General features: G+C 44.4%; 54 protein-coding genes and 1 tRNA gene (1 of these 55 running past the window's edge). 13 read left to right on the forward strand and 42 right to left on the reverse strand.

Going from position 1 to position 57,671, the window contains the following annotated elements; translation table 11 throughout:
- Positions 1-105: 105 nt before the first annotated feature.
- Together Q3W13_RS20210 and Q3W13_RS20215 are read right to left on the reverse strand one after the other, a co-directional pair.
- Positions 106-179 (reverse strand) — tRNA-Asn (locus Q3W13_RS20210).
- A gap of 155 nt (positions 180-334) precedes the next feature.
- The gene (locus tag Q3W13_RS20215) at positions 335-934 is read right to left on the reverse strand and encodes a nitroreductase family protein (protein WP_302866943.1); all 600 of its coding nucleotides are present in this window, start codon (positions 932-934) and stop codon (positions 335-337) included.
- Positions 935-1,568: 634 nt separating this feature from the next.
- Here Q3W13_RS20215 and Q3W13_RS20220 point away from each other — a divergent pair.
- Complete coding sequence (locus Q3W13_RS20220; RefSeq protein WP_302866944.1) at positions 1,569-2,654, forward strand: hypothetical protein; 1,086 nt, start codon at positions 1,569-1,571, stop codon at positions 2,652-2,654.
- A gap of 133 nt (positions 2,655-2,787) precedes the next feature.
- Here Q3W13_RS20220 and Q3W13_RS20225 read toward each other — a convergent pair whose 3' ends face one another.
- The gene (locus Q3W13_RS20225; RefSeq protein ID WP_302866946.1) at positions 2,788-3,618 is read right to left on the reverse strand and encodes a universal stress protein; all 831 of its coding nucleotides are present in this window, start codon (positions 3,616-3,618) and stop codon (positions 2,788-2,790) included.
- A 278-nt stretch (positions 3,619-3,896) separates the two neighbouring features.
- Here Q3W13_RS20225 and Q3W13_RS20230 point away from each other — a divergent pair, with 278 nt between their 5' ends.
- On the forward strand, positions 3,897-5,561 hold the full coding sequence (locus tag Q3W13_RS20230) for an ATP-binding protein (protein WP_302866948.1): 1,665 nt from the start codon (positions 3,897-3,899) through the stop codon (positions 5,559-5,561).
- Between the two features lie 37 nt (positions 5,562-5,598).
- On the opposite strand, the gene Q3W13_RS20235 is transcribed toward Q3W13_RS20230, so the two are convergent.
- The 13 genes from Q3W13_RS20235 to Q3W13_RS20295 form a co-directional block, all read right to left on the reverse strand.
- Entirely contained in the window at positions 5,599-6,882 is a 1,284-nt protein-coding gene (locus tag Q3W13_RS20235) for an erythromycin esterase family protein (protein ID WP_302866949.1), read from the reverse strand.
- Between the two features lie 54 nt (positions 6,883-6,936).
- Positions 6,937-7,569 (reverse strand): phosphoribosyltransferase, encoded by a 633-nt coding sequence (locus tag Q3W13_RS20240; protein WP_302866952.1) that lies wholly within the window; start codon positions 7,567-7,569, stop codon positions 6,937-6,939.
- 11 nt (positions 7,570-7,580) lie between these two features.
- Positions 7,581-8,240: a dienelactone hydrolase family protein gene (locus Q3W13_RS20245; protein WP_302866953.1), complete on the reverse strand. Its 660-nt coding sequence runs from the start codon at positions 8,238-8,240 to the stop codon at positions 7,581-7,583.
- A gap of 9 nt (positions 8,241-8,249) precedes the next feature.
- On the reverse strand, positions 8,250-8,708 hold the full coding sequence (locus tag Q3W13_RS20250; RefSeq protein WP_302866955.1) for a DUF892 family protein: 459 nt from the start codon (positions 8,706-8,708) through the stop codon (positions 8,250-8,252).
- 579 nt (positions 8,709-9,287) lie between these two features.
- Positions 9,288-10,568 (reverse strand): Xaa-Pro peptidase family protein, encoded by a 1,281-nt coding sequence (locus tag Q3W13_RS20255; RefSeq protein ID WP_302866956.1) that lies wholly within the window; start codon positions 10,566-10,568, stop codon positions 9,288-9,290.
- A gap of 123 nt (positions 10,569-10,691) precedes the next feature.
- A complete protein-coding gene (locus tag Q3W13_RS20260; RefSeq protein ID WP_302866957.1) occupies positions 10,692-10,979 on the reverse strand; it encodes a hypothetical protein in 288 nt (95 codons plus the stop codon).
- A 110-nt stretch (positions 10,980-11,089) separates the two neighbouring features.
- Complete coding sequence (locus tag Q3W13_RS20265; protein ID WP_302866959.1) at positions 11,090-12,022, reverse strand: alpha/beta fold hydrolase; 933 nt, start codon at positions 12,020-12,022, stop codon at positions 11,090-11,092.
- A 60-nt stretch (positions 12,023-12,082) separates the two neighbouring features.
- Positions 12,083-12,862 carry an alpha/beta hydrolase gene (locus Q3W13_RS20270; RefSeq protein ID WP_302866961.1) on the reverse strand — a complete coding sequence of 260 codons (780 nt, stop codon included), beginning with the start codon at positions 12,860-12,862 and terminating at the stop codon, positions 12,083-12,085.
- Between the two features lie 265 nt (positions 12,863-13,127).
- Positions 13,128-15,077, reverse strand: a complete 1,950-nt coding sequence (locus tag Q3W13_RS20275; protein ID WP_302866963.1) for a sigma 54-interacting transcriptional regulator — start codon at positions 15,075-15,077, stop codon at positions 13,128-13,130.
- A 10-nt stretch (positions 15,078-15,087) separates the two neighbouring features.
- The gene (locus tag Q3W13_RS20280; RefSeq protein WP_302866965.1) at positions 15,088-17,358 is read right to left on the reverse strand and encodes a histidine kinase dimerization/phosphoacceptor domain -containing protein; all 2,271 of its coding nucleotides are present in this window, start codon (positions 17,356-17,358) and stop codon (positions 15,088-15,090) included.
- 548 nt (positions 17,359-17,906) lie between these two features.
- The gene (rnc, locus tag Q3W13_RS20285; protein ID WP_302866967.1) at positions 17,907-18,632 is read right to left on the reverse strand and encodes a ribonuclease III; all 726 of its coding nucleotides are present in this window, start codon (positions 18,630-18,632) and stop codon (positions 17,907-17,909) included.
- A 7-nt stretch (positions 18,633-18,639) separates the two neighbouring features.
- Positions 18,640-19,893 carry a beta-ketoacyl-ACP synthase II gene (gene fabF, locus Q3W13_RS20290; RefSeq protein WP_302866971.1) on the reverse strand — a complete coding sequence of 418 codons (1,254 nt, stop codon included), beginning with the start codon at positions 19,891-19,893 and terminating at the stop codon, positions 18,640-18,642.
- A gap of 21 nt (positions 19,894-19,914) precedes the next feature.
- Positions 19,915-20,151, reverse strand: a complete 237-nt coding sequence (locus Q3W13_RS20295) for an acyl carrier protein (protein ID WP_031266521.1) — start codon at positions 20,149-20,151, stop codon at positions 19,915-19,917.
- Positions 20,152-20,299: 148 nt separating this feature from the next.
- On the opposite strand from Q3W13_RS20295, the gene Q3W13_RS20300 reads away from it, so the two are divergent.
- The 3 genes from Q3W13_RS20300 to Q3W13_RS20310 all read left to right on the forward strand — a co-directional run bounded on the left by Q3W13_RS20300 (position 20,300) and on the right by Q3W13_RS20310 (position 24,086).
- Positions 20,300-20,725 (forward strand): IPExxxVDY family protein, encoded by a 426-nt coding sequence (locus Q3W13_RS20300; RefSeq protein ID WP_302867016.1) that lies wholly within the window; start codon positions 20,300-20,302, stop codon positions 20,723-20,725.
- Positions 20,726-20,796: 71 nt separating this feature from the next.
- Positions 20,797-22,230 (forward strand): pyruvate kinase, encoded by a 1,434-nt coding sequence (gene pyk, locus Q3W13_RS20305; RefSeq protein ID WP_302867018.1) that lies wholly within the window; start codon positions 20,797-20,799, stop codon positions 22,228-22,230.
- 335 nt (positions 22,231-22,565) lie between these two features.
- On the forward strand, positions 22,566-24,086 hold the full coding sequence (locus tag Q3W13_RS20310) for a TlpA disulfide reductase family protein (RefSeq protein WP_302867020.1): 1,521 nt from the start codon (positions 22,566-22,568) through the stop codon (positions 24,084-24,086).
- A gap of 32 nt (positions 24,087-24,118) precedes the next feature.
- On the opposite strand, the gene Q3W13_RS20315 is transcribed toward Q3W13_RS20310, so the two are convergent.
- Complete coding sequence (locus tag Q3W13_RS20315) at positions 24,119-24,649, reverse strand: thioredoxin family protein (protein ID WP_302867021.1); 531 nt, start codon at positions 24,647-24,649, stop codon at positions 24,119-24,121.
- A gap of 421 nt (positions 24,650-25,070) precedes the next feature.
- Here Q3W13_RS20315 and Q3W13_RS20320 point away from each other — a divergent pair, with 421 nt between their 5' ends.
- Positions 25,071-28,403, forward strand: coding sequence for a vitamin B12-dependent ribonucleotide reductase (locus Q3W13_RS20320; RefSeq protein ID WP_302867023.1), 3,333 nt, complete (start codon positions 25,071-25,073; stop codon positions 28,401-28,403).
- 313 nt (positions 28,404-28,716) lie between these two features.
- Here Q3W13_RS20320 and hpt read toward each other — a convergent pair whose 3' ends face one another.
- Positions 28,717-29,256, reverse strand: coding sequence for a hypoxanthine phosphoribosyltransferase (gene hpt / locus Q3W13_RS20325; RefSeq protein ID WP_302867026.1), 540 nt, complete (start codon positions 29,254-29,256; stop codon positions 28,717-28,719).
- A gap of 54 nt (positions 29,257-29,310) precedes the next feature.
- Between hpt and Q3W13_RS20330 the strand changes: the two genes are divergently transcribed.
- Positions 29,311-30,546 (forward strand): pitrilysin family protein, encoded by a 1,236-nt coding sequence (locus tag Q3W13_RS20330; RefSeq protein ID WP_302867028.1) that lies wholly within the window; start codon positions 29,311-29,313, stop codon positions 30,544-30,546.
- A gap of 17 nt (positions 30,547-30,563) precedes the next feature.
- Positions 30,564-31,136 (forward strand): peptide deformylase, encoded by a 573-nt coding sequence (gene def / locus Q3W13_RS20335; protein ID WP_302867029.1) that lies wholly within the window; start codon positions 30,564-30,566, stop codon positions 31,134-31,136.
- Positions 31,137-31,361: 225 nt separating this feature from the next.
- Here def and Q3W13_RS20340 read toward each other — a convergent pair whose 3' ends face one another.
- The 3 genes from Q3W13_RS20340 to Q3W13_RS20350 form a co-directional block, all read right to left on the reverse strand.
- A complete protein-coding gene (locus Q3W13_RS20340) occupies positions 31,362-32,000 on the reverse strand; it encodes a hypothetical protein (RefSeq protein WP_302867031.1) in 639 nt (212 codons plus the stop codon).
- 110 nt (positions 32,001-32,110) lie between these two features.
- On the reverse strand, positions 32,111-32,389 hold the full coding sequence (locus Q3W13_RS20345) for a NifU family protein (protein ID WP_302867032.1): 279 nt from the start codon (positions 32,387-32,389) through the stop codon (positions 32,111-32,113).
- 88 nt (positions 32,390-32,477) lie between these two features.
- On the reverse strand, positions 32,478-33,563 hold the full coding sequence (locus Q3W13_RS20350) for an Mrp/NBP35 family ATP-binding protein (RefSeq protein ID WP_302867035.1): 1,086 nt from the start codon (positions 33,561-33,563) through the stop codon (positions 32,478-32,480).
- A gap of 183 nt (positions 33,564-33,746) precedes the next feature.
- On the opposite strand from Q3W13_RS20350, the gene Q3W13_RS20355 reads away from it, so the two are divergent.
- Positions 33,747-34,712, forward strand: a complete 966-nt coding sequence (locus tag Q3W13_RS20355; protein WP_302867037.1) for an NAD-dependent epimerase/dehydratase family protein — start codon at positions 33,747-33,749, stop codon at positions 34,710-34,712.
- 99 nt (positions 34,713-34,811) lie between these two features.
- On the opposite strand, the gene Q3W13_RS20360 is transcribed toward Q3W13_RS20355, so the two are convergent.
- The 5 genes from Q3W13_RS20360 to Q3W13_RS20380 form a co-directional block, all read right to left on the reverse strand.
- A complete protein-coding gene (locus Q3W13_RS20360) occupies positions 34,812-36,125 on the reverse strand; it encodes a carbohydrate porin (RefSeq protein WP_302867038.1) in 1,314 nt (437 codons plus the stop codon).
- Between the two features lie 100 nt (positions 36,126-36,225).
- Positions 36,226-36,867: an HD domain-containing protein gene (locus Q3W13_RS20365; protein WP_302867040.1), complete on the reverse strand. Its 642-nt coding sequence runs from the start codon at positions 36,865-36,867 to the stop codon at positions 36,226-36,228.
- A 5-nt stretch (positions 36,868-36,872) separates the two neighbouring features.
- Positions 36,873-37,484: a SprT-like domain-containing protein gene (locus Q3W13_RS20370; RefSeq protein WP_302867041.1), complete on the reverse strand. Its 612-nt coding sequence runs from the start codon at positions 37,482-37,484 to the stop codon at positions 36,873-36,875.
- 79 nt (positions 37,485-37,563) lie between these two features.
- Positions 37,564-37,830: a lipocalin family protein gene (locus tag Q3W13_RS20375; protein ID WP_302867045.1), complete on the reverse strand. Its 267-nt coding sequence runs from the start codon at positions 37,828-37,830 to the stop codon at positions 37,564-37,566.
- On the reverse strand, positions 37,770-38,096 hold the full coding sequence (locus Q3W13_RS20380) for a lipocalin family protein (RefSeq protein WP_302867047.1): 327 nt from the start codon (positions 38,094-38,096) through the stop codon (positions 37,770-37,772). Before Q3W13_RS20380 ends, Q3W13_RS20375 begins: the two co-directional genes overlap by 61 nt.
- A 134-nt stretch (positions 38,097-38,230) precedes the next feature.
- Between Q3W13_RS20380 and Q3W13_RS20385 the strand changes: the two genes are divergently transcribed.
- The 3 genes from Q3W13_RS20385 to Q3W13_RS20395 are packed head-to-tail and all read left to right on the forward strand — an operon-like array spanning position 38,231 to position 39,850.
- Positions 38,231-38,569: a helix-turn-helix transcriptional regulator gene (locus Q3W13_RS20385; protein ID WP_302867048.1), complete on the forward strand. Its 339-nt coding sequence runs from the start codon at positions 38,231-38,233 to the stop codon at positions 38,567-38,569.
- On the forward strand, positions 38,553-39,011 hold the full coding sequence (locus tag Q3W13_RS20390; RefSeq protein WP_302867049.1) for an SRPBCC family protein: 459 nt from the start codon (positions 38,553-38,555) through the stop codon (positions 39,009-39,011). Before Q3W13_RS20385 ends, Q3W13_RS20390 begins: the two co-directional genes overlap by 17 nt.
- A 50-nt stretch (positions 39,012-39,061) precedes the next feature.
- On the forward strand, positions 39,062-39,850 hold the full coding sequence (locus tag Q3W13_RS20395) for an alpha/beta fold hydrolase (RefSeq protein WP_302867051.1): 789 nt from the start codon (positions 39,062-39,064) through the stop codon (positions 39,848-39,850).
- A gap of 43 nt (positions 39,851-39,893) precedes the next feature.
- On the opposite strand, the gene Q3W13_RS20400 is transcribed toward Q3W13_RS20395, so the two are convergent.
- The 3 genes from Q3W13_RS20400 to Q3W13_RS20410 form a co-directional block, all read right to left on the reverse strand.
- Positions 39,894-40,403, reverse strand: coding sequence for a DinB family protein (locus Q3W13_RS20400; RefSeq protein WP_302867052.1), 510 nt, complete (start codon positions 40,401-40,403; stop codon positions 39,894-39,896).
- 159 nt (positions 40,404-40,562) lie between these two features.
- Positions 40,563-40,955 carry a DoxX family protein gene (locus Q3W13_RS20405; protein WP_302867054.1) on the reverse strand — a complete coding sequence of 131 codons (393 nt, stop codon included), beginning with the start codon at positions 40,953-40,955 and terminating at the stop codon, positions 40,563-40,565.
- 213 nt (positions 40,956-41,168) lie between these two features.
- The gene (locus Q3W13_RS20410; protein WP_302867055.1) at positions 41,169-41,888 is read right to left on the reverse strand and encodes a zinc metallopeptidase; all 720 of its coding nucleotides are present in this window, start codon (positions 41,886-41,888) and stop codon (positions 41,169-41,171) included.
- Between the two features lie 117 nt (positions 41,889-42,005).
- Between Q3W13_RS20410 and Q3W13_RS20415 the strand changes: the two genes are divergently transcribed.
- On the forward strand, positions 42,006-43,160 hold the full coding sequence (locus tag Q3W13_RS20415; RefSeq protein ID WP_302867057.1) for an FAD-binding oxidoreductase: 1,155 nt from the start codon (positions 42,006-42,008) through the stop codon (positions 43,158-43,160).
- A gap of 204 nt (positions 43,161-43,364) precedes the next feature.
- On the opposite strand, the gene Q3W13_RS20420 is transcribed toward Q3W13_RS20415, so the two are convergent.
- The 13 genes from Q3W13_RS20420 to Q3W13_RS20480 form a co-directional block, all read right to left on the reverse strand.
- Positions 43,365-44,168, reverse strand: coding sequence for a phytanoyl-CoA dioxygenase family protein (locus Q3W13_RS20420; protein ID WP_302867059.1), 804 nt, complete (start codon positions 44,166-44,168; stop codon positions 43,365-43,367).
- A 45-nt stretch (positions 44,169-44,213) separates the two neighbouring features.
- Positions 44,214-45,287, reverse strand: coding sequence for a GNAT family N-acetyltransferase (locus tag Q3W13_RS20425; protein ID WP_302867061.1), 1,074 nt, complete (start codon positions 45,285-45,287; stop codon positions 44,214-44,216).
- 191 nt (positions 45,288-45,478) lie between these two features.
- Positions 45,479-46,378, reverse strand: a complete 900-nt coding sequence (locus Q3W13_RS20430; RefSeq protein WP_302867062.1) for a glycosyltransferase — start codon at positions 46,376-46,378, stop codon at positions 45,479-45,481.
- A 68-nt stretch (positions 46,379-46,446) separates the two neighbouring features.
- Entirely contained in the window at positions 46,447-48,399 is a 1,953-nt protein-coding gene (locus Q3W13_RS20435; protein ID WP_302867063.1) for a nucleoside-diphosphate sugar epimerase/dehydratase, read from the reverse strand.
- Entirely contained in the window at positions 48,396-49,454 is a 1,059-nt protein-coding gene (locus Q3W13_RS20440; RefSeq protein WP_302867065.1) for a GNAT family N-acetyltransferase, read from the reverse strand. Before Q3W13_RS20440 ends, Q3W13_RS20435 begins: the two co-directional genes overlap by 4 nt.
- 19 nt (positions 49,455-49,473) lie before the next feature.
- Positions 49,474-49,986, reverse strand: a complete 513-nt coding sequence (locus Q3W13_RS20445; RefSeq protein ID WP_302867067.1) for a GNAT family N-acetyltransferase — start codon at positions 49,984-49,986, stop codon at positions 49,474-49,476.
- A complete protein-coding gene (locus tag Q3W13_RS20450; RefSeq protein WP_302867068.1) occupies positions 49,983-50,954 on the reverse strand; it encodes a hypothetical protein in 972 nt (323 codons plus the stop codon). Before Q3W13_RS20450 ends, Q3W13_RS20445 begins: the two co-directional genes overlap by 4 nt.
- A 38-nt stretch (positions 50,955-50,992) precedes the next feature.
- Positions 50,993-51,796: a phytanoyl-CoA dioxygenase family protein gene (locus Q3W13_RS20455; RefSeq protein ID WP_302867070.1), complete on the reverse strand. Its 804-nt coding sequence runs from the start codon at positions 51,794-51,796 to the stop codon at positions 50,993-50,995.
- Positions 51,797-51,832: 36 nt separating this feature from the next.
- Positions 51,833-52,975 (reverse strand): glycosyltransferase family 4 protein, encoded by a 1,143-nt coding sequence (locus tag Q3W13_RS20460; protein ID WP_302867072.1) that lies wholly within the window; start codon positions 52,973-52,975, stop codon positions 51,833-51,835.
- A 251-nt stretch (positions 52,976-53,226) separates the two neighbouring features.
- On the reverse strand, positions 53,227-54,681 hold the full coding sequence (locus Q3W13_RS20465) for a polysaccharide lyase family 1 protein (RefSeq protein WP_302867073.1): 1,455 nt from the start codon (positions 54,679-54,681) through the stop codon (positions 53,227-53,229).
- Between the two features lie 231 nt (positions 54,682-54,912).
- The gene (locus tag Q3W13_RS20470) at positions 54,913-55,995 is read right to left on the reverse strand and encodes an NAD-dependent epimerase (RefSeq protein WP_302867075.1); all 1,083 of its coding nucleotides are present in this window, start codon (positions 55,993-55,995) and stop codon (positions 54,913-54,915) included.
- Between the two features lie 181 nt (positions 55,996-56,176).
- Positions 56,177-56,590, reverse strand: a complete 414-nt coding sequence (locus tag Q3W13_RS20475) for a hypothetical protein (RefSeq protein WP_302867077.1) — start codon at positions 56,588-56,590, stop codon at positions 56,177-56,179.
- Between the two features lie 57 nt (positions 56,591-56,647).
- Positions 56,648-57,671 carry the 3' portion of a glycosyltransferase gene (locus Q3W13_RS20480; RefSeq protein ID WP_302867079.1) on the reverse strand. 65 nt of this gene lie beyond the right edge of the window, so 1,024 of the gene's 1,089 nt are visible here — the last part of the coding sequence; its start codon lies beyond the right edge, outside the window — the gene reads right to left on this strand; its stop codon occupies positions 56,648-56,650.

Genomic DNA, 57,671 nt, shown 5'->3' on the forward strand with positions numbered 1-57,671 from the left:
TAATGGTTCCCCTTAACGGGCCCATAGCGGACTTGCACCGCCAAGTAAATGCGCCCTGCCGGGCGCACCAATAAAAAAAAGCCCCGCAAACTTTGCGGGGCTTTGCTCCTGAAGCTGGACTCGAACCAGCGACCCTCTGATTAACAGTCAGATGCTCTAACCGGCTGAGCTATTCAGGAGTACTTTCCGGTTTGGAGTGTGCAAAAGTATAACTTCTCGTGTAATTACGCAACAACTACCCAAAAAAAATGTAAAATTTTTAATTTTTAATTGATGATCAGCGGGTTACGTTTTAACTAAACGCATTGTGGGAAATTCACAGAGGAGAGGCTTGTCAGCAACATTCCATTCTATCTATAAAAACCGCACGGCCGCCGGTTCGTTTGGGCATCTTCGGTGTTTCGGCGCTATAGCCAAGGCTGATAGCCAGCTCTACCTTTTCAGTCTCTGGTACCTCTAGTCTGTGATAGATATCCGTAAGCCCAACATATTTAGCCATGCCAATGGGGCAGGTTGCCAGCCCCAGCGAATGGGCGGCAAGCATCATATTTTGTGCGCACATGCCCGTATCCAGGCCCGCCCACTCGTTATCTGCCGGCGAAGTAATAAAAATGACCACCGGTGCACCATGAAAAACCGGATCACCTGTGTCAAAACCTACTTTGCCTGCATGCATCAGCTCGCGCATGGTTTTGATGGGATGGTGCAGAACTTTCTTTGTGTACTCATGCAGTACCGCAGAGCTTATCGCTTTTGAAAAAGCAGATATGGTATCGCTATGCGTGGCAATATAAAACCGCCACGGTTGCCGGTTCATAGCCGACGGGGCCAGGCGGCCTGCAGCCAGTATTTTCTCAATCAATTCATCATCCGGCATTTGCGGCAGGTAATGGCGCACCGCGCGCCTGCTTTGTATACATTCCAGCGAATCCATTGGCTTAGTTTAGTATTGAGCAAAAACAACACAGTATTTTGTTATTCCAAAAGTAGGTTTAGGCATCGCCGGATACTATGACCCCCATCATCAAAAAAAGTGACGACCACGGTCGTTTGAGGCATCCTTATCCTGATTACGATCATTCCTTTGAATGACCGCAGTAGTAGCCAGGTTTGGTTATTACATGGAACTTTGGTGAAAACGAATTTGTAAAGAAACCCGCGCTCAGCCGCCTGGTATTGCCATTCTGCGTGTGCTTAAACTTTATATCAATGAAAGAACAGATGCAAAAAATGGGAAATCAATCTTGCGCAATCTATGGAATGGGTTTCCTGGGTGCGTGTGTTTATTTTATACAGCATGCTGTAACCTTTTGGGGTGGCGTGCTGGGTTTCTTCAAGGCGGTATTCTGGCCCGCTATGGTCCTTTACAAGGTGCTCGGGTTACTCAAGTTATGACTATAGCGGAGACGTCGTGCGGAAAAAGCCTGCATAAAGGGAGAGCAAATTATTTTTGCCGATTGAATTTATCTTTCCGGACATAGCATCCTTGAGCAGTATCATTCGCTGGAATGACCATCGTCAGCCTGTCATCCGATCATGCAATGTAATTTTGGGGAATAATATTACAGATGATGAAGCATTTGGCATTTGAAGAAGAGAAGAGTATTATAGCGGCTGCGGAGGATTTCCCCTGTTTAACGGTTACATTGCCGTTGGCGGCTGATTTTTCGCGCCAGCAGGGCCTGGAACACCAGCTGAATTCGGTAAAGGCGCGGGTCAAGAAAGCGCTGGCCGCAACCTATCCCAGCCCACAGTCTGAGCAGATATTACACAGGTTCGGGGATTTGGCGCATAATCTGCATCCGCCGGGCGACCGTAAAGGCATGCTGATATTTGTATCGCCGCATTTTGCAAAGCTGCTTTTCTTACATAGCGAGGTAAACCCGCGTATTGTTATCAATCATAATTTTGAGATCAGGGACCTGACCGGCGAACAGTTATCAGCCGGAGAATCGTTACTTTTACTGCTGAGCGCCGAAAATGCCATCTTATATCACCGTAAGTATGACGAGTTCACCGTGCTTGATTTGGGTGTACCGTCCCACATCGCCGCCTACAAGAATGATGCCCCCGAAAAAGTCGCCAACTTTTCGGACCCCGGCAAGCGCCGAGAAGTAGTGCTGGAAAAGTTTCTGCGTCATATAGACCAAGGCCTCGGCGAAGTATTGAAAGCTTACAAATTGCCTGTGCACATTATAGCAACGCCTAAGGTAGCAGGGCTTTTTAAAAAAATTTCGAGGCGCCCGGAGTCGATCAGCAGCTACCGGCACGGTAATTATATGGATGCGGCGCCGGCAGAGTTGTCCCGAATTTTACCGGAGGAAGGCTTATTACCCGCTAATCCCGCAAAGGAGCTGCAGGAAGAACTGGAGACAGCAGCTAATGAAAAGAAACTCGCCTGCGGTTTTGCTGAGGTTTCGGCGGCGGCACTTCATAAAAACGCCAGGCTGCTGTTGTTGGAAGATGATTTTTCGTTACCTGTGCAACCTGGCAAAGCTGAAAATGTTGCCACCACGGATGATGAAGGAGCAGAATTGACCATAGATGAGGTAATTGAAAAAGTGATCAGTTGCGGGGGGGATATCCGTTTTGTAGCACACGATGCCTTAAAAGAGTTTGGCCACATAGCCCTGGTACAATATTATCATGAGTAGTAAACGATTGGAGAAAACGGAGTTTTGATCCGGTAGTTGACACAGGCAAATTAGCCAAGAGACTTTTTTAATGACTTATTCGCTGATTTCCAGCTTGTCATACTTTTACCAAGCGATTTAATTTTTGTGGCCGTTAAAATACAGTAAAAGCGGATTGCAGTCCATTTTTGGGGTAAACCAGCAATGGTATGTCAATAGTCCTCGCAAGAGTAAGGGTGTTACTCGGGCTTATCCGGCGCTCCAGGAGCGGGCGGTGCTCGTGGTTCATTACCAGCATTTGCATTCCGGCATTTTTTGATATCCATTCCAGGCCGTGTGCGGCATCCCGCGCCGTTAGCAGCCTGACCGTTACCTTTGTATTGATAGAATACCCGGCAACCTGTCTCAACAGATCATCAAGCTTATGTTTGGCCGAACGGTGGTTTGCGGTACCAGTAGTAATGTACCAGAAATAAACGGCTGACTGGAAATCGCGTGCGAGTGTAATCACAGACTGGATAACCGGCAATTCCCTGTCGGTCAGGTCTGTTGCATATCCAATCCGTTTTACCCGCCGGTAAGTAGCTTTTTCGGGAACCAGGAGAAGGGGGACATTCATCGTGTCGAGCAGCGCGCTGACATGACTTCCCCACGAACTGCTTTTACGGCCCATACCGGTCATACCCATAACCACCAGCGCAGACTCGTCTTCGGCTGCCAGCCGGCAGGCTGCCGTTTCAACGCTGCCCGTTTCGCAGGTAAATGATACGGAAGGATGCATCTGCTCTCCGCTACGCGGCCTGAAACCTTTCTTTAATTTCAATATATAATTGAACCATTGTTCAGACGTTATGTCCGGACTTGATTCGGGCCTTATATGGCACAGTCGTACCTTTAGCTTCAATGTACGCGCCAGTTGGAGCGCATAGCTTGCGGCATGGCCGGCCGCCGGCGAAAAATCAGTAAGTACCAGGATGGTTTTCATGGAATATCACTTTGATATTCAAAAATGCTTAAAGCGTTAACCATGCGAAATGACCTTAACCATCCGGAAAAATGATGCCCGTCAGGAAACTACACCTCGCTTACCACTCACCAATACAGGTACCGGCTGACGCCCGGCAATGAACAGCGGTACCGGATAGCTTTGGCTAAATAAATTAATTTGCTTTTTTTAAATTAAATTACCTAACTTTCATATACAATACTTGGCTATCCATATCAAACTTACACGGCTCTAAAATCACCTAAACACAAGTGTAAATGATGACCAGCGAACTGCATGCAACTGATTGCGAGCTGAATCTCCGGACCATATTTCAGCATTCGGCGACAGGCATTCTACTGCTTGCTCACGACGGTATTATACGAATGGCCAATCCCGTTGTTTATAAAATATTTGGCTATGAAGACGATAACGAACTGAGCGGTGTTCCCATAGGGCTTTTGATTTCCGGCATTGATTTTTATAAAGGTGAAGCGGAAAATTACGAAGATACGCCGCGGCCGAGGGAGTTCCCGGCAAAACATAAGAACGGCCATTCCTTCCGGGTGAAAATCAGCCTCGGGCCGTACATCATTAATGGTGAAGAACTGAATGCAGTATTTATAACGGCTATAGGCCAGCAAACGGTAGCCCGACAGATAGTTGATGGGGAAGAGAAATGGCTGCTATTCCTGGTTGAGGCAATGAGCAGGTTATGGCAGATAACAGACTTACGGGAGGGCCTACAGGAGGTATTGGCAACCGCTATGCAACTGCTTGCAACTGATAAGGGTAACGTTCAGCTTTTAGACCCGATGAAACAGGTTTTGGTTATCGCTGCTCAAAAGGGCTTTGAAAAAGAGTTTCTCGACCATTTCGCCGAAGTATCAGCTACCTGCAACTCGGTATGCGGCCAGGCATTTAAAGCCCATAAGCAGATAGTTGTGGACAACGTGGAGGAAGATATTTATTTTGCGCCACACCTGCGCATTGCGCGTAACGCCGTTATAAAAGCCATACAATCCACCCCTTTGTATGACTATCAGGGGCGGCCCGTCGCAATGATCTCGACCCATTCAGCAGAGCCTGATCATTTCGATGAATTGGGGTTGCGCCGTATGGAGATATATGCGCGCTATGCAGAGACTTTCCTGGAAAGAACCCGTTACCAGGAGCGCAGTAAGCTTGACCTTGAGGAAAGGGTAAGAGAACGTACGGAGGAACTTGCTGATGCACTTGTTCGCGAAAAAGAACTTAACAATATGAAGTCTGCCTTTGTATCAATGGCGTCTCATGAGTTCAGGACACCGCTAACAGCAATTGTTTCAAGCGTTGACCTGATCAGAAAATATGATCAAACAGAACAACAACCCCAGCGCGTGCGGCACCTGGAGCGAGTTAGGGGCCTAAGCAGGCAACTGGTTAGCCTGCTTGATGATTTTCTGTCCATTGGCAAACTGGAAGATGGCCGGATGGCAGTTGAACCGGAGGATATCGACCTTAATGCTTTGCTACAGGAAATCGTCGGCGAGCTGGGCGGGATGTGTAAGGAACACCAAACCATCAGGAGCAGCTACATAGGGAGCCGGGAAACGCGGCTGGACAAAAAGATTGTAAGAAATATATTGCTCAACCTCCTATCCAACGCAATTAAATATTCAGAGGCAGACATTGACCTTGTAGCTGTAATAACGGATGGGCAAATTATGCTTACTGTAACAGACCGGGGCATAGGGATCCCGGAAGATCAGCAAAAAAATCTGTTTGGTAAATTTTTCAGGGCGGGCAATGTCGGGAACGTTCACGGAACCGGCCTGGGGCTCAATATTGTAAAACTATATGTAGAGCTGCTGCAGGGCTCGATATCGTTTAAGAGCGTTGAAAACGTCGGGACTATTTTTACAGTTATCCTGCCCAACAGATTTAAGTCAAACGAAGTTTAAGTGGCCACCCGGGCAAAGGCAGGCCGTACACCTGTTATTAAAAATTAAACGGGTAGGTTTCAGGCACCAGATGGCCATCTGGTTTAATGTGTAACGGGTGCAGTGCGTTAGTCTGATCGATAAAAATAAAAGCATCATACCGCCTGCTGAGTACAGTTGGTACATAATTGTGAGATTTCTCATGCGCAGGATCGTAAACCACGCCAATGGCCCTGTGGGGCATTGTTTCATCCAGCGCGTTTTTCCTTCCCTGGTCAAAAACTAACAGGCGGTTCGCATTATATTGTTGATGGAACAAGGCCTCCACACTGTCTGCTCTTGCAGGCGGCACAGGCATAGCTTCTATCGGTGCGCCCCACGCACTGCCTGCGATTACGCTACCCTGATAACTTCCGAAACCAATAAGTACCGTATCGTCCATGCCGAGTTGCTTCCTTGCCAGCTGCCCGATGTTAAACAGCCCCTGCCGCGCCATCGGGGTGTACCGCGCATCCCCTATATGGGTGTTGTGTTCCCAAATTACCGCCTTTGAATCCGGCCCGTGAAATTTAAGCAACTTGTGCAGTGTTTCCATCATATGGGCATCGCGGAGGTTCCATGTATGATCATCAAAACTCATCATTTTGCGATAATAGGCTTCGGCATTAACAGCAACAAACGCATTTTGCTCTGTATTAAGGGCGGCCTCGGGATCGTGGTCGTAAACCGGGGCCTTTTTCCTGATCTCGCTCAGTAATTTCACAACCTCAGCTTCGCAGGAAGTGCCGTGCCGATATGTTGCGCTGGCATACTGCTGCGGGTTCTCTTCAAAAGGCTCAAAGCAACGCAAGGCCTGCACCGCAAGATCGGCTGCTTTGGGGTCATTATCATAAAGATATTTCAAAAGTACTTCCATTGACTCCCAGAGCGAGTATACATCGAGCCCGTAAAAACCCGTCCGCTGGTTAGCTGGCAAGCCAGTATTATGTTTCTTCAGCCAGTTTAACAATGCATCAACTTCCCAGTTCGCCCACATCCATGTAGGCCAGCGCTTAAACTCATGCAACAACTGGCGCGATGTTTTTTCTTGCTCATCATAACCTTTAATCCAGCGGTTTAGCCGGTAACAATCGGGCCAGTCGCCTTCAACCGCAATGAAACTGAAGCCCTTTTCAGCGATAAGCCTTTTAGTGATGGCGGTTCGCCATGTGTAGTATTCATGTGTGCCGTGCGAAGCTTCGCCGAGCATTACACAGCGGGCATTACCAATGCGTTCCATTAAAGGATCAAGGTCTGCCGGCCTGGCCAGGGGGTAAGTCATTTCAGTTATTTTTTGAAGCATAGCGTTTCTCTGTAAATTTGATTAGCGGCGAAAGATAAAGATACGCGCAGCGGCTTAACCCGCTTTGCTTAAGCGATTAAACTTATCCAGGTAAAAAGCTACTTCGTCATCGCTAACTTGTTTAAAGTTTTCATAGTAAGCGCCAACACCATAAAAGGAATCCGGTGTGAGGCAGGTAACTACCTCATCAGCAGCTCCGGCCAGCAAGCGCGCTGCCGGCCGCGAGGCAACCGGCACTGCAACAATAATTTTAGCGGGCTTTCCTTTTTTAATTACGTCGATTGTGCTCAGCAGCGTGTGACCGGTGGCGGCACCATCATCTACAACAATTACGGTTTTACCGGCAATATCTGCAGGTTCGCGATCGCCCAGAAATTTCTGCCGCATACTGGTCAGCCGGGTGCGGATTCTGGCTACCTCCTCTTCAATATAGCTGGCTGAAACATCCGGATGCGGAGTCACTACGTAATCGGTTAGGCTGGCTGCGCCAATTGCGTATTCTTTATTATTTGGATGGCCAATTTTTTTAACCAATATAATATCCATAGGAAAACCAAGCTCCCGGGCGATACAGTAGGCCACCGGCACACCGCCACGCGGCACCGCAAGTACAAGGCCAGGGGCGTTTTTATAGGAACTTAATTTTTCAGCCAGCAAATGTCCGGCTGCTGTTCTATCTTTAAACATGATCTTTAACTTTAATGTTTGTAACCCGATAATACAGGCAGGTAACTCTTAAACCACTCTGTGGCTAACGCAGCCACTGTTGTCAATTTTCCCGGCTCTTCAAATAAATGGCTGGCACCGGGCACTATTTCTAGCTTTTTAACACCGCCAAGCTCACGCAAAGCCGCGCGGTTTAATTGCTCTACCGACGTATCGTTGCCGCCAACGATCAGTAAGGTAGGTGCTTTAACTCCTGACAGGTCGGGCATTGCCAGGTCAGCCCTGCCTCCGCGGGAAACAACAGCGAATATTTCGGGTAGTTCGGCCGCTGCTTTCAGTGCCGCTGCCGCGCCGGTACTTGCGCCGAAATACGCGATACGCAAATGTTTAACCGCAGGAAGCCCTTCGAGCCATCTGGTTGCAGCTACAAGCCGCTCTGTGAGCAAGTTAATAGCAAAACGGTTACGGTAATATTTGTCTTCTTCAGGTGTCAGCAGATCAAAAAGCAGGGTGGCAAAATTATTTTCCTGTAATTGCCTTGCTACCTGCTGGTTGCGCGGGCTCAGCCGGCTACTGCCGCTGCCATGCGCAAAAACAACCACAGCGCGGGCTTCATGCGGAACCATAAGGTCACCTGCGAGGTGAATACCATCAACGGGTATCGTCACCTTATTATGAAAGCTGTTATCCATAGCGATTAATTATGTATTTAAAACTACCGGCGCCAATGCTTCTTTATTAATCTGGTGGGCCGCAAGGTGCGAAAGATCTTCATCTATGCTTTTTTCGTCTTTTTCTGCCTGATGAAAGAGCGTAGCGGCCTTATACAGTCCTGCTGCATCGGCAAATGCCGCTGCCGTACCGTAAGCGCTGATTTTGAAATGGTTGATTCCTTGAATACCCGCCAGCACACAGGCATTCTTTACCTGCGGGCATGAGCATGCCGCAAGCTTTTCGTTAATTTCATCGATAAACGCCTTTGTTACCCGGTTACTGATGCTGAACGATTTAACCTGTTCTTCTTCTGCGAAAGATTCCAGGTATTTCAGGTGGCGTTCGATCATATCCAGGTAGCGGTATATAATAATTTTCAAATCAGGAGAACTCTCATCGTTCATCCATACCCCCAGGCTTCTTTTTAGGTCAATCTCGGCGCTCATTAATCTGTTGCTGTCCTCGTCCAGCAACTAGCGAAGACAGGAAATGGTCATATTGTTTTCCATGGCTAATGTTTTAAAGCAAAAATACTAGTGCCTGATGCCCTGTAAAATGCTTTCGGTCATGCATTTGACTGATGTTACTCATCATAGCTTAAACTTATAACTTCGACCAGAGGAAGGGATGCATTTTCGCGAGAACCGGGAAGGCCTGAACGGAGTTTAAGCTGAGTTTGATGAGTTCCGAGGTAAAGGCGGAGAAGGGTTTACACCTGTAAACCCCCAATTAAATTGCTGGATACCAATGTTTTGGGAAATAGTAAAATTGCAAAACACTGATTAACAACGCGTTTCGCAGTATGCCGTGTGTTCCGTGCAGATAATCGGAACACCTTGGAATTAAAATAACTGTAAATCAAAAAATTACAAATACTATCAATTATTCCGCAGACAAATGGAACACTAAAAAATGAGACACAGGCCGCCGGATAAGTTTATGAAAAGCGTCTTTGGGGACACAGACGGGGTGACACAACAAGGGTCAGTGCGTGTACGGTTAAAGACGCCAGTGAGTGAACATCATCACCCAAACGGTTCCTGAATTGATTTACTGGTTTTTGAAAACCATTTCGGGCCTTCTTCCGTCATATACACACAATCCTCCAATCGTACGCCGAATTCTCCGGGAATAGCAATTGTCGGCTCGATGCTGAAACACATGCCCGGCTGTATCAAAAGCTTGTTGCCTTTCACCATATTGCCCCATTCATGCCCATCCATACCAATACCATGACCTGTTCGGTGCGGTAGTCCTGGTAGTTTATAGCCCGGCCCAAAACCGGCATCTGTAATTACTTTGCGGGCGGCGGCGTCTACGGCTTCACAAGGCTCCCCGATTTTTGCCGCTGCAAAACCTGCATCCTGCGCTTTTTTTTCAAGCTCCCATATTTGCTGCTGTCTTTTAGTAGGCTCTGCACCAAAAACCACCGTGCGGGTAATGTCAGAATTATATCCGTCTACTACGCAACCGCAATCCATCAATACGATATCGCCTTTTTTTAGTGTTTGTGGTTGTTTTGACCCGTGCGGAAAAGCGGATGAGGCGCCAAACAGGCAAAGTGCAAAATCCGCCGCTCCGCCCAGATGGTTTTGTGCAGCCATAATAATGGAAGCAAGCTCGTTTTGCGACATGCCTTCCTTTAACTGACTAACTCCATGCTTTATAGCAGCGAGCGTAATATCATTAGCCTTTTGCATCAGCTTTATCTCGGCGGCAGATTTTATCCGGCGGCAGGGAATGGTTACAGGGTCCCCGCTTACATAGCTTAAATTCGGAGCGTCTTTCCTTATCCCGTCGGCTATAAAGAAACGAACGCTTTCCTCTATGCCAACTGTGCCAAAAGCAATCCCGGAATCTTTAATCGCTGTGGAAATAAGGTGGTAAGGGCTTTCGTCTTCCTGCCAGGTGTAAACTTTGTTACCGATTGTTATTTGCTCCCGAAACCTGGCTTCTTCAAATGCGGGGCATACGTATTTGATGTCTCCCTTTGCCGGAATTACGGCTGCCATGGTACGCTCACTGGGCCACCAGCTAATCCCGGTAAAATAGCGCAGCCCGGTGCCTGATTCAAGCACCAGGGCGTCCATTTTATTTTCGATAAGCAAGCGTTGCGCTTTGGCAATTCTAGCTTCCCGTTCCGACTTAGAAATTGGCACAACATCACCGGTCATTGGTTTCAGGTCGCCTGTTGAATTAACATCATCCTGGGAAGCACCTCCTTTGCAGGAGCTTGCGCCGGCTAACATGCCTGTAGCTAAGGTTAAAGCGCCAAAGCTGATAAAATCCCTTCTTCTGAGAGTCATAAATGATTGTTATAAATGGTATGATCAGATTCTTGCAGGCAAGGCATAAATATTCAGGCCTTGCGGTAAATTGAGTTAAATCTATAAATAAAGTTGATGATTCTGCACCTGCTAAATCCCGGCTTAAAGAAACTCCACCACCAACGCCTCCCATTCATCATCCAAAGAGACATCCGGCCGTTTTTTTTGTGCCTTCCGATACCAGTAATCTGCGTTCCAAATGTCGCCTTCTTTACGGTGCAGGTAGGCATGTACCCATGCAGATTCCCGGTCATCCAGGTGGTCGATCAGTGCATGCGCTCTATGCCAGTCGCTTTTACCATCATACCAAAGGCTTTTTAGCTGAATCGAAATATCTGGATCGGGTTGATTTGAGTTTAGGGACGTTTTGAATTCGTCGAGAGTTTTCATAGTTGCGAAAGATAAACACTTTCGGGCTAATTTGACCCGCCAAAATCCGCTCAGTAATAACACAAAAGCCACCCTGCATGGCAGAGCGGCTTATAATTTTCCCATTCAATTCATTCAGTAAAAAAATCGGTCAGCGCTTTTTTCACCTGTGCCGTTTGTTCCTGCACCACCCAGTGGCCGCTGTCTGTAATAATGGCCTCCTTTACATTTGTGGCCACAAGGCGGCAGTGTTCTGCCAGGAATGTCCCCGCAAAATGGTCGGAGCCAACAGCCAGCAAGGGCATAGTAAGTTTGGTTTGAGCGAATACTGCATTGTCTTTGGCGTCCTGGTTAAACTCACCAAACCAATGGAAAGCGCCGGTTGTAGCCCCGGGAACCGAGTAAGCACGGATAAATTCCGTTTTCTCTGCCTGGGTAAAGGCATTTTTCTGAAACCCGACAGTAGGCCAGAAATCAGTAAAAAATAATCCAACTTTACCGGAAACGAGCTCGCCCGAATGGGGCTGCGCAAAAAAGCCAAACCACCATGCCTGGGCTTTTACCTGGCTCCAAACCGGCTCAATTCCCGGTAGCAATGCATCCATCAAGGCCAGCTTCTTCACCTCCGATGGAAACTGAGCAGCATAAGCGTAGGCCACCATCAGGCCGATATCATGTCCGGCCAGGTTAATTTGCTTGTAGCCAAGTTTCTTCATCAGTTCGTGCATGTCAACGGCCATGTTTTTTTTGTCGTATCCACCGGCAGGCTTCCCCGATTCGCCAACGCCCCGCATGTCGGGTACAACCAGGGTAAAGTGTTTAGCCAGCTCAGGCATCAGACGGTTCCACATATACCAGTTTTGACCGAAGCCATGTATCAGCAGTAATGGCTCGCCTTTCCCGCCAGTTACATAATGTATCTTAACCCCGTTAACTGTAGCATACTGGCTCCTGAAACCCGGCGGAGGAGATGCAGGCTTTATAGGGTCAGCCAGGGTTAACACTGAGCATAATAAAAACGCAGCCATCATAGCTACAGGTAACATTTTTTTGAGTGTTTTCATGATTTTATCTGTTGATTTAAAGTTTTTTTGACTGCAATTCCTTAGTTGCTTTTCCCGGTATTAAAACTTGCTAAGCCAGCTAAGAATGCGGGCCGCATGTCCTTCCCACCCGGGCTGCCCTAACACAAAGTGGTTGCGGCCGGGATATTCCTCGTATTCGGTAACCGACGTTTGATGAGTGTACTTTTTGTAATTGGAGTGGTTTAAAGATGCCGGTATAAAATGATCATTTGCTCCAGCGATAAAAAGCAGCGGCGCGTGGGGTTGCGAAAAGTCCACCCTGGCAGCATTGGTAATGGCATCGCGCACCAATAACTTTGATTCCGGCGTGAGAAATTGATAATAAGCCTCTTTTTGCTCATCATAAGGCATTCCATTGGTAAAGGCATATTGCCACTGACTAAACGACATCAGAAACGACTTTTTAACCGGTGTAAAAAAGCCAAGTGGCCCCCAGCCCGCTTTAAAAAACGACCATTTGAAAGTGAAAACGCCTTTAGGCTGTAGTGAATGGATGGCAATACCGGCATCTCCGAGGCCCTGCTGCAACAACAACTGCACAATCAGTCCGCCCATAGAATGCCCGATAAGAACCGGCCTTTCAGGTAACTTCCGGGCTATATCCGCAAAATATTCGGTGAGCGGCCCGAGGCGCTGCGAGGCAATGCCTGCATCGGGCTGTCGCTGTCTCAGGGTTGTAGCAGGTGCATCTTTTTGCGGCCATGAGGGCGCAATAGTCTGGTAACCTCGTTGCCAGAACCACGTTTTCCATTCGTCCCAGCAATGGTGACTTACAAATGCACCCGTAATAAATAAAATTGTTTTTGAATGAGTAGCCATACTGATATGAATAAATCACCCCTTATTTCAAGGTGAATAATTTGTTCATATACCGGCAACGGGAATGCCATATTTACATTCCGCTTTAAATCAGGATGATACGTGTTATGCCGGGACAAAAAACAGCGTTATTTCGCCAGGAGGCAGCTTTCTATTCAACGAAATACGGTAAGAATACACTATGGAGGCTAACTTTAGCCCTGGAAAACATGAGGAAATCAAACCTGGCCGACTGCTACGTACGGCGCTCATAAGCAATTATTCTTTATAAAATATCCGCCTTCTTGATTCCAAGTTTTTTCATTTTTGAATTCAGAGTAGTTGGCGGCAGGTTAAGCAATTCAGCAGCACCGCCTTTGCCCCAAACCTTGCCATTGCACTTTTTCAGGGCAGCGGTAATGTGTGTCTTTTCATTTTCACTCAGAGATTGCAGGCCACTTTCGGCCGGGCGAACAATACTGGCTGCCTGCGAAGAAACTGGCAGGGCAAGGCTTTCAATAACATCTCCCCTGGTTAACAAAACGCCCCGTTCAATCAGGTTTTCCAACTCGCGGATATTGCCTGGCCAGGCATACTTCTTCATATCCTCCAGTACAGCGGCTGAAACCCCCGTAATATGTTTTCCGGCTTTCCGGTTATAGATGTCCAAAAAATGCGCGATCAGAGCCGGTATATCTTCGCTGCGTTCACGCAATGGGGGCATTATTAGTTGAATCACGTTGAGCCGGTAATATAAATCTAAGCGGAAACGTCCTTCGGCCACTTCTTTTTCAAGGTTTCTGTTAGTGGCGGCAATAACACGTACGTCCGTTTTAATGGTGGTTCGCCCCCCTATCCGCTCTATTTCCTTTTCCTGCAATACTCTTAATAGCTTTACCTGCACTTCCAGCGGTATTTCTCCGACTTCATCAAGAAAGATGGTGCCAGTATGCGCCATTTCAAAACGGCCGATCTTTCGCTCGTAAGCGCCGGTGAATGCACCTTTTTCATGACCGAATAATTCAGAATCAACCAGCGTAAGAGGCAAGGCCGCACAGTTCACTTTCACGAATGGCATGTCTTTCCGTGTTGAAAGCTGATGGATCCGGGCAGCTATCTTCTCCTTCCCTGTACCGCTTTCCCCAAGTATCAACACAGAAGTATCATACGGAGCAACTTGTAGTATCTGGTCAAATACATTTAATAAGAGATGACTGCTGCCAATAATACCATCGAAACGGCTTTTTTCGGCAACAGCCGGCCGGTGGCCGGGGATCGCCCGCTGACCGGTTGCAGTGCTGAATGGCCCCTGGCCATCTGCGAGCATCCGCTCCGAAAAGCCTATGAGGAGAGGTCTAAAACGATCTGCCCATACCAGGTGATCTGCGTGGTAAGCGTCGTCGCGCCGACTGTAAAAACAAAAACAAAATGTATGCAGGCTATCCAGCTTAACGGGAATAACAAGGTGCGATTTTATAGCATAAATTTTTGCAATAACCTGCTTTAGAGGCGCCGCTGCAAATAACCCGGCCAATTCAGCCTGGCTATACCAGGTGGCAACTGTTTCGGGAGTACATTTCGAATTTAAGGCTGCCAGTTCAGACAGTTTCAGGTTTGTAATTACTGATAGCTCATTGGGAGTAATCGTTTGGTATTCCTCAAAACCTATTCTTAAAAAGCCGATCTCGTTAAAGGCCGCATCCGCAGTGCCCGGCATACCAACCGACATATATTCAAAAGGAACAAAGGGCTGCAAGGCCACACCAAGCTGTAGTAGTTTTTGTTCCCATTTTAACGGGCTGTCAGCTATTTGCGCAATCCTTTTTTGTAAAATAACCTGCTGACGCAAAGTGTTTTCCAGGTTGTTGTCGTAACGGTACAGCGCTATATCTATTGCTACCAATACATCCTTTTCCCTGAAAGGCTTAACGATAAAGCCATACGGGTTGGTTTTTTTGGCGGCCTCCAGCACCTGTTGGTTTGAGTTTGCAGAAATGTAAATAAACGGGATGTTTACTTCCGTTAAGATCTTCGCCAGGTCTATGCCCGTTTTTTTTCCCTTGAGGTAAATATCAACTAAAACCAGTTCAGGCCGGTATTTTTCAACCATCTGCACTGCCTCATCAACTGTGTCGGCAATACCGCAAACTTCAAACTTATTCCTGCCGAGGATATCCTGCAGAACATCTGCAATGATAAATTCGTCCTCAACTATAAGTATTTTTCTTTTTCCCATGGGTGTGTTATCAGCGGTTAGTTAATTCATGCGGTGTTCGGGCAACATATTCCATCTTAAAGGTCACCAGTACCTGAACGCCCTTCTTACGGGTTATTTCAAAAACGCCATTTATCTGTTTACTTAGTCCCCTCATCAGGCTCATCCCCAAAGAGTTTAACTTATTCAGGTCAAAATCTGGCTGCAGCCCCCTGCCATCGTCTTCAACAGCAAGTGCTATATTTTGGTGATCTGTTCGTTCTAAAGTTATCCGGATAACGCCGCATTCGTCAGCGTTGTAGGCGTATTTAAGGGCATTGGTAATAGCCTCATTCATGATAAGCCCAAGCGGTACCGCTTGCGATACCGTCAAAAAGATATCATCAATAGTCTTTTCGAACTTTATCCGGGTGCCGGTATCGGCGCTTTCCCGCAGATAGTTAACCAATTCGTTAACGTACTCCGGCATATTGATCAGATCGAGATTTTCGGACTGATATAATTTTTGATGAATTAGCGCTATGGAGTGCATTCTGCTTTCGCTGTTTTGAATAGCTTGCAGCGCAGCCTCGTTGTCAATATAGGCCGACTGCCGCTGCAATAGCCCCATCACGATCTGCAGGTTGTTTTTTACACGGTGGTGAACCTCTTTTATCAGCCATTCTTTCTCCTTTAATAATTCATCTTTTTCGCTCACCAGGGCATTCAAAGCAGTGTTAGCGCGCTGTTTAGCCCGGTAATTGGTATAAATAAGCGCCAGTAATACAACAAGTAATGCACTGCCAGCCAGTGTGAGATTGCGGATATTATTGGCTTGCCCTGTTTTCTCCCGCTGACGGAGGCTGTCTTTTTTTAATGATTGTATGTCGCGTTCTTTTTGTTGTGTCTCAAATCGTACCTGCAACTCCTGCAGTTGCTTGTTTTTTTCGATATTAAAAATGGAATCGTTAAAAAGCTTGTACAAAATGTGGTGCCGCAGTGCAGAAGGGTAATTTCCGCTCGCTGAATCAATTTTATACCTAATGAGGTGATAATCCCTCTGTCGTGTCGTGGCAAAACCGTCACGAATACCTTCATCAAGGTAGAAGGCAGCTTTTTTATAATCACTTCGTTTGATATAAAACTTGGCAACGTCATATTTGGCGAGGGAAACAATTTCATCAGTTTTTATATATCTGAATAATTTAAGCGCCAGCAAGTACATCTCTTCGGCTTTTTTATAATTTCCGGCCGCATCATAGCAATAAGCTTTTATCTGGCTTATGATAGCTCTGTTATAATCGCCATCTGGCGGATGCCGTTGTTCAACTCCCCAGGCTGTGCTAAACGCCTCGCCATATTTTTTTTGCTTTATCAGCCCCTGAACAATAAACCCGGCGGTTCTGTATTTGTATTCCAGCTTTATGTTCATATTTTCTCTGAGTGCAAGGGTCCTTTTATACCATACAATGCTATTTTCCGTTTGCCCCATTGCATCATATATCAGCGCAAGCTCGCCAAATAGCTGCGATTCCACAGTGATCTTGTCAGGGTAATTCGGGCTTTTTTGTAAAAGATCCATGCTTTTCAGGGTGCACGATAAGGCCTTGTTCAGGTTGCCCTTATACCGCTGAACATGTGCAAGAACATAATAAAGTCTTATAAACTCCGAACTGGAATTGCCGGGGTATTTTACAATTGGCTTCATACATGCCGCTTCGGCCTGGTCATACTTGCCATATATAAAATATGTGGCGGCAAGGTTCATGTGGGCATTGATCTCGTCGCCAATATGTCCGGTTGCCTTAAAAAGTACAATCGAATTCCCGCAGGCCTGGACTATTTGTTCAAATAAACCTGCCGGCCGATCAAGCCAAGCCGCCTCATTAGCAGCTTTGGCGAATCGTAACCAGGCTTTTCCTTCCATTCGCTTGTCGCCGGTTTTTTTATAATAATTCCAAACCTGTATAAAACAAGCTTTGCTCTGCTCCATTTGAGTTTTTGAAAGATACACCTCACCCATGCTGCACAAGCTCTCCTGCCTGCCGCTGCCAGTTTCTACACGAAGCAGATTGCTTAAAGCAAGTTCTTTTTTAAAAAAGAATAATGCACTGTCAAGGTCGGCGGGATCCTGTTTAAAACGGCGCTGATGGTAATAGTTCCCGAGCTGATGTAAGGCATTAAGTTTAAAAGTATCGGCTGGCAGCGTTTTCAAAATTTCCTGCAGGCTATCAACGCTTTTCCGGGGTATGACTTGACAAAAGCACAAATGAACTGGCGCAATAACAAAGAACAAAAGAAATTTAGCTTTTGATATTTTCATGCCGCTTTGATAACGAATGCCGTTAAATAACCTGTTATGCAGAACGTTCTCCCGGCAATATAAGGTAGCCGCTAAAACATGCTTGTTCCATTTAGCTAAGATACCTTATTAACAGTGTTTTTGTTAGCTATAATTTTGCCAACTCTTATCCACTAATATTTTTTGATGATAAAATGGTTTTATGGCTAAAAAATAAGTTTGTAATCTAAAAGGCAGCGGAAGTACCACAACGAAATATCGTTGCCGGTGTGACTTTTCAGCTTTATTTAGTGGTAATATTTTAATTTCTTTCCATAGCACAGCTTTAAAGCTGCGAGCAACAAAAGAGCCAGCTTATCATACTGAACTTATAGCTAGCTAGGGTGCGAATTATTGAGGTAACTCCCAGGCTTTCAAAGTCAAGCGGGCAATAGCGGGGGCAGTAATACAATGCGATAGCAGAATTATAGCGGGCAGTAGTCAGGAATAGCGGTAAAAATCCGGGAAAACACATCGGAAATAAACCAAAACTAGGACAGCGAAAAGAAGTCCCTCTTCAGAAATCAAAGTTAGATTCCCAAACTTTCACAAGCCTTTTCTGCCGCCAGTTTTTCAGCATTCTTTTTACTGAACTCTTTCCCCTGACCCATTGTTTCACCGTCTATAATGGCTTGCACGGTAAATAGTTTGCTATTTTCTCCGTCTTCGTTGGCTACCAGGTAAAATACTATATCCTTACCATGCCGCTGGCACCACTCAATCAACTTGCTTTTAAAGTTTGTTTCTGTTTGTTCGAGAGTATGGATATCGATATGCGGCTTGATGATGTGATTTGTCAGGAAATGCCGGGTAAAATCATACCCTTTATCCAGATAGACGGCGCCTATCAACGCCTCGAAGGCATCGCCAAGCAGTGAGCCCTGCCTGGATGAGTTGAGCATGCGGCTATCATATTCAATCAGCTTGTCAAATCCCAGCTTGCGGGCAAGCGCATTAAGGTTATTACGGCTCACTATTTTCGAACGAAGTTCCGTCAGAAAACCCTCATCTTCATAAGGGTATAGCTTAAACAGCACTTCGGCAATTACACTGCCCAAAACGGCATCGCCCAAAAACTCGAGGCGCTCATTGCTGTTCTTTACACCCTTTTTTACATTTTGGGCTACAGACTTATGCCGGAAAGCAAGCTTGTATAAAGACAAATTGCCCGGCACAAAACCGAGCAAATTTTTTAAGACCTTTACGTACTTTCTGTTTGGAGACAGGTATAGTTTGTAAAAACGACTTATAGGCATCCAGGTATTATTCTTCGTACTTTTTAAATATCACAGAAGCATTGTGCCCGCCAAAACCAAACCCATTGCTTTGTGCTATTCTCACGTCGCGCTGCTGCGCCTTGTTGAAGGTAAAATTAATTTTTGGATCAAATGCCGGGTCGTCGGTAAAGTGGTTTATTGTTGGCGGAATAATTCCATTTTTAACAGCAAGTATAGCCGCAATGGCCTCAACAGCACCAGCAGCACCTAAAAGGTGGCCAGTCATTGATTTGGTCGAGCTGATATTTATACGATAAACCTCATCTCCATAAACATCCTGTATAGCTTTCACTTCCTGCGGATCGCCAATTGGGGTTGATGTTCCGTGAACGTTTACGTAATCAACATCGGCCGGGGTTATACCAGCGTCTTCAAGCGCATTACGCATTACCAGGGCTGCACCAAAACCTTCAGGATGAGGAGCAGTCATATGATAAGCATCGGCACTCATACCGCCGCCAATCATTTCAGCATAAATCTTCGCACCTCGTTTTTTAGCGTGTTCTAATTCTTCTAAAATAATGGTACCAGCACCTTCGCCGGCTACAAATCCATCCCTGTCCAAATCAAATGGACGTGATGCCGTAGCCGGATCATCGTTGCGGGTAGATAACGCATGCATAGCATTAAATCCGCCTATGCCGGCTTCATTAATGATAGCTTCTGAACCGCCGCTGATAAACATGTTTGCTTTACCCAAACGGATATAGTTAAAGGAATCAATCAGCGAATTATTTGATGATGCACAGGCAGACACGGTGGAGAAGTTGGGTCCGCGCAGGCCATATTTTATAGAGATATGGCCAGGTGCAATATCGGCGATCATTTTAGGGATAAAAAACGGGTTGAAACGGGGTGTGCCATCGCCTTTGGCAAAATTCACCACCTCATCCAAAAAAGTTTTTAAACCACCTATGCCTGATCCCCATATTACTCCAATGCGGCTGGTATCCAGCTTCTCAAAGTCAAGCCCTGCATCTTTTACCGCTTCTTCTGTTGAAAATAGGGCGTATTGTACAAAAGGATCAAGTTTACGGGCGTCTTTACGACCCAAAAAGGCGTCTGCATCAAAATTTTTTACTTCGCATGCAAACTTAGTTTTGAACTTTTCAGTGTCAAAACTCTTAATTAAGGCAGCGCCACTCACGCCATTTATCAATGATTCCCAATACTCGGGAACTGTATTGCCAATTGGGGTGAGTGCTCCAAGCCCGGTTACGACAACTCTTTTAAACTCCATTTAATAGCGTTGGGGGAGTCCTTATTTAACGTTTTTTTCGAGGTAAGCAACAGCCTGACCTACAGTACCGATAGTTTCAGCCTGATCATCAGGAATAGCCACGTTAAATTCTTTTTCAAACTCCATGATTAATTCCACGGTGTCTAACGAGTCAGCACCAAGATCATTGGTGAAGCTAGCTTCGGGTGTTACTTCACTTTCGTCAACACCTAATTTTTCTACGATAATAGCTTTTACTCTTGAAGCGATATCAGACATAGTCTTATAGTTTAAATGATTAAATAAAAATTCTGTGCAAAGGAAAAATAAATTCTGTTAAATATCAAATCTAAAAACATTTGCGTTATATGCAACAATCTTTTACTGCAACTGTTTCAATTTTGGTACTTTTACAGCCGCAAAAGTAATGATTTTGAACAGGAAATTTTTAAAGTTTGAGTTCGATCTTGATTTTGTTCTCATTGCAGTTACAACATCGCTAAAAGATTATCGCGCTTGTTATCTCATTAACAAGGCATTAAATTTTAATTTTGCAAAAGTTGCGGATCTTGAAGTGGATATCAATAATAACCTTGAACCTGTGCTGTTTTCAAGGTATCATTACAGTTGGGAAACTACCGAAACCGACTTCTATTTTATAGCCAATAAAGGTTCTGACGGCTACCTGGTACCCGAGATGCGAAAGGCTGACTATTTTTTGTTGATAAAAAATTATATTGACGAAAACGACCTCGACAACCTGATTTCAGCCATAAATAAAATACCCGAGATTGTTACCGCCATAAAGATTGACCCGAAAAAAGTAAAATCACGGGAAAATCTTTTATTTTAGCGCGATTTTTAAAGTGTTATACATACACTAAACATACCTGAATTAAGCCCGTATTAAACAGACTATATAAAATGAAATTACACTATAACCGGACTAAGATTGTTGCCACCATGGGGCCCGCTTCGGCTAAGAAGGATGTTTTACGCGCCATGATACAGGCTGGCGTAAATATTTGCCGCCTTAATTTTTCGCACGGTAAAGCACAGGATCATAAAGCAGTAATCGATACCATTCGCGAAATAAATGCAGAGCTTAAAACCAATGTCGGTATTCTTGCTGATTTACAGGGACCAAAAATCCGCATAGGGCTGGTAAAAGACGGCGGTATTCACTTAATTAACGGAACACGTATAAACATCACCACGCATGAATTAATCGGTGATGATAATGAGATATATATTACTTACGAAACATTTCCCCAGGACGTTCAGCCTAATGAAATCATTTTGCTGGATGATGGGAAAATACAAATGCGGGTAATAGAAACCAACAGGCTTGATACTGTTGTTTGCGAGGTTGTTCACGGCGGCATCCTTACATCACGTAAAGGCGTTAACCTGCCAAATACCAAAGTATCTATCCCGAGCCTTACTGAAGAAGATAAGATAAACCTTAACTATGCACTTGAATGGGATGTAGATTGGGTGGGCCTTTCATTTGTGCGAACAGGTGAAGATATCGACGACCTGAAACGCATTATTAAAGAAAGCGGCAAGGCTGCCAAGGTAATAGCCAAGGTTGAAAAACCCGAAGCTATTGACAACATCGATTCGATAGTAGCTGCAACCGATGGGGTGATGGTAGCCCGTGGCGACCTTGGTGTTGAAATGCCTTTGGAAGAAGTACCGATGCTGCAAAAAATGATCGTACGCAAATGCCGCGAGGCTGCTAAACCGGTTATTGTGGCAACACAAATGCTGGAGTCGATGATCACTACCCCCCGCCCTACCCGTGCCGAGGTAAATGACGTTGCTAACTCCGTACTTGACGGCGCCGACGCAGTGATGCTTAGCGGCGAAACTTCGGTTGGTGAATTCCCGGTGATCGTTATCGAGACAATGTCGAAAATTATTAATAACGTTGAGGGACTCAGTTATCCGTTTAACAGCAAAACTGATATGACTGATCCGAAGTCGACGGACTACCTGAGCAACGCGGTTTGCGGTTCAGCAGTCTACCTGGCCGAGCATACAGGCGCTGTCGGTATCGTATCAATGACCCATTCAGGCTATACCGCTTTCGAAATATCAAGCTACCGGCCCAAAGCCGGCACTTTTATATTTACCGCCAATAAGCACTTACTGAACGCGATGAGTTTGCTATGGGGCGTGCGCACTTTTTATTACGATAAAGAAGAAAGCACCGACCAAACCATTGCCGATGTAAATCAAATATTGAAAGAAGCTAACCTGGTGCAGGCCGGTGATGTGGTAATTAATACTGCATCAGTGCCAATTCTGAAAAAGGCCAAGACCAATATGCTGAAAGTTACCGTTGTAGAGTAACTTGCAGTAAGGTTGAAAAGTTGTAAAGTTGAAACGTTTTTACAAGCACATTAACATTACAATTTTTCAACCTTTAAAATTTTCAACCCCTAATAAATCTTCGCGTCACAAGCTTTTCCCTTAAGCTTATCCAACTTGGCGAAATAATAATCCCAGCAAATTCTTAAAGTTTTCATATTGTAACATTTTTGTTGCACACCTACTATGTCTAAGATAACGATATAAAAGTTTAGTTTATTGTTCCACCGAAATTTTAGCCAATCAGTTAAAACCTGTTAAAAAGTTTTCATTTACTAAAAAGATAGTTATTTTTAAGAAACTTATCCTAATCATATATGAAAAGAATTTGGCTTTTAATAATCGCATTTGCATGTTTTAACAGCAACGTATCCGCCCAAAATACTACGCTGCGTGTATCGTTGAAGAACAGTACTGCTACCAGTTACTATGTATTTATTCCGGAACTTACTTTAGGATCCGACTATCTAAAGAAAGGTGCTCATACAGTTCATTTAAACAAAGAACGAACCGGAACGCTAAAACTCGAATTGGAGAAACCTGTATTCGCTTATGTGGATATAAGCAGCGGTGACGATAACGACAGTAAAGAAATTCATTATTATTTATACCTTTCTCCTGGTGATAAGTTGGACTTGCTGGCCGATCTTCTTAGTCGCAAAACAGTTATAACAGGAAAAGGCAGCAATAATAATCAGCCAATGCTCTCAATGATAGAGGCAGAAGGCGTTAGAAGTTTTTATGGCGATAGCCTGCCCGACCGCATTATAACAGCTGCAAATAAATATCAGGCCGATCTAAAATCAGTATTTCCAAAATACATTAAGAAATACAAGCCCTCGGCAGATTTCGTAAATGTGGAATCTGAAAATATAAAATATGCCGCAGTTGGCACATATTATGACTTTAAGGAAAGCAACAAATTTTCCAATTGGCGGGCGTATCAAAAGTATGGCAGCATATGGACAAAAATTCAAGACAGCCTTTTTAGCCGGGTAACATTAAATAATAGCAATGCGCTTACGGCGTTCAATTATGCCGAGCTGGTTTCCAATTTTTTACTACGTGAAAAAGAGCGTTTGTGGGATGCAGCCCGCAAAGACCCGGCAAATTTTTATCGTGAATATTATAACACAGATACGGCCGCCGGCAAAAAGCTTTTTGATGCAGATATGCAAAACCTACTTACGCAAAAGATTCTTGAAAAACATTTTACCGGGCCTGTACAAGAATATGCCTACGGTATTTTGATCAGCGAGGGTTTGGGCTCACATAGTCCCGAAAACATGGTCAGCATTTTCGATGAATTTAAAAACCGCTTTCCCGACAGCAAGTATGTTAAATGGTTTAGCCGCGCAATAGACACCATCAGGCAACAAGAAACACAGCCCCTGAGCAACGAAATGGTATTCGCTCCCGGAAACGGTTCAATGCTGCATACTTTTGCCGATGTTCTGGCCATGGCAAAAGGCAAAACCGTATTGCTGGATATGTGGGGCACCTGGTGCGGCCCCTGCCGTAACGAGATAAGTAATAACGGCCCTGCTATTAAAGCCTATTTTAAAGATAAAGGACTCGACTACTTCTATGTAGCTAATAACGATATGGGCCACGACGATGCCTGGAAGAAACTCATCGCCTATTTAAATATGACAGGCACCCACATATTGGCTAATCCCGCACTTAGTAAAGATATTATGCGCACGGTGAAGGGCTCGGGCTATCCAACCTATGTCATCATAAAAAAAGATGGCACTTGGGAGCTTTCAAAGGCGGGCTACCCAATGAAAAGGGATGTACTATTTAAGCAACTTGACGCTGCATTGGCTATGAAGTAAAGGAAAGAGACGCAAATTGCATCCCTTTTCCTTTAACTGGCCTTCTTTTCGTAACTTCTCGGATCGAGCGCTGCAGGCGACCAATTCTTGAAAAACTCCATTACTTTCGCTTTACTGTGCCCCTTGCCCTCTTCCAGGTAGCTGGAATCTTGAGTATGCAGTCGGTTACCTTTGTCATCTAAAATAACAAACACCGGGAAACCAAAACGCTGCGGATAGCCCAGCTCGGCCAACAGCTTAGTATTTTCGTTTTCCGGGCTCCAGTTTACGTGCACTATTTCGTAGTTATCACGTACATATTTATTCAGGTCGGCGTCGTGTGTAACCAGGTCGTTAAAGCGGATGCACCAGATGCACCAGTTACCACCTATCTGCAACAGTACATTTTTGTGCTCAGCCGCAGCCTTTTTAACCGCAGCGGCGATGTCTGCTTTAGCATCAGCATTTGGATGATACAGTTTAGCGGTATCAGTTGGCTTTACAGCGGCGGTTGTAGTGGTGGTTTGGGCTCTGGCCGCTAAAACAATAGTGGTGAATGCAGCAATGGCGATTAACTTTTTCATATCGATGACGTTGATAATTAGTTTACTAAATTCTGCATTAAAAATTGGTTATGCAAATCAGCGGGCCCTGGTTTGGAGGGCTATATGCATCAACACAATTCATAAATAAATGAACAAAAAGCCAACCGTTTATAACTTACAAAGCCGGATTTAAATCATATTAAGTCAGGTTAATGCGCTTTTTTAGCAGACTTCTGCCGTATCCTTCGGAGCGGATGCCAAAAGGGTATTGGAAAACGTTTTCAACATTTACAACCAACTACAAATCAACTATTTACTTACATAAAGGCCATAAATCAGGGCTTCTCCACCGGCTGTGGAAAACTCTGAATTGAAATAAATTATAATCAGTAATAGCTTTACTTAAAACACCCCGAAGTTTTTTAAACGTACTTTTTTTGCTTACTACACTTGTATCGTTATGAGAGCTGACATATACAAAAATAAATCTGCTGAAACTGCTAAAGGTTTAAAAGTTGAAAGGTACTTTACTAAAGAAGGCACAAGCGTTTTCGATTTATTTAAGTATGAAAAACGCTCTTCAGTAATCCGTAATCCTTCGGGCGATGCGGTATTCGAAATGAATGACGTGGAAGTGCCTGCTTCCTGGAGCCAGGTAGCCACTGATATACTGGCGCAGAAATACTTCCGCAAGGCAGGCGTCCCTCTGCCGGATGGCGCCACAGGCTCCGAGAAAAGCATTAAAGAGGTGGCCAATCGAATGGCGAAATGCTGGAAAGACTGGGGCGAGCGCTATGGCTACTTTTTATCGCCGAAGGACGCGGAGATATTTTACGACGAAATAGTTTACACCATAACTGGCCAGCTGGCGGCTCCAAACTCACCGCAATGGTTCAATACCGGTTTACATAATTCCTACACTATCACCGGCAAGCCGCAGGGGCATTATTATGTTGACCCGGTTACCGAAGAGCTTTGCAAATCAACCTCGGCATACGAGCGTCCGCAACCGCACGCCTGTTTTATATTGTCTGTTGATGATGATTTAGTGAACGAGGGTGGCATAATGGACCTTTGGGTGCGCGAAGCCAGGATATTTAAATATGGTTCGGGCGTTGGCACCAACTTTTCGAAAATAAGAGGAGACAATGAAAAGCTTTCGGGTGGAGGCTATTCGTCAGGGCTGATGTCATTTCTAAAAATTGGTGACCGGGCGGCAGGAGCTATCAAATCAGGGGGCACTACCCGAAGGGCGGCCAAAATGGTTTGCCTGGACTTAGATCATCCGGAAATAGAGAACTTTGTAAACTGGAAGGTAGAGGAAGAGAAAAAAGTGGCGGCGCTGATTGCTGCAGGTTACTCATCAGATTATGAAGGCGAAGCTTATCGTACCGTATCAGGCCAAAACTCCAACAATTCCGTTCGCATACCAAATTCTTTCTTTAAGGCGCTAAAAGAAGGTAGTAGCTGGGACTTAACCAGCCGTATGACCGGCAAGGCTGTAAAATCTGTCTCTGCACAAAAACTTTGGGATGATATTGCTTTTGCTGCATGGGCATGTGCCGACCCAGGTGTACAGTTTGACAGCACGATAAACGAGTGGCATACCTGTCCGCAGGGCGGCCGCATCAACGCATCGAACCCATGTTCGGAATACATGTTCTTAGATAATACGGCCTGTAACCTGGCCTCGGTTAACCTGGAGCATTTCTTTGATAAAACTACACGCATATTTGATGTAAAAGGCTTTGAGCACACTTGCCGTATATGGACTATCGTGCTTGAAATATCCGTATTGATGGCACAATTCCCATCGAAGGAAGTTGCACAATTATCATACGACTACCGCACGCTTGGCCTTGGATACGCCAACCTGGGTTCGGCGCTAATGGTAAATGGCATTCCTTACGATAGTAATAAGGCCCGCGCAGTCGGCGCCGCTATCACCGCCATCATGACCGGCACCGCTTATGCAACCTCTGCTGAGATGGCCCGCGAATTAGGCGCCTTTAAACGCTTTGAACAGAACAAAGAACACATGATGCGTGTGATGCGCAATCACAGATATGCTGCATACAACAGCACAGGCAATTACGAAGGGCTTGAAATTGCCCCTCCGGGAATTGATCAGGCCGACTGCCCGGACTACCTTTTATCTGCCGCCTGCAATGCATGGGACAAGGCCGTCGAAATGGGTGAGCAATACGGCTACCGGAATGCGCAAACCACAGTTATAGCTCCAACCGGTACCATAGGCCTGGTGATGGATTGCGATACAACCGGTATTGAACCTGATTTTGCGCTGGTGAAATTTAAAAAATTATCGGGTGGCGGTTACTTTAAAATAATCAACCAGGCAGTTCCTGCTGCATTAAAGAATCTGGGCTATACCGAAAATGAAGTTGCTGCCATTGTAAATTACGCCAAAGGTACGGCTACGTTAAAAGGCGCGCCGCATATCAATCTTGAAACTTTAAAAGCAAAAGGGTTAACCGACAATGAATTAGAAAAGCTGGACAAGGGCATTATTTCGGTATTTGAAATAAGCTTTGCATTTAATGTGTGGACACTGGGCGAGGAATGCCTGAAGCGTCTTGGGTTTACGCAGGAACAATACAGTGCTCCCGATTTTAACCTGCTGCGTGGTCTGGGTTTTTCCAGAAAAGAAATTTCCGAAGCCAATGAGTACGTCTGCGGTACCATGACCATTGAGGGTGCGCCCTACCTGAAGCCGGAACACTACCCCATATTTGATTGCGCTAACAAATGCGGCATTAAGGGCGAGCGCTATATCCACTCGCACGGCCATATCAAAATGATGGCGGCCGCGCAACCTTTCCTGTCGGGCGCCATATCAAAAACCATTAACCTGCCCAACGAGGCTACAGTGGATGAGATAAAAGATTGTTATGAGCTGTCGTGGCAGCTGGGCTTAAAGGCCAATGCACTTTACCGTGACGGCTGTAAGTTATCGCAGCCGCTGTCTACCAAGTCTGACACGAAGGAAGAGGCCGCCGAAAAATTGGATACTGTTGAGGAAGTATTAGGCCAGGCCGCCAATGTGAAGCTAAGCGATTTAACCAGCGAACAGGTTATTGAGGCGGCGATGGCCATCATGGAGAAATCCAAAGACACTAATTTTATGCGCCAGCTATCGCGTGTGGTGCAGAAAAAGAGCCTGCCGTTTAAGCGCAGGGGATATACGCAAAAAGCAAGCATTGGCGGCCAAACGGTGTTTGTCCGCACAGGCGAGTACGAAGATGGCACTTTGGGCGAAATCTTTGTGGACATGCATAAAGAGGGTGCCACCTTCCGCTCGCTCATGAACTGCTTTGCCATAGCTGTTTCAGTCGGCCTGCAATATGGCGTGCCGCTGGAGGAATATGTAGAAAAATTCACCTTTACACGTTTCGAGCCGGCCGGCATGGTAGTTGGCCATGCAAATATTAAGAGTGCGACAAGTATAATTGATTATATTTTTCGTATGTTAGGGTACGAATATCAGAACCGTACCGACCTTGTCCACGTATTAACGGAACATAACGGCTTTGCCGGCAATCCCCAGATGGATGACGGCGATTTTAATACGGATGAAAGCAACGTATATGAACCGGTTAAGCCTGTGGCAGTAGCAGCAGAAAGTAGCGGTAAACTGGCGAAACAGTTTAGTGTTGATTTGAGCATGGGCGTGCAAAGCGACGCACCGGCCTGCAACACCTGCGGACATACAACTATCCGCTCGGGCACTTGCTACAAGTGCTTGAATTGCGGCGCATCGATGGGATGCAGTTAGCAAGGAATTCCGGAAATTGGAATTTTGATTACGGAATTTTGAAATTGAGAAAGATTTGTGCGGATAACAGGTTATAGGTGCAGTAGATGACGATGATAAGGCAATGACAAATGACTACTGACCAATGACCTTTAAAACAGGCGTTTTGTGTTCAGTTTTATAGTTTACTTTAGTTAGCCCCGGAGTAGTTTACCGGGGCTTTTTTGTGACCATGCCGGTAGTTTTTATTATTACGCGGTTTGTACCGCATACAAATTCCGACTCATGCAGCGTTATAAGGTTGATTTAACCTGAAACGCCGCATTCTTCCAAGTCATCCCACCTTTTTATAAATGTCCTTCAAATTTCTTCCCAGTTCCTGGTAATCCAATCCGTACCCTACCACAAACTCATTTCCAATCTCAAAGCCCACGTATTTCAATTCTTCAACCGGTTTTAGTAATGCAGCAGGCTTTAGTAACAGCGAGCACATTTTTAATGATGCAGGTTGTTTAAGGCGAAGCTTTTCCAGCAGGTAATGTGCCGTATTGCCGGTATCAACTATATCCTCAATCACCAGCACATCGCGGCCTTGTATGGCTGCATTTAGTTCTATATCCTCCCTTATTTTCATTGTGCTTTGCGTTCCGCCGTGATACGATGCCAGCTTGGTGAAGGTAATTTCGCAGGGAATATCTAGCTGTTTAACTATATCGGCAAAAAACAAAAAGCTGCCATTTAAAACTCCGATCAGTACCGGGACTGTACCCTTGTAATCTGCACTTAATTTCCGGGCTATGGTATCAACACGCGCAGCTATATCGGCGGCGGCGATAAACGGTTCAAAAGTAAGGCCGGCTAAACGTAGTTCCATGAGGCAATATAACTAATAAATGACGTTATTAAAACCTATCTTTGCCCCTCAACAATGACAGAAGACCACTACGTTCATACCCTACCCAACGGCATCCGGATTCTTTTTAAGCATGCACCGTCGACTATAACTCACTGTTGCTTTATTGTTAATGCCGGCTCGCGGGACGAGGCTGAAAATCAGGCTGGACTAGCCCATTTTATAGAACACCTGTTATTTAAGGAAACTGAACGCCGCAGTACCAGTCAAATATTAAACCGACTAGAACTTGTAGGCGCTGATTTAAACGCCTATACCACCAAAGAATATACCTGCGTGCATGCTTCGTTGCTAAACCAACATTTGGAACGCGCCATGGATTTGTTTGAGGATATTTTATTTCATTCAACCTTTCCGGAAGATGAGCAGGAAAAAGAGCGCGGGGTAATCCTGGATGAAATTGCTTCCTATCTGGACCAACCCGAAGAGGCTATACAGGACGATTTTGAAGAACTGCTGTTTAAGGGGCATCCGATGGGAAACAACATACTCGGCACACCCGAAACTGTTGCAAGACTCAACAGGAAAGACATTGATCAGTTTATTGCAGCCAACTATAATACCTCCGAAATGGTTTTCGCCGTCTTTGGCGATTATGACTTTAAAAAAGTGATTAAGCTGTCAGAAAAATACTTCGGGCCGGTACCCGCAAACCATTCAAAAAAACAGCGGGTGACGCCACCAGGAATACTGGCATCCAAAAGTATTTCTGCCAAGCCGATCTCACAAACGCATTGCATTATCGGGAGCCGGGCTTATTCATCGTCCCATCAATATAAAAATGGTCTGCTTCTTTTAAATAACCTATTAGGTGGTATTGGCATGAGCAGTCGGTTAAACCTGGAGATACGTGAGAAATATGGTATAGCCTATACCGTGGAATCAAATTATACCAGCCTGACGGATACGGGCATTTTCTCTATTTATTTCGGCACGGACAAAGAAAAGACGGATAAGGCAATGAGGTTAGTCCATAAGGAGCTAAAGAAACTACGGGATAATAAATTAGGCTCTTTACAGCTGCACCAGGCCAAACAGAAATTTATAGGCCAGATTGCGCTTGCGGAGGAAAACCGCATGAGCCTGATCATTTCCATGGCTAAAAGCCTGCTCGATTTTAACTATGTTGATACGCTGCACCAGGTTTTTGACAAAATCAATGCAGTAACTGCCGACCAACTGTTAACCATAAGCAATGAAATATTTGATGACAGCCGTATGATTACCTTACTATTTGAGCCTAAGCAATAAAGCCGTATTTTTGTGTCATGAAGTTTCCCATAATTGCATACGGCGATCCTGTTTTACGAAAGAAAGCTACGGCTATTGAGCCGGATGAATATCCACATATAAAGGAGTTGGTTGCCAACATGTTCGAAACAATGTATGGCGCTCATGGTGTTGGCTTAGCTGCCCCGCAGGTTGGCTTGTCAATGCGGCTGTTTGTAGTTGATGCTCACGCCTTTTCAGACGATGATGCAGACTTAAAAGATTTTAAGAAAGCTTTTATTAATGCTGCCATCCTTGAGGAAACCGGTGAGGAGTGGGCCTTCAATGAAGGTTGTTTAAGCATTCCCGAGATACGTGAGGATGTGTACCGCAAGCCTGTTATCCGGATTTCATACTATGATGAGGACTGGAAGCATCATGAAGAAACTTTTAAAGGCATGGCCGCCCGCATTATCCAGCACGAATATGACCATATAGAAGGTAAGCTGTTTACTGATAAACTGAGTCCGCTGCGCCGCCGCATGCTGGAGAAAAAGCTGAACGATATATCAAGGGGCATTGTTGATGTCGATTACAAAATGAAATTCCCGGCGATTAAGAAGGGAAGGTAATTTTTAGAGTCAATAGTCAAGAATAGCGTTCTTGCCAGCCCCATCGGGAGCCAGATAGTTGGTAGAAACCATAACAACCAAGCAAAGCGTGCCGCAGTCACGAAATACCTTGCAGGCATTGACGGCATAGAATATATAGCTATTGCACGCAAAGAACCTTTTGATTAATTGTTCTTTAATATTTTGCGGGCATATCAAAAACGGGGTGTAAAATCGGATACAGCTCTAATTCGTACCCGGCGACCTTGCCTTATCCCCCTCGGAGATTTCTTTAATCAGGCTGCCCCAATTGAAGGGGTTAAGTAATGGGTTGGTGATAGAATGCGAATTAACTACGCTGTTGTGAAAATCCTGGAAACCATTCATTTCCGAACCATCCCTTGGGAGGGTCTTTTGCAAGCTTAGAATGGAAGCGCGGCTTAAATTTTTCTGGGCGATGGCAAGGTCGTCATCGGCGATCTTCATGGTAATAAAATCTTTCCGGAATTCTTCGGTAGTTGCCCACGGGAATACTTTAAATACCGGCAGATTGATAATTTCCGGTTTTAAATCAACTTCGATAGTATAGCTTTTGTTAGCCACATTGGCAGGGATTACTACAGTAGTTGAAGCATAGCCAACCGATGAAAACCTCACGGTATCCTGCTCATGCGCAGGGAATGAAAAATAACCTTTATAGTTAGAAATATTAACCTGGTTTTTATTTGTAGTATTTACGATACTTACGTAAGGTACAATTACCGAAGTACTGTCAGCATTGTGTATTACGCCACTAAACTGGATAATGGGCCGTTCCTGCTTCTGCTGCGCCAGAACAGCGGTCGCTATAAATAAAAAGAAAAGAAGACCAGATAACTTCTTCATTTAGGGGGTTACTTTTTATAATTCTACCAGTTTTACGGATAAAAGTTTCAAACGTTCAACAAAAATATATTATTGCAGCAATGCGGTCTGTTATTTAACAAAACTTAACACTACCGCATATTTTCAGGAAGCACCGCATTCGGGTCATCTATATCAGTCAGGTTTATTGCTTCTACGGCTTTAACCTCCGGTACAGCTTTTTTAATCGCTTCCTCAATGCCTGCTTTCAGCGTCATGATACTCATCGGGCACGAGCCGCAGGCGCCAAGCAATTTTAGCTTAACAACACTTTCAGACGTAATCTCCTCAACCGAAACGTTCCCTCCATCTGCCAGCAAATACGGTCTTATCGTATCTAAAGCTGCTTCCACCTGGTCTAATAAACTCATTTTCGCTATTTTATAAAGTAAAATTACTAAATATTTTTAATTTGAGTAACAACACTAACGCCTTTGGCTCGTCCGTAGTTACACGTAATTATTGGCCGGCTGTGGTTTTCTCAAACGCCTTTGCATTGCTTATGGCCACCTGCTGTGCCACGCTTTTAGCCATTTCTATAAATGCTCTGGCCATTAGGCTTTCTTCGTCCAGCACGATCGGTTTGCCCTGGTCGCCGCTTTCGCTGATGCCCTTCACCAGGGGGATTTCACCTAAAAACGGCACATCCAATTGGGCCGCAAGTTTCCTGCCCCCCCCTTGCCCGAAGATATAATACTTATTTTCGGGCAACTCCGCCGGAGTAAAGTATGCCATATTCTCTACTACGCCCAGCAGCGGCACATTAATGGCCGGCATCATAAACATGCCTATTCCCTTTTTAGCATCGGCGAGAGCAACATTTTGCGGGGTGGTTACAATTACCGCGCCGGTTACCGGGAATGTTTGTGTAACGGTTATATGGATATCCCCGGTTCCTGGCGGCAGGTCGACTACCAGGTAATCCAGTTCGCCCCAGTCAGCATCGTTAAATAACTGCTTTACTGCTGTTGATACCATTGGGCCGCGCCACGGCACAGGTTGGTTAGGGTCGGTAAAAAAGCCTATTGAAAGTAACTTTATACCATATTTTTCAATTGGCTCAATCCGTGTTTTTCCGTTTACTTCACTTGCTTGCGGACGTGCATTTTCCAGGCCGAACATAATAGGAATTGACGGTCCATAAATATCCGCATCGATCAGGCCAACCTTTGCCCCGGTTTTTGCGAGGCCAAGCGCGAGATTTACCGCTACGGTAGATTTGCCCACGCCGCCTTTACCAGAAGCTACCGCAATAATATTTTTGACACCCGGCACTCCGGTATTCCTCTGCGAGGTTACCCGCGAGGTCATGTTAATGTGTATCTCAGCGTCCTTGCTCACAAAGTGAAGTACAGCGTTGCGGCAGGCATTCTCAATCATTGCCTTCAATGGGCATGCCGGCGTAGTTAATACCACAGAAAAACTTACCCGGTTACCTTCTATCTGAAGGTCCTGGATCATGTTTAGGGTCACCAAGTCCTTTTTCAGGTCAGGTTCCTCAACATTGCCCAGGGCTTGTAAAACTTGTTCGCGTGTTATGGTCATAATGTAAAGGCAAATTTACCTAAAAACCACGGGAAGTAGTGTCATTTGTTAGTCGGGAAAGTTAGCAAAGTCTGAAAGGAACAAAAGAAAATGAAGTTCTAAAATCCTGCAATCTTTTAATCCTACGAATCTTAGCTTACATTTGCGCACCGCTTTGATTATCCCGATGCGGCAGATCAAAACATGATATTAGTTACCGGGGCAACGGGTTTTTTAGGTTCAGAAGTAGCGCTGCAATTGGTGCAGCAAGGCCATTGCATACGCTGCACCAAACGTACAAGTTCGGCTATTCCCTCCATACTTCAGGCATTTAGCAGCCAGATTGAATGGGTAAATGCTGACCTGCTCGACATCTTTGCACTGGAAGCCGCGCTTGAAGGCGTAAAGCAGGTCTACCATAGTGCCGCCTGGGTCTCATTAAAAGAGGCTGATAAAAAGCAGATGATTTATACCAACATAACAGGTACCGCGAATTTGGTGAACCTGTGCCTGCAGCAGGATCTAAAGCTGCTGCATGTAAGCTCGGTGGCTGCAATCGGCCTTGCCAAACCCGGCGACCTGATAACCGAAAACCATCATCTCGACCTGGCTACTGAAACCGACGGCTACGCTATTTCGAAACTGGAAAGCGAGATGGAAGTATGGCGCGGCATAGCCGAGGGTCTGGATGCGGTTGTTGTTAATCCAACAATCATTATCGGCCCCAATGCAGGGACTGCAGGCAGCGGACAACTATTCGAAACTGTCCGCAAAGGGCTAAAATTTTATACAGAAGGCACCTGCGGCTTTGTTGATGTTCAGGATGTGGCCCGTTGTATGATAACTCTTATGAATAGCGATATCACTGCGGAACGCTTCATCATCAGCAGCGAAAACCGTGATTACAAATCCCTCACAGCCGAAATTGCAGATTGCTTTGGCGTAAAACGACCGTCAACCCTGGCCAAGTCATGGATGCTGGCCGTCGCGTGGCGGGTCGCAAAAATTGCCAGCGCATTAACGGGTAACCCGCCTGCTATCGATAAAATATCAGCCCAGGCAGCAAGCATGGAACGTAATTACGATAACTCAAAAATCAAGGCAGCTATCGGGATCGAGTTTAAGCCGGTAAGCGAGACCGTTAAAGAAGTTTGTGAAGCGCTGAGTTAATAGGCAGATTTTTGATGTTCTAATATGCTGTGAAAATCAAGACATTGATTGGTCTGCCTGGTCGCACATTCGCATATCATTTTCAACTATACATCCAAACTAAAACTCCACATGCGCCCTTATCGAGAATACATTTACCGGTCCCCGGTCTTTGTTATAACCCGGATTTAAAATGAACTGGTAATCCGGCGTTATAAAAAATTTCTGCTGGTAAGCATTCAATTTATAGTAAAGCTCAGCTATCACCTCGGGTGCATAATTGAGTTTGCCATCGCCAATTAAAAATCCATAACCGCCGGCAGCCAGATAATTTTTATGCGGACCGGATAGGCCGTTGCCAATAAAGGCCAGGCCTAACTCGTCATCACTACGCTTCCATGAAACTCCTTTTAGCACGCCGCCAAATGTCAATGAGCGGTCAATCTCGGTAAAAAACCAGGTTTGGGTATGCCCGTCGTTCCAGCTTGCTTTGGCAAAAACGCCAAAGTCATTGCTTAAATATTGATCGGCACTTACACCAAAGCCGTATTTATGACGACCATACAACTGCGTAGTATCAACATTTAGCGCTGCAGGATTTTCCGCGATGGCCGAGTTGTAATTACCGAACTTTCCGTTATTCCGGAAAGCCAGCAGGCGAACGGTTCCTTTTTGCCCATCCAGCGTATATCGTTTTTCAAATTCCAGCGTTTGTGTATTGGCTTTGCCGATTTTGGCATCCCAGGTGGAGGAATTGGCTTGGGTTACCACCATGGTAAAAGCAAAGCGCAAAGTCCAGCTCGGCTGACCAAGTTCTGCCACACCGCCAATGGTATAGCCACGGGTATTAGCAGGGTAATCCCAGGCGCCGTTGTCCATCAAGGCCCAGTTCATGAATTGTGTCCGTGGGTCATGACTGAACTCATTGCGATCAAAAAAATCAGCCATGCCAAATTTACCGGCAGTTAACGAAAAATAGCGTTTGCTTCGCAATCCGCCCAGAACATTGGCATCAGGCTGTAGCGTGTCTTTTTCGGCGCCCCACTCAAAATTTTGCTTCAGATAAAGCCTTGCAATGTAGATTTTTGGTTCAGCGGCGCCTACGCGGAAGGTTTCGCCGTTAGGGAAGCCAGCCACACCCAGGGTTTTACTTAAGCCCGAACCACCCGAAATTTCCGGGTTAAAATAAGCTTCGGCACCTTTCCAAAGCCGTGCGCCGCCAAAAAATGTCGAGGTAAGTGAGCTTTGTGTTTCTTCCCCTGTCGAAAGACTATTTAAACCACTATAATTTGCGCTAAATGATGGTTTATATTGAGTAATAATGGTTTGTTGAAAATGAAAGCTAAAGCGCTCCTGCTTTACGGAATCTTGTGCACGACTCGTTTCCCCGAGGACGAAAAATAATGCAAAAAGAACAAGTATATGTTTTTTCATAGAGAGATTTTTCAATTTTATTTAAGCAAATCTAATAATAAATTTAGGCAAGCCTAAAAATAAACTTCAAATATGTCTTTAAGCTTGAATTTTCCATCTATTAGCACTCCGAATAAAATTGCTCCAGGTAAACCAACATGAAATTGTGCCGTTGTTCAGCAAGTTTCTTACCGGTCGTAGTATTCATCTTGTCTTTAAGCAGCAGTAATTTTTCGTAAAAATGATTGAGGGTGGGCGCTTTTGAGTTCTTGTATTCCTCCTTGGTCATGTTAAGATTAGGTTTTACATCCGGATTATAAAGTTCACGGCCTTTAAAACCACCATAGTTAAAAGCGCGCGCTATACCGATGGCGCCAATGGCATCCAGGCGGTCGGCATCCTGCACAATGTCGAGCTCAAGGGAGTGAAATTCCTTCTTTTCAAACCCTGACTTAAAAGAAATGTGCCTGATGATTTGCTGAACATGATGAATAACGGCTTCCTTAACATCCAGGCTGCGTAAAAACTCGCCGGCTAATTTGGGACCAATTTCTTCATTCCCGTTATAGAACTTAGCATCGGCAATATCGTGCAGCAGGGCAGCCAATTCAACGATAAGCCCATCTGCCGACTCAGTTTCAGCAATACGTTTAGCATTCTGCCATACCCGGTTGATATGCCACCAGTCATGCCCGCCCTCGGCATCCTTCAGAGTTTGCTGCACAAAGGCTGCGGTTTTTTCAATCAATATAGAATTTTCCATAAGTATTAATCGGGAATCAATTCAACCTCGGCTACCGGGCTGAATAAATAAACCCGTTGTGAACTCACTTCAACACATTTATAACGTTTGCGCAGTTTCTCTTCCTTTCGGAATATGCGGCCGTCTTTCAGTTTAAACATCGCTTTGATGGGTAGCTTCTCAACCGTAATTACCGATTCCTTAGGTACATCATATTTACGCAGGGTCCGATACAAATTAAGGTCGGAGCAACTGGAAGCTGCGGGGTTATTCAAATAGCTCACAATAGCGCGCTTAATATCAGCGGGGAAAACTTCCTTTTCAAAAAAAGGTTGCATCATCCGCTTAAAATTAAGCTTCCATTCAGTACCATGCGGTTTTGCTTTATGTTTGTGCTCGTTCCAGGTATGCAAATGAGCAAACTCGTGAACTGTAGTCACCAGGAAAGCGTAGGGGTTTAGATCAAAATTTACCGATATGCGGTGCCCTTTGTCGCCATGCGGCGGACGATAGTCGCCAAACTTGGTGCCGCGATTGCGCGAGATCTTGAATTCACATTTAAAGTAGTCAATCCAGCGACCGATCAGCGGGGCTGCATCAGGTGGAAGATACTTCTCGAGAACTTTTACCTTATCCAATTTTTACCTCGGTGCAAAGATAGTTATTTTAAGGATTGCACCGATTTGGAAATTGATTCACCGATCAGGCAAAATATCTTCACACCCACTCCAATTCTTCCACCTTAAATCCGGTCTTCCAGGCTAGCGATAAAAACCGGGATTTAATATCGTCAGGTATCGTCATTTCGCGGGATAGTATCCAAAGGTAATCCAACCCGCTCCCTGACACAAGGGCATAACGGTAGTCAGCATCAATAGCCAGGACATTATATGAAAGATAAAATGGCCCGAAATAGGATACCATCAGCATACCCACATCCTGCGGCCCCCCCCAAATTTGATGGTGCCGGTTGCTCGTCTCCATTTATTCTTTTTGAAATTATAGGCTTTGGTAACAACCTTAAATTTACCATCGCCAATAGCAGAATATTCTTCAGTTAAATTTTTCAGGTTCTTTTCAACTGAATTAGGCAGGCGGGCTATTTCGTACCATTTGCCCAAGTAGCGGTTCATATCAAATGGTTTTACTGGAACAGCGCCGGCAGGGAAATCTCTTGCCAACAGGCTATAAACTATTGCGCCTATGCCTGCGCCGGCCAGCGTGGCTAGTAGCCAATTTTCTTTTTTCATTATACTTTAATAAAAACCCGCGGTTTTTGTTTGAGAAAAAGTCAACTACAGCAATCACCAATGAAAATGAAAATAAATTTGCGCAAGCAAATACTTGCATATATATTTGAGCAAGCAAAAGCTTGCACATAATTATGAAAACAAGAAGAGACGTTTACCAGGCCATAGCTGACCCTACCCGCCGGGCTATTATTAACATGATAGCCACGCAACCTCACAACGTAAATACCATTGCCGAAAAATTTGACGTAACCAGGCAAGCAATATCGCTGCATGTACAAATTTTAATTGATTGCGGACTTGTTAAGGTTACGCAGCAGGGCCGCGAACGGGTTTGCGAAGCTCAGTTGCAGGAACTGAGCGAAGTATCGGCGTGGGTAGACCAATACCGCCGGCATTGGGAAAATAAGCTTGACGGAATGGAACAATATATAGAACAACTAAAAAAAGAACGATATGGAAAACAGGAATAACAGTACGGCAGACAGGGAGCTTTTATTAACACGGACACTTAACGCACCCGTTGCATTGGTTTGGGAGGTGTGGTCAAAACCGGAGCATATTGCAAAATGGTGGGGCCCTTCGGGTTTTACAAATACCATCAGCGTTATGGATTTTCAGCCCGGCGGCAAATGGACCCTGGTGATGCACGGCCCGGACGGCATGGCTTACCCCAATGAAAGTACTTTTTTAGAAGTAATAACGAATAAAAGGATAGTTTACGAACATACCTCCTATCCGCATATAATAGCCACCATTGATTTTGAAGATCTCGGCGAACAAACCAGACTAACATGGCACATGCTTTTTGATTCGCGTGAAGACTTTATAGCAGTGGCCAAAAAATACCAGGCTGAAAAAGGTCAAAAAGAAAATGTGGACAAACTGGAAGTTTACCTTGAAGGAATGAAATAACCTGGAAACCAATGAAACGTTTTGCAATATTAATTTTAAGCTTAATGACAATGAAAGCATCAAATTCAAATGCAGAAGGTAAATATGCCGATATAAACGGCATAAAAATGTATTACGAGATACACGGCAGCGGCTACCCGTTGGTACTGCTGCACGGCGGTGGCTCTACCATAAAAACAACATTTAGCGCCATACTGCCTGAGCTTGCAAAAACACACCAGGTAATTGCAGTAGAGCTGCAGGCACACGGCCACACCGGCGACCGGGACGCACCGGAAACATTCGATCAGGATGCAGCGGATGTGGCAGAGTTATTAAAACAACTCAACATACCAAAGGCCGACATCTTCGGTTTCAGCAATGGCGGCCAAACCGCTATGGTAATGGGGATGAAACATGCCGACAGGGTAAATAAACTTATTATTGCTTCTGCTTTTTATAGCCGCGATGCCGTTCCCGAAGCATTTTGGGAAGGCTTTAAAGACCCAAAATTCAGCGATATGCCTCAAATCTATAAAGATGAATACCTAAAAATAAAGGACCAGTCAGGACTGATGAACATGTTCAAAAAAGACGCGCAGCGTATGGCTAATTTTAAGGGCTGGACCGACGAAGAGATAAGCTCAATAAAAGCGTCCTCATTAATTGTGATAGGCGATCAGGATCTTCCTTCGCCGGAACACGTTGCAAAAATGCATCACCTCATTCAAAACAGCCGTTTGGCTATATTGCCGGGTACTCATGGCAGCTACATGGGCGAAGCGATGTCGTGGGGTTCGCAGAGCAAGATACCGCTGCTGTTTGTCGAGCTGGTCAATGAATTTCTGACCGCCGGATAAATAATAGTTTAATGACATTCCCGGGCTTCCGGGACGGGAATGCTTAATGCATCACCAAGGCACTAACCTGGGCCAAATGATGGTCATCATGCTCGGCGACAAAAAATGCCAGATCGATAACCTTCATTGGCGTTTTTAACCTTGGGTGCAACGATGTTTTTTCCAGATCCTCCTCCCCGAGGGCTCGTAGTGCTGCAACAAATTTCGCTCTAAGCGGCCTGAATTCAGCGATAAGTTCTTCAAAGTTCTTCGAATCATGCGGGGCTTCGTGTGTTTTGCGGTTGGTAAGGTCAGCAACCTTCATATCCTGATCGGCGGCGATGATTTGCTGGAGCCGTTCAAACCACAGCGATTCGATATCCGCCAGGTGGCCTATCTCTTTCTTTAATGACCATTTGCCATCTGCGGATTGAGGATTAAAGTCTTGCGTAAAGTGTTTAACCTTTTCAGCAAGGCGGGCCGGAGTACCTTCAAGGCGTTCAATTATTCCGGGCAATAGTCCGTTATCAGTAATCGGCGGGAACCCCCGCTCAAACCAGTTTGTCCTTCGCATAGCAGATAGGATTATATAACTCAAATGTAAATGTTGTTTTATAATGCGCAGGTAAAAAAGCGGTATTTCTTTAATGGGGCGTTCAACCCGTGCAAAAACAAACGCCCGTCCGATCTGACTCGGCGGGCGCTTGTTTGTATTATTTCTAAAGAGAGGGGATTACCTGCTTAAAGGAAAAAGCTCCCGCAGCCTTAAATTTCTTAGCCAAAGCCCCGCCCATGCAAATACCGCCAAATAAACCGGGAACAGCACATTACCAAAAAGTGATAGATCGAGCCTGAAATTTGTCGCTATCGCGCCGCCAAAATAGCCTGTTAATACGATTGCTCCTAAAACCGATGTGCGGGGGATTGCATAAAGCACAGCAGACAATACCGCCAGAAATCCAATAACGGAGATATGATGTTCTGCATAACCCAGTTGAAGGGTAGTGTCAACCACTATTTTTGGTTTCATAAACTTCATTATGCCATCAAATAACATAAATAATACAACTATTGCACTTAGTACGCGGCCTGTCCATAATTGACCTTTAGAGATTGCTGGTTCCATTTTTTGTATAGTTTGTGTTTAGATTGATTAACTAATGCAAACTTAGTACGAAATAACAGCGGGACGTGAGGTGAGAAAGTGACAATTGCAGGGGGAGAAATTGTAATAATAAACTATCCGACGGCAAATACCGGATTTGGCATGATACATCGTTTATATCATGCCAAAATCCTGAAATTTCTGCTTCGCTCGTCTTTTGGTTAGAAGACAGGCTTAGTCTCGCCTGTTAAACAGAAAAGATGCATAATAAACAAGCGTAGCCAAAGCGCTTAATGCCGCGACTACATAGGTCATCGCAGCCCACCATAAGGCATCTTTTGCCTGTTCGTGTTCCTCGCGGGTTTGCATAACGTTGTAATTATTATTCAGCCACGCCAATGCCCGGTTACTTGCATCGAACTCTACCGGAAGCGTTATAAAGCTGAAAGTGGTAACTAACGCCAGGGCGGCCACTCCAATTGCCAAAACCCATGGGCTGTGCGCAAAAAACAACAGCAGCACACCAATAAACAGCGTGAACTGTGTTATGGTTGACGCAACATTAATAACCGGCACCATGGCCGAACGGAAGCTCAGCCAGGCATAGGCTTTTGCATGCTGCACCGCGTGACCGCACTCATGAGCCGCAACTGCAGCCGAACCCACACTACGGCTGTTATAAACATCGGGGCTAAGGTTAACCGTTTTATCGGCTGGATTATAGTGGTCGGTAAGCTGTCCTTCAACTGAGGTTACCTGTACATCGTAAATGCCGTTATCGCGCAGCATTCGTTCCGCCACCTCTTTGCCCGACAAGCCTGACAACAGTGGTATTTCCGCATATTGATTGAATTTGCTTTTAAAACGCCACTGGACAATGAAGCTCACCAGTGCGATCACTATCATTAAAAACCAGGCTGAATTGTAGCCTATAAACATCGCTATGTGATTCATATTATTAAGTTTTAAGTATCTAAGCCAATTATAAGTCCGGTTGCAATTTTTATATTTGACCTGCTTACTACTAGCTGATTCATCAATTCAAAAAGCATTCCGTAAAACAATAACGTCTTGAAAGGAAATACATTTTCATACTGGGAACGAACTGCATTTATCGATAATACCGATGCGATCATCATCGGTAGCGGACTGGTTGGCCTCAATGCAGCGCTTCATCTAAAAAAACAGCAGCCTTGGTTGAATGTATTAGTATTGGAACGCGGTTTTTTACCTACGGGCGCAAGCACCAAAAATGCCGGTTTTGCCTGTTTTGGGACAGTTTCGGAGCAGTTATACTATTTAAAGCGCTCGTCAGAAGCGGAAGTATTGCGAATGGTAGACTACAAGTGGCGGGGCTTACAAAGATTAAGACAGAACCTGGGGGACAAAAATATTGATTACCAGCAAAACGGCGGGTATGAATTGTTTATGAACGGCGAGGCTGAAACAGCCCGGCAAAGCATTGAACAATTAACATATTTTAACAATCTGCTGGGGAAGGCAATCGGCTCAAGCGACATTTATTCAGTGGCCAATGCCAAAATTGCAGACTTTGGTTTTCATAAAGTCAGCCACATGATTTATAACCGGTATGAGGGCCAACTACATACCGGCAAAATGATGCGGACGTTGCTGAATAAAGCACAAAGTCTGGGTGTAATCATTTTGAATAATTGCGAAATTCAAAAAATAGAAAATGAGGGTACTGGCGTATCACTTCTTACCTCGCAGGGAACATTCAAAACCCCAAAAGTAATACTGGCGACCAATGCCTTTGCGAACCAGCTGTTTCCGGAACTGAAGGTCACCCCTGGCCGTGGACAGGTGTTGGTAACCAAAGCGATTCCCGGTCTGAAGCTGAAGGGCACTTACCATTTTAATGAAGGTTATTATTATTTCAGAAATATCGATGGGCGGGTGCTATTTGGTGGCGGGCGCAATATAGATTTCGCTGCCGAGCAAACCTGGGATTTCGGCCACACAGAAAAGGTAAAAAATCAATTGATAACCTATTTAAAAGAGGTTATCCTGCCGGGTCAGCATTTCGAAGTCGATTATTGGTGGAGCGGTATTATGGGTTTTGGAGAGGACATCAGCCCGATAGTTAAGCAGGTTGCGCCAAATGTTTATTGCGCGGTACGTTGCAATGGCATGGGAGTGGCTATGGGGAGTTTGGTGGGTGAAGAGGTGGCAGAATTGGTGTTAAAAACTGGTTTGCAGAGATGATTTTGGAGTTGTTACGGGCGGCCTGCTGACTGAGAGACCGGAAAAAAAAACGGCGTTAGGATTTATACTAAGGGTGGGGGTTTTAAATGCGAAAGGGCCCTTATGATTGAAGATACTTGTACTGAAACCTAAGGAATAGACAGGCGCAAAACAGAATAAGTACAATCAGGGGCCCTATTTCGGCTTAATGCTAAGCAATGCTGTTCAACCCTGGCCGGGCTGATACATTCTTTTTTCAACAGGCTGATAGTATTCTTCCAGATTTTCGGGAATCCTGGCATTGTAGCCTAAAACCTGTCTCAGGTCTTCGCTCAAACTCTCTCCATATTCATAACCTAACGATCGAGGATAATCCAGCTGGGGCTTGAAGAAAGGGCGGGTAAAGGCCATAGTCAGCGTCCTTCTTTTTCCATCGGTATTGTTTTTTCCGGTTGCATGCCATACGTTCGAATCGAACAAGATAATACTACCCTTTTTAACTACGGCGCGGTCGGCATTTTTATAAAAATAATCGTCGGTCGGTCTTTCTTCGCGTTTATGAGAGCCTGATAAGAGGTAGGTCGCGCCATTTTCAAGGGTAAAGTCGTCCAAAATCACCATCATCTGGATCATTAATTTGTAGTCGCCGGTAAAGCTCCTTATATCCCGGTGAACATTTTGAACGTAAGGCATGTCGCCTTTTAAATTTATAACGGCCCCCAATGAGTTAAGGATATAATTCCCCTTCAGAAAATGCCTGATTTGAGCAGCGCAAAAATTTCTTTCCAGGAATTCCATGGTAAAAGTATCTTTTTCGACGAGGTGGTGCAGCGTGCCGTTCATCGCGGCAGCTATTCCGTTTTTAATCTGAATTTTGCGCCGTGCCTCATAAGACGGCTCAAGAGAATCGGCAATTTTATTAATTAACGTGTCGTCCACTGCGTCTTCATAAACAATCCAGCCATACTCTGCCATAATTTCATCAAATGCAGCGAGGTCGGTGTTAGGGTAGCTTAATTTATTTTTCATGATTTAATTAAAAAAGGGTTAACTTAATTTAGGGCCGTATCAAACTTAATCTGATACTTCAATGCTCGAAATGTACGGTTGGGTTTGGTTTGCCGGCTTCCGGTATAATGGGAAGTAATTTTGTTCATAATAAACTTCATCGCGTCTGTTTAAAACAAGGTTATTATAAGCGTCTGCATCGTTAACATAGCACCATATCTGGTCTGCCAGTTCCAGCTTTGAGAAATATCTTTTAAATTCAAACAGCGAGTCTTGTTTCCCTCCCAGGCCACCGCCTAAGTGAAAAATTTTCTTTCCCAGCCTGCGCCCGATCACACTTATCTCGTCTGTCAACAATTTGCTGGGAGATTCCTTCAGATATGATGGAGAGGTTGCCGATAAATGATTCCGGATTATCTCACCGGAAATTAAGAGGAGAGCACCGCAAATAAGTTCGTCGCCATTATAAATGGCCAGCAGTTTGTTTTCAAATCCCTCTGCGTTAAGAAGATTTGCGAAGTATTGCTCGTCAAAATAATAATGTGCCGACGCATTCACCCTTTTCATATTTTCCCAATACATTTTCGTGAAGTTTTTGATACCGTCGGCAGTGTTCAGTTCTTTTATGGTATAATTTTTTTCACGCAGCTTCCTTATTTGCCGGGCGAGCCTTTTATCATACTTATCTCGCTGCTCTTCCGCGGATTTGGTCAAATCGATATAGAGCGTACTTCCATTTGGTCGCACACCACCAATGTTTTGTAATATGTGCTGTTGATTGATAAAGGGATGCAGCCTCGCGAAAATGCAAACAGCATTTTGCGTGGTCATAAAATTTATAAACGCGGTCTTAAATTGATTAGCTACTATTGACGGTAATTGAGCAAGGTTGATATTGGAAAAGGGACCGCAATACCCATAGGCCGACGTCATATCACAAAAAGATGAATTTTCTATTTTTCTTTTAATTAACGGCAGGGCTATAAAAAGGCCATCAGTTTCATACACAAACAGAAGCGGTTCACCCTCGGTGTTCAATGAGTAATAATACCATGTGTGAAAAATTTCGTGCATTAACGATCTTTCTGTATAAGCATCCCATTCTGTTTTATTTCTGATAACAAAACTTTGATATTGCATAATTAAGCGTGATTAAAGGCCTTTTGATTGTAAACGCTGTCTTTGGTTGGCGGTTACCAGATGAAGCACAGAAAGCCTTGCAGCTGTACCTGTTTGGCCGGTTGATTCGGCGGCAAAAAAGCATAACGGCAGTTGATTATTAAAAGTGATCGGCTAGTTGTGATAGTTAGGTAGCTATAAAGTTAAATCCATCACGTGACGATGTAATTAACAATGACGACAAAAGGAACTGCCCGTAACAGATATCTTACTGTGTTGTAAGCCTTAGCTACCCTTAACTTTCTTAGTTCAAACAGCAGGTATTTCTTTACGTATAACAACAGCAGTTTTTTCTTGTGAACGGTCTGGTAGGTAAAGTTTGTAATAATGAGATTAAAATCGCTGATCATCTTCTCCATCCTTGCGTCGTTCCTGATCATGCTCCATATGCCACCGGTGTGATTGCGGTAGCAACTCATTACCTCGGGCATTACATAAATTTTACGTCCCGTAATAAATGTAGCGAATATCTTGAGCAGCTTATCCCCTGCATGACATTTAACGTACCAGGGTTTTTCAAAAATCTGGTTCACCGCCGGGATATTTCGATATACCACCGTTGCTGTTTTGGTTTCAGCCTGTTTTCCAACCAGCAGGTCGTGGTAGGTATATACCAGGGGCACAGGGTTTGGGCTTACATGTAACGTATTATTATCCGCATCTATAACGCGTGTATAATGACAGCAAATAACATATTCCGGGTTTCTTTCTAAAAAATCAACTTGCTTTTGAAGCTTAAGGGGATCTGTCCAATAGTCGTCACCATCGCACACCGCTACATACTTACCTTTACAGGCAGTGGCAGTTTTAATCATGTTACGGTGCGCCCCGGTGTTTTGCGGAGCCGCCAACACTTTTAGCTTATCAGGATATGCTTGCTTGTAGGTTTTAAGCACTTGTAAAGTTTGGTCGGTTGAGCAATCATCGCTTACAACAATTTCATATTTAAAATCTGTTTTTTGCATTAAAAAACTTTCCACTGTTTGTGCGATAAATTTTTCGTGATTATAGGTTGTACAGCAAATGCTAACCATCCACTCATCTTCTTTCATTATGTATTGTTTTAATTATTGTTTAGAATGAATTATCAGGGTGATAAGGTTTGCGAACAGAAAGCAGGTCAAACAGCGGCATTTAAAATTCTGGCATCAAGTTTTTCAAACTCCGAATTATTGCTTATAAAATCAGGTACGATCGATTTCATCTTTAGCACCACCAGGTCAGTATTGTTATCCATGTTCAGCTCCATTAGTTCGTTGATAGTGCTATTCACCTCCGCATAACAATTTGGTATGGTTTTAGAAATCTTAATGTCCTTATTGTACGTTGGTATAATTTCTTCTTCTTTATTCAGCAATTCTTCGTAAAGTTTTTCGCCCGGCCTCAAGCCGGTAAAAACAATTTTTATATCCTCGCCGGGTATATGGCCAGCCAACCTAACCATGTTAGCGGCCAGGTCGGCTATTTTTACAGGTTCGCCCATGTCGAAAAGAAATATCTCACCGCCATTTCCCATTACTGCCGCTTCAAGAACCAGGTGTACCGACTCAGGGATAGTCATAAAATAGCGTGTGATTTCGGGGTGGGTAACAGTAACAGGCCCTCCGCGTTGAATTTGCGCTTTAAATCGTGGAATAACGGAGCCGTTTGATCCAAGTACATTGCCAAACCGGGTGGTAATAAATTTTGTTTGACGAAATGCCGCTTTTGGAGATTCGTTATTAAAAGGATAATTGGCAGTTAAAGCGCTGTTTAGTGATTGAATATACATTTCGGCAATACGCTTGGACGCGCCCATAACATTGGTTGGCCTTACCGCTTTGTCAGTGGAGATCATGATAAACTTTTCTACCCCATACATAACTGATATATCGGCCAGGTTTTTAGTTCCCCAAATATTGGTAAGCACCGCCTCGGCAGGATTATTTTCCATCAGCGGCACATGTTTGTACGCAGCAGCGTGAAAGACTATCTGGGGCCTGTGTAAATCAAACAGGGCCCTTACCCTTTGGGCGTTTTGAATGTCACAAACAAATATGCTTGTTCTATTAGCATGTTCCCCATCTTCAATTTCCATCTGTATATCGTGAAGGGGCGTTTCGGCCTGGTCACAAAGTATAATGCATGCCGGTTCATAACCCAGCACCTGCCGCACTATTTCCGAACCGATCGAGCCCGCGGCGCCGGTAATCAAAATTCTTTTCCCCTTCAGGTCATCAAGAATGTGATCTTTGTGTAAAACAATTGGCGCCCGTTCTAACAAGTCCTCAATCTTCAGGTCTTCAAACTGGTTCAAATTAGGCTGGCCATTTAGCCAGTGGTCTGCGGGTGGGACAGTTACCACTTTAATACCCAATTCTATACATTTTTCAATCGCCTCTTTTTTACCATCAGTCGTCAGCTCTTCATTGGTGACAAGCATTTTTTTTATAGCAAACCTTCGCTTTAAACTTTCTATTGCCTTCAGCGGGTAAACTTGCTTTTGCTCAATACATTTATATAGCTTATCAGGCCCGGAATCTACAAAGCCTTTAACATGGGTTATTGCACCCTTTTGAGCTTCAACGGCCCTCTTAATCAGGATAGCCGTCGAATCGGCGCCATAAATAAGAATATTATCCTGGTCAGCCGCCAGGGGCGTATCAACATACATAAACACGTCTTTTACAGTAATCCGCATGGCCATCAATAACGATGCTGAAATAAAGAAGTTTATTAGAATAATATCATCCAGATCGTGAAAGCTGAACCTGAAATAAGAGGCAAACAATAATTTGCAACCTGCCAGAAACATGGTATTGCTTAGTAAAACCGCGGCAATGATCCGGAGCATATCCCGTGTATTCGAATATCTTACAATACGTCTGTGTATGCCCATCAGCAAAAAAACAATAGCCGCGCTGCCGCTATAAAAAATTATGTAGTATGCGTTGTCAGGCGAAAGGTTTTGTTTATTTTTCAAGAAGAATGAAAGACAAAGCGACAGAACCACAATTGCCATATCAGTTGTGAAAACCAGCCAGCGGGAGTGAAATTTCTCCTGGAACAAAAGGTTTTTGAAGTGTAAAATCATAGCGAATGCGAATTAGTAAGTTGTGGTATTTGCGCATAACGATATAAAGGGAAAAAATCAACCCCGGTGTTCTCGTCGATCCCTTTTTCGTTCAATAGCAGCTGATACACCGGCGCATTGGCAATATAGCGCCAGGTTTTAAAGCCGAGGGTATTATCTGTGAAAGATAATTTCCATTGGAGAAGGCTATCCTCTTTAAAACTGAGCCCGCCGCCCAGGTTCATATAGCGCATGCCATCCCTCCTGCCCATTTGTGTAATCTCATCTACTAAAAATTTGGTGGGGCTGTATTTAAGGTATTCCCTGCGGGTGCCTACCAGGTGGGCCTGTATAATTCCGTTTGTAAACATTATCATGGTGCCGGCAATTGGTTCATCGCCGTCGTACACGATTAAGACGCGGGTATCATACTCGTCGCTCTCATATAATTCATGAAAATATTCATGATTAAACAGATAATATTCAGATGCATCAACCCGCTGCATCGTTTCCATGTAGATGCTTATAAATAAATCAATTGCCTCCGGCCCTTTTTCTTCTTTTACAGTAAAGCCCCGGTTTCGGGCTTTTCTGATCTGTGCTCTTACAGCTGGGCTATATCGTTGTCGTTGTTCCTCTAAACTCAACGATAAATCCAAAACAACTACGCGGCCATTGTCGTGTACGCCGCCAAACCTTTCCAAAAGGTTACCCTGCTTAAAAAATGGGTGGAGCCTTAAAAAAACAGAAACATAGTTCTCCTCCTGCAGATAAATCATAAATGCCGATTTAAAACTATCCGCCAGGTGCTCATCAAGCTCATCCATTTTTCTGTTGGAGATTGGCCCCGAGAAACCGTACACACAGGTTAGATCAGAGTAAATTGTTCCCGGAACAGGCCTTGCAACCAACGGCACTGCAATAAAATCATCGTGTTGCTGGTAAACGAACATTATCGGATCGCCGCTTTTTTCAAGCGAGTTGTAATGCCATGTATGGTAACAATCAAATTCTGCTGCCCTTCGGACATAGTATGTCCATTCCGCCCTATCGCGGATAGTGATAATCTTTGTCATAAAACAATAGTTTAAAAATTCAGGATTTTTTATGTAAGTCTTCCATTGCAAGAAATTTAGGTTTTGCAATATTCATTATGATAAATTCATTGTCGTGGCCGGTAATTTCGAACCCTGCTTTCTCATAAACATGTAACGCGGCTATATTTGTAGGGTGTACCCTTAGCCAAATATTTTCGAGTTCTAATTCCATAAATCCGTGGCGGAGTATGTGCATTATGGCCTGGTAGCCAACACCCTTACGCCAGTATAACTTATTGCCAATAAACAAGTGGATCTCGGCGCTATTGTCTTTGATATCCACGAGCCGGATATTACCAATATAAGTATCGAGTTCCTTAACACAAATAGCAAAATTTGCCTGATCTGGCTGTCCGAGAATGCCCTGAAGCCAGGCCGTTTCAATTTCCGCAGTTATGTACCTGGTCATTTTTTTCATGGTATACGTCCATATTTGCGGATCGTTTCGCCAGGCAAATGAGGTTAGGGCATCTTCAATAACCAGGGGCCTGATGTATATCGAAATGATCATATAAACTGCTTTAGGATGGTTAACATAAAAAACATGTCAGACAGGCTATACCTGTGGTCAATAGGCAATGCCACCAAACAACGGGCGAGGTAGTTTTCATACATCCCGGTGGTAGTCCATTCAAACACGTTAGGCCAGTAGGTGGCCACATATATCTTTTTCTGGATCAGGTGCAGCTTTAATTGCCGGTCGTCCGCTAAAAATGGGTAAACCATTGGCGATTCATCATCAGGAAAATCGAACTTGAAGAGGTTCTTGTCTTTTAAATGTTTATGCAGAAAATTAAAATTCCGTTTCCTTACCCTCGCACATTCAGCATAATCAATCCCTGACAACAGCTTCCTGGTGACGTTTGACATCGCCATAATATTATTATTGCAAAGCACATGGTTGTTCGCTTTATAGTCAGCGTATCCTGCTTCAATGCCAAGGTCAATGCTTTTTATCAGGTGCGAAAAACGGTTAAACGATACATCAACCGGCAGTTTACGGTGTGATTTTTTGCTGATCTGCAGATAAGACCCATCGGGAACACCGAAAAACTTTCGGCACGAATAGAATGTATCAATACCTGGCAATGGCTCAGAGAAAAAAGCCTGGCTGTTATCAATAATAAGGTTACTGATACGGTTGCTTAAGTCGATTACAGTATTTTGTTTGATTCCGAAATAATTTGTATACAAAAAGCATGCATAAGTTTCAATTTCAAAATTGATGATCGGGTCGAGATTCTCATCAATTGAGTAAAACTGGTGTAAAAGTCCCAGCTTGCGAATGGGTTCAAATAAAACATCACAGGTAAAAAACGGCACGTAAATTTTTTCATAGGCCTTTTGTTTTAAAATATATTCCAATGCATTGCGGCCTGTGTTCAACCGTAACAGGTTAGGATAATATTCCTTGCCTGCGTGCAGCTGCAATTCAATATATCCTCCCATATAGGCAGGAACATTTTTAACTTCGCTCATAAAAATAATTTGATGTTGATGGTTTTTTTGAGATGAGGTTAGCCCTGATCAGGCTGGTACATTCTCAATTGTACAGGTTGATAATATTCGCTTAAATTTTCGGGGATGCGGGCATTATATCCAATAATTTGGCGTAATTCAGGTGATAACGCAGCAACAAAATTATAACCCAAAAACCGGCAATAGTCAAATTGCGGCTTAATGTATGGCGGACTGAAACCTAAAGTCAGCGCTCTTCGTGGTTTCGAAGTAAGATTTTTTCCGGCGGCATGCCATATGTTTGAATCGAAGAGGATAATACTTCCCTCCGGTGCGACGGCGCGGTCGGCCCGGCTATAAAAATCAGCTTCCTCGGGTCTTTGGGGTATTTTATGAGAACCAGAAAGAAAATGGGTGGCACCGGTGAAAATATTAAATTCATCGAGCGTAACAATCATCTGGATAAGCAATTTTGTATCGGTCATAAAAGTTCGCACGTCCCGGTGCATGTTGCTCACATACGGGCGTTCATGCCCGGCGTGTATTACCGCATTTATACCGTTAAGAATGTAATTGCCACCAAAGTAGCGGGTAATTTCATCATGGCAATATCTTTTTTGAAGAAAATCCAGAGCGAAATTATCACGTTCAAGCAGATGGTGCAATGTACCGCCCATATTGGCACTTATACCGTTTCTTATTTGAATTTCTCTTCTGGTTGTATAGGCTTTTACTAAATCAGCGTTAATTCTTTCAATTTGTTCATTCGGCAAAGCGTTTTCATAAATTGCCCAGCCGTATTCATCAAACGCTATTTCAAAATCAGCCATTGTTTTTTGGCCGTAATCAAATATGTTGTTCATAGGACGACAGGTGGGAGGTTTTGGATTCAAGCAAGCTTAGTTCAGCTGCATAATTTTAAGCATTTGGCTATTCACTTTATGCACATCGAATTTTTTGCCAGCCAAAGCCAGCCCGTTTTGCCCATGCCGCAAAATGGCCTTGCGATTGTTGATATAATAAAACATTTTTGAGATCAGTGCGGAGGCATTCTTTACCGGAACAAGAAATCCGTTTGCCGCCGGGCCCCCTTCTACCGTTTCTCTGCAGCCAACAGAATTACTGGTTATAATTGCACGGCCCATGGCCATGCTTTCAAGCAGGCAGCGCGGTATGCCCTCGCCATAGTATGATGGCAATACTACCACTGAAGAATCTTTAATAACAGAACGCACGTCATTAACCTGGCCCATGTAAGCAATTGGATCGCCGGATTTAATTTGATCAAATAATTCCGGGCTAATCGAATCGATGTTATCGTCGTATGAGCCGATCAGCTTAAATTTTATAAACGGATAGTGCGATCTGATAAATTTAGCGGCATCGTAATATTCTGCTATACCCTTGGCGTTTATTAACCTAGCAATCATCAGGAAACTAATGTTAATTAATTCAGGCTGTGTGGGCGTGTAGTGATCAAGGTCGACACCTGATCCGTTTACAACAAATACCTGGTGTTTATAAGTCAACACATTATGTTTGCAAAGCGTGTCATAGTCGTCTTGGTTTTGCAGAATTATCTTCAGGCGCTCATTGTTCGAAAGACTGAAACGCAGCAATAACCGGGTAACTGTGCCTATAAGTGTTCTTAATGACTTTTGGCTAAAAGTGTACCCCAAACCGCTGAGCATTGGGGTAATCATTTTTATACCGCTTAATTTGGCCAGCACAGTGCCATAAATAACGGGCTTGAAGGTGTAAGGAAAAAAAACATCAGGTTTAACTTTTCGCATTAAAGTAAAAAGTTTCATTATATAAGTCAGGTCCTCAAATATTGACACATTGCTGCCTGTAAATCCGGTTTCATAAATGTTTACATTAAGGCTGTTTAACAAATCACGTTCACTCTGCAGCCCTATACGTGGAGTGAAGACAAATACATGGTGCTGCTTAGCCATCTCTTCGATTAGCTTGCCCCTAAAATCAACCAATGATTTTGATGAATCGCAGGCGATAAGAATTTTTTGCCCGGTTTTGCTCATGATAGCTGTTTAAAAATGGGAAACGATTATTGACCAATAGTTAATTTACTATTATCGGGTTGTGATGCGGTGTCGTCGCTATTGCCGAAGTTAACCTGTTTGTGAAGGCAAGCCCGGCAAATTATATTTTAGAATATAAAAGCTGTTTTAAAATGAGGTTAGGTTTAAGCGGCCGGTATTAAAACAACTCAAACCATCGCCTGATGGTTTGAGTTGTTGATTTAAATTAAAATAGAGTGGAGGGGTTATTGTTAATTTGTTAGTATTGCTCCTGAGCTTTTCTGAACTATCGATGGTACGCTTGCCGCAGGATCGAGTACTGAGCTAAAGCTGTAAGATGGCATCCAGTTTGTTATTGCAGTGGTAATATCATTGCTTCCGCAGTTTTGGAAGATGTTAGTGCTTACCCCGCTGAAATAGCCGGGAGGGTTGCCAGCCAGGTTAGTGCTGAGTGGTTTAGCACATCCCTGGAAGTAGTTATTATCTGTACGCACATTGCCGCCAGCCCTTGCGCCTAATGAGTATCCCGTGTTGTTTAAATGATAATTATTAAACACGTGAACGCTTCCATAGTTCATGTCGGGCTCACGCTCACTTACGTTATACCAAAAGTTGTGGTGCATAGTAACATGCAGGTGGCCAATATCTGCCTCGTGGCCAGCTATACCGCCACTGATCAGTACGGATAAATTGGTATCGTGGAACTTACTCCAGGATACAGTTACGTAATCTGATACCCTGGTTATCGAGATATCTTTGCCCCAGTATGACCATCCGTGGTTCCGGTCAGTTGAAAAATCACAATGGTCAACCCAGATATGGTGAGCCTCATATTTTATCATCACGGCCGCATCAGTAACATAATTTTTAAAAGTAATGTTCTGAATAATGATGTTGCTGACCGTGAAGATATAAAGAGATATACCTTCTATCGTGGCGCCAGGTTTCCCAATTATTGATTTATTAGAAGATACCCTTACCGGGTCATCACCTGAACCTTTGATTGTGCCGTTTACGTAAATGATCTTTGGCGCGGTACCTGATACAGCTGACTGTAATTCAGCCAGGGTGGAAACGGTTACCACAGAGCCGCCCAGACCGCCTGTTGTTGTGCCGTTAACCATCGCATAGCCCATTAATGCCGAGCTAACGCCTGTTTTTGTTGCAGAAGCGCTTCCGGTGCTGGTTGCCGGGGTTGTTGAACCACCTCCCGTACTCGGTGTTCCAGTGCTTCCGCCTGATGTAGCGGTACTTGAAGTATCACCAATTGTGTAGGTGTACTTCCTCCCGTTGGTAGCCGGATTGGTATTATCCGATGCCGAAAAAATCAGCGACGTACCCCAATGGCTAAATGCGCCTTTGCCTACATCTCTGATAGTCTGGTGAACTGAATGGGCCGGGCCCAGTTCTTTGCCATCCTCATAAAGCCGCAACGTGGATACTGAAGATTGGGTGTTTGAATCTCCTGTCCCCGTAATATTGTATGCCTTATAGGCAAAACCACCGTCCGACTTTATGTTCGAAAGGTTTACGGAGTAAGAAGTCACTGTGGCAGCATAGCTCGCGGTGTTAACGCTCATTGCAGCATCGTTATTGGGTAACGGTGTGTTTTGAGCATCTTTTTTACAACTACCAAATAAGATAATGGCAGTTAATACCATGCTAACTACGGCCACTGGTTTTGAAATTTTCTGTTGTTGTCTCATGCAGTGTTTAATTGTTAGGGTCCATCTATTTTAATTTAGGGTCATGGAACGGCCGTGTAGTACGGAAATTGTTAACCAAAAATTAAATAAAATTTAAACTAAAAATTAAATCTTGAGTAAAAACTGCTACTGAGACTGTTTTTATGAGAAATTATGTAAACTAAAAGTGTGAAAAATGTGTAAAGGATTGCACACTTTCTGACACTTGTATGACAAATGTCGGATAATATGTTAATGGACTACGTTTGCCGTTTCTTGTTTTCCGGCTTTATAAAAGGCCTTGTACCATGCCGCGAAACGTGCGACACCAATAGGCACCGGGGTTACAGGTTCATAATTTAAAACGTCGCTTAAATTTGAAACGTCTGCATATGTTTCTGCGACATCACCATCCTGCATGGGTCTGTATATTTTCTTTGCCTTAACATGAAGTTGCCTTTCAATTTCGAGTACGAAATCCATAAGACCAACGGGGGCACCGCGGCCGATATTGAAAACACGAAAAGGCGCGGTTGATGTGGCCGGGTCCGGGTTTTCAGCATCCCAGTCAGCGTTGGTTTCAGCAGGATTATCTATCACCCGTACAATTCCTTTAACTATGTCGTCAATATACGTAAAGTCGCGCTTCATATTGCCGTTATTGAAAACTTCTATGGGCTTGCCCTCAAGAATGGCCTTTGTAAAAATAAACAGCGCCATGTCCGGCCTGCCCCATGGCCCATAAACAGTAAAAAATCTAAGCCCGGTAGTGCGCAAATTAAAAAGGTGGCTGTAAGTGTGCGCCATCATTTCATTGGCTTTTTTTGACGCGGCATATAATGATACCGGGTGATCGGCAATGTCATGTTCGCTAAACGGCATCTTTTTGTTCATGCCGTACACACTTGACGAACTGGCATACACAAGATGGTTAATTTTAAAATTACGGCAACATTCCAGGATATTTAAAAACCCTTTAATGTTGCTATCAACATATACATCTGGATTGGTTAGGCTATAGCGGACACCAGCCTGGGCCGCAAGGTTGCACACCGCATCAAATTTATTGGTCCGGAAGCAATCTTCAAGTTGCTTTTTATCAAGCAAATCGAGCTTAATGAAAGTGTATTTTGAATACTTCTTGCTTTGCACCGGCTCCCCATAGTCCAGTCCGGCGTGGTCAATGCCGGTAAGCGCGAGCCTGGAATGTTTAAGCCTTACATCGTAATAGTCGTTCAAATTGTCTATACCTATCACGGTATCGCCTCGTTCAAGCAGAAATTTTGCCAAATGGAAGCCAATAAAACCGGCCGTGCCGGTAACCAAAATTTTCATATCGTTAAGTTTAATTGTGTGTTTTGCCGTTCAGAACGAGCGGATCAATAAGGCTTGAGAACAGGCTGGAAGGAACGCCACCTGCTTATCAATATCAGTTTATGCTATTCGCTAATAGATAAAATGGTTTGAAAGAATGAAAGTGGTTGCTTACCACGCAACATTAAAATTGCGGATGAGGTTATTCCATTTTATAGCTGTACTTCCTGCCATTTGTAAGCGGATTACTATTATCTGAAGTTGAGAAGTAAAGCACCGTTCCCCAATGGCTATACTGCCCCAGGCCGTATTTGCGGATATCGATATGGGCGGAATGGGCAGGCCCCAATTCAACCCCATTTTCAAAAAGATGCAGTTTTGAAATATTGGGATTTTGCTCGGTATCGCCGGATTGCGGAAGATGGTACCCAAGCTTGTAAGCATAGCCACTGTCTGACCTTAAGCCGATCAGGTCTATTTGAAAAAAACCATTTGCATCCGGCTTTACCGGCGCTGGTGTATCATTCTTCTTACTGCAGCTTGTTGCCATAACAAATGCGCATAATATCATAGTAGATATTGCCGCTACAACGGGGGAAATGTGTTTAGTTTTCATAAGATTATTGAGTTATATCTAAAAGTATTGAATGAAACAGGATAAGCTTCTGCGGGGTTAGAGAGCACTTAAAATCGAGCTGATAAACATGTCAGGCGCCCTGCTGCTTAAATATTGGTCGACCAACTTTTTACCCGGCGCAGCGTTTTTGTGCAGTGCTTTTTTTATGGCAGCCGTCAGCGCATTAACATCGTTAACTTCGGCTGTCTCAATAGACGGGATTGCTTCTATTCCGCCGGCACATAGCGTAGAAACAATCACAGGGTTTACCGCTGCCATTTCTAAAAGCACATTAGGGAAGCCTTCTTTTAATGAAGAAACAACGCACGCCCTGGCTTTTTTAAAATATGGCAAAGGATTGTCAATCCATCCCTTAAGTAGTATGCGCCCCTGGAGGTTATATGTCTTTATCAATGCAGCGAGCTTTTCTTTTTGGGGCCCGTCGCCAAAAAGCAGCAGATTCAGATCAGGGTATTGGTCTTTTATACCATTAAAAGCCCTGATCAAAACATCAAATCCTTTTTCAGGGATCAGCCGGCCGGCTGAACAAATAAAGTCAGAAAAGGTATCTGGATCATTCAAGGGTCTTTCTGCTTTAGCCAGGGTTTTCTCCAGGTCGATCGGATTATCTTTTACGATAACTCTTTCAGGTTGCACAAATGTTATCTCGTCAAGAAATTGTTGACGCATTAAGGCGGTTTGACAGATGATCAAACCGGCAGCACGGTATCCTATTTTATAGGCTATCTTGTATGACAGTCTCTTAAGTCCGCGATACCTTTTAAAAACGGAAGTGCACTCTCTGAAAATAAGCTGTGATTTCAGGTAACCGATCCGCTTCAGAAACCCCAGGTAGGCATTGAGATAGGAATGGGTGCTGATAATAATGAAGCCCCTGCGATATGGCTTAATTGACTTTATCAGCCCCAAAAAGCCTGCTATCATGCTTTTGTCGGTAATATATACCGGCTGTTGATTTGCGGAAAATGTAAGCCGGTTTTTCTTTATTTTTTGCAGGAAAATAATGGGTGCATTAATAGCCCTGGCTGCCATAGCGAGCACATTCTCAGCGCCATTGGCT

The sequence above is a fragment of the Mucilaginibacter sp. L3T2-6 genome, from assembly GCF_030519355.1.
Lineage (GTDB): Bacteria > Bacteroidota > Bacteroidia > Sphingobacteriales > Sphingobacteriaceae > Mucilaginibacter.

What these genes read in the sequence shown, in the direction of transcription:
- Q3W13_RS20225 (WP_302866946.1), bottom strand. Translation starts at nt 3,618, where the DNA reads ATGAAAACCATCCTGGTACTTACTGATTTTTCGCCGGCGGCCGGCCAT.
- hpt (WP_302867026.1), bottom strand. Translation starts at nt 29,256, where the DNA reads ATGGAACTACGTTTAGCCGGCCTTACTTTTGAACCGTTTATCGCCGCC.
- Q3W13_RS20215 (WP_302866943.1), bottom strand. Translation starts at nt 934, where the DNA reads ATGGATTCGCTGGAATGTATACAAAGCAGGCGCGCGGTGCGCCATTAC.
- Q3W13_RS20345 (WP_302867032.1), bottom strand. Translation starts at nt 32,389, where the DNA reads ATGAGTTTATTAGACCAGGTGGAAGCAGCTTTAGATACGATAAGACCG.
- Q3W13_RS20350 (WP_302867035.1), bottom strand. Translation starts at nt 33,563, where the DNA reads ATGACCATAACACGCGAACAAGTTTTACAAGCCCTGGGCAATGTTGAG.
- Q3W13_RS20275 (WP_302866963.1), bottom strand. Translation starts at nt 15,077, where the DNA reads ATGGGAAAAAGAAAAATACTTATAGTTGAGGACGAATTTATCATTGCA.
- Q3W13_RS20355 (WP_302867037.1), top strand. Translation starts at nt 33,747, where the DNA reads ATGATATTAGTTACCGGGGCAACGGGTTTTTTAGGTTCAGAAGTAGCG.
- Q3W13_RS20220 (WP_302866944.1), top strand. Translation starts at nt 1,569, where the DNA reads ATGATGAAGCATTTGGCATTTGAAGAAGAGAAGAGTATTATAGCGGCT.
- Q3W13_RS20455 (WP_302867070.1), bottom strand. Translation starts at nt 51,796, where the DNA reads ATGAACAACATATTTGATTACGGCCAAAAAACAATGGCTGATTTTGAA.
- Q3W13_RS20450 (WP_302867068.1), bottom strand. Translation starts at nt 50,954, where the DNA reads ATGAGCGAAGTTAAAAATGTTCCTGCCTATATGGGAGGATATATTGAA.
- Q3W13_RS20280 (WP_302866965.1), bottom strand. Translation starts at nt 17,358, where the DNA reads ATGAAAATATCAAAAGCTAAATTTCTTTTGTTCTTTGTTATTGCGCCA.
- Q3W13_RS20425 (WP_302867061.1), bottom strand. Translation starts at nt 45,287, where the DNA reads ATGCAATATCAAAGTTTTGTTATCAGAAATAAAACAGAATGGGATGCT.
- Q3W13_RS20375 (WP_302867045.1), bottom strand. Translation starts at nt 37,830, where the DNA reads ATGGAGACGAGCAACCGGCACCATCAAATTTGGGGGGGGCCGCAGGAT.
- Q3W13_RS20470 (WP_302867075.1), bottom strand. Translation starts at nt 55,995, where the DNA reads ATGAAAATTTTGGTTACCGGCACGGCCGGTTTTATTGGCTTCCATTTG.
- Q3W13_RS20240 (WP_302866952.1), bottom strand. Translation starts at nt 7,569, where the DNA reads ATGTTTAAAGATAGAACAGCAGCCGGACATTTGCTGGCTGAAAAATTA.
- Q3W13_RS20430 (WP_302867062.1), bottom strand. Translation starts at nt 46,378, where the DNA reads ATGAAAGAAGATGAGTGGATGGTTAGCATTTGCTGTACAACCTATAAT.
- Q3W13_RS20295 (WP_031266521.1), bottom strand. Translation starts at nt 20,151, where the DNA reads ATGTCTGATATCGCTTCAAGAGTAAAAGCTATTATCGTAGAAAAATTA.
- Q3W13_RS20385 (WP_302867048.1), top strand. Translation starts at nt 38,231, where the DNA reads ATGAAAACAAGAAGAGACGTTTACCAGGCCATAGCTGACCCTACCCGC.
- rnc (WP_302866967.1), bottom strand. Translation starts at nt 18,632, where the DNA reads ATGCCTATAAGTCGTTTTTACAAACTATACCTGTCTCCAAACAGAAAG.
- Q3W13_RS20435 (WP_302867063.1), bottom strand. Translation starts at nt 48,399, where the DNA reads ATGATTTTACACTTCAAAAACCTTTTGTTCCAGGAGAAATTTCACTCC.
- Q3W13_RS20465 (WP_302867073.1), bottom strand. Translation starts at nt 54,681, where the DNA reads ATGAGACAACAACAGAAAATTTCAAAACCAGTGGCCGTAGTTAGCATG.
- Q3W13_RS20300 (WP_302867016.1), top strand. Translation starts at nt 20,300, where the DNA reads ATGATTTTGAACAGGAAATTTTTAAAGTTTGAGTTCGATCTTGATTTT.
- Q3W13_RS20405 (WP_302867054.1), bottom strand. Translation starts at nt 40,955, where the DNA reads ATGGAACCAGCAATCTCTAAAGGTCAATTATGGACAGGCCGCGTACTA.
- fabF (WP_302866971.1), bottom strand. Translation starts at nt 19,893, where the DNA reads ATGGAGTTTAAAAGAGTTGTCGTAACCGGGCTTGGAGCACTCACCCCA.
- Q3W13_RS20255 (WP_302866956.1), bottom strand. Translation starts at nt 10,568, where the DNA reads ATGACTCTCAGAAGAAGGGATTTTATCAGCTTTGGCGCTTTAACCTTA.
- Q3W13_RS20235 (WP_302866949.1), bottom strand. Translation starts at nt 6,882, where the DNA reads ATGCTTCAAAAAATAACTGAAATGACTTACCCCCTGGCCAGGCCGGCA.
- Q3W13_RS20265 (WP_302866959.1), bottom strand. Translation starts at nt 12,022, where the DNA reads ATGAAAACACTCAAAAAAATGTTACCTGTAGCTATGATGGCTGCGTTT.
- Q3W13_RS20445 (WP_302867067.1), bottom strand. Translation starts at nt 49,986, where the DNA reads ATGATCATTTCGATATACATCAGGCCCCTGGTTATTGAAGATGCCCTA.
- Q3W13_RS20230 (WP_302866948.1), top strand. Translation starts at nt 3,897, where the DNA reads ATGATGACCAGCGAACTGCATGCAACTGATTGCGAGCTGAATCTCCGG.
- Q3W13_RS20420 (WP_302867059.1), bottom strand. Translation starts at nt 44,168, where the DNA reads ATGAAAAATAAATTAAGCTACCCTAACACCGACCTCGCTGCATTTGAT.
- Q3W13_RS20365 (WP_302867040.1), bottom strand. Translation starts at nt 36,867, where the DNA reads ATGGAAAATTCTATATTGATTGAAAAAACCGCAGCCTTTGTGCAGCAA.
- pyk (WP_302867018.1), top strand. Translation starts at nt 20,797, where the DNA reads ATGAAATTACACTATAACCGGACTAAGATTGTTGCCACCATGGGGCCC.
- Q3W13_RS20440 (WP_302867065.1), bottom strand. Translation starts at nt 49,454, where the DNA reads ATGACAAAGATTATCACTATCCGCGATAGGGCGGAATGGACATACTAT.
- Q3W13_RS20330 (WP_302867028.1), top strand. Translation starts at nt 29,311, where the DNA reads ATGACAGAAGACCACTACGTTCATACCCTACCCAACGGCATCCGGATT.
- Q3W13_RS20360 (WP_302867038.1), bottom strand. Translation starts at nt 36,125, where the DNA reads ATGAAAAAACATATACTTGTTCTTTTTGCATTATTTTTCGTCCTCGGG.
- Q3W13_RS20310 (WP_302867020.1), top strand. Translation starts at nt 22,566, where the DNA reads ATGAAAAGAATTTGGCTTTTAATAATCGCATTTGCATGTTTTAACAGC.
- Q3W13_RS20315 (WP_302867021.1), bottom strand. Translation starts at nt 24,649, where the DNA reads ATGAAAAAGTTAATCGCCATTGCTGCATTCACCACTATTGTTTTAGCG.
- Q3W13_RS20410 (WP_302867055.1), bottom strand. Translation starts at nt 41,888, where the DNA reads ATGAATCACATAGCGATGTTTATAGGCTACAATTCAGCCTGGTTTTTA.
- Q3W13_RS20320 (WP_302867023.1), top strand. Translation starts at nt 25,071, where the DNA reads ATGAGAGCTGACATATACAAAAATAAATCTGCTGAAACTGCTAAAGGT.
- Q3W13_RS20270 (WP_302866961.1), bottom strand. Translation starts at nt 12,862, where the DNA reads ATGGCTACTCATTCAAAAACAATTTTATTTATTACGGGTGCATTTGTA.
- Q3W13_RS20400 (WP_302867052.1), bottom strand. Translation starts at nt 40,403, where the DNA reads ATGCGAAGGACAAACTGGTTTGAGCGGGGGTTCCCGCCGATTACTGAT.
- Q3W13_RS20245 (WP_302866953.1), bottom strand. Translation starts at nt 8,240, where the DNA reads ATGGATAACAGCTTTCATAATAAGGTGACGATACCCGTTGATGGTATT.
- Q3W13_RS20390 (WP_302867049.1), top strand. Translation starts at nt 38,553, where the DNA reads ATGGAAAACAGGAATAACAGTACGGCAGACAGGGAGCTTTTATTAACA.
- Q3W13_RS20475 (WP_302867077.1), bottom strand. Translation starts at nt 56,590, where the DNA reads ATGAAAACTAAACACATTTCCCCCGTTGTAGCGGCAATATCTACTATG.
- Q3W13_RS20340 (WP_302867031.1), bottom strand. Translation starts at nt 32,000, where the DNA reads ATGAAGAAGTTATCTGGTCTTCTTTTCTTTTTATTTATAGCGACCGCT.
- Q3W13_RS20260 (WP_302866957.1), bottom strand. Translation starts at nt 10,979, where the DNA reads ATGAAAACTCTCGACGAATTCAAAACGTCCCTAAACTCAAATCAACCC.
- Q3W13_RS20395 (WP_302867051.1), top strand. Translation starts at nt 39,062, where the DNA reads ATGAAAGCATCAAATTCAAATGCAGAAGGTAAATATGCCGATATAAAC.
- Q3W13_RS20250 (WP_302866955.1), bottom strand. Translation starts at nt 8,708, where the DNA reads ATGAGCGCCGAGATTGACCTAAAAAGAAGCCTGGGGGTATGGATGAAC.
- def (WP_302867029.1), top strand. Translation starts at nt 30,564, where the DNA reads ATGAAGTTTCCCATAATTGCATACGGCGATCCTGTTTTACGAAAGAAA.
- Q3W13_RS20460 (WP_302867072.1), bottom strand. Translation starts at nt 52,975, where the DNA reads ATGAGCAAAACCGGGCAAAAAATTCTTATCGCCTGCGATTCATCAAAA.
- Q3W13_RS20380 (WP_302867047.1), bottom strand. Translation starts at nt 38,096, where the DNA reads ATGAAAAAAGAAAATTGGCTACTAGCCACGCTGGCCGGCGCAGGCATA.